This is a genomic window from Clostridium chromiireducens (genome assembly GCF_002029255.1).
GTDB lineage: Bacteria > Bacillota > Clostridia > Clostridiales > Clostridiaceae > Clostridium > Clostridium chromiireducens.
Genome location: NZ_MZGT01000034.1, coordinates 1 through 56986 on the forward strand (window position 1 = coordinate 1; position 56986 = coordinate 56986).

45 protein-coding genes are annotated in these 56986 nt (G+C 30.3%); 6 read left to right on the top strand and 39 right to left on the bottom strand.

What is annotated here, in order from left to right:
• Positions 1 to 209: 209 nt before the first annotated feature.
• The 3 genes from CLCHR_RS13225 to CLCHR_RS13235 all read left to right on the top strand — a co-directional run bounded on the left by CLCHR_RS13225 (position 210) and on the right by CLCHR_RS13235 (position 2322).
• Positions 210 to 629, top strand: coding sequence for a hypothetical protein (locus CLCHR_RS13225; protein WP_079440303.1), 420 nt, complete (start codon positions 210 to 212; stop codon positions 627 to 629).
• Positions 630 to 706: 77 nt separating this feature from the next.
• Positions 707 to 1378 carry a metal ABC transporter ATP-binding protein gene (locus CLCHR_RS13230; protein WP_079440304.1) on the top strand — a complete coding sequence of 224 codons (672 nt, stop codon included), beginning with the start codon at positions 707 to 709 and terminating at the stop codon, positions 1376 to 1378.
• 140 nt (positions 1379 to 1518) lie between these two features.
• Positions 1519 to 2322 (top strand): metal ABC transporter permease, encoded by an 804-nt coding sequence (locus tag CLCHR_RS13235; RefSeq protein ID WP_079440305.1) that lies wholly within the window; start codon positions 1519 to 1521, stop codon positions 2320 to 2322.
• A gap of 537 nt (positions 2323 to 2859) precedes the next feature.
• On the opposite strand, the gene CLCHR_RS13240 is transcribed toward CLCHR_RS13235, so the two are convergent.
• The 22 genes from CLCHR_RS13240 to CLCHR_RS13345 all read right to left on the bottom strand — a co-directional run bounded on the left by CLCHR_RS13240 (position 2860) and on the right by CLCHR_RS13345 (position 28011).
• Complete coding sequence (locus tag CLCHR_RS13240) at positions 2860 to 3987, bottom strand: 2-aminoethylphosphonate aminotransferase (RefSeq protein WP_079440306.1); 1128 nt, start codon at positions 3985 to 3987, stop codon at positions 2860 to 2862.
• A gap of 13 nt (positions 3988 to 4000) precedes the next feature.
• Positions 4001 to 5134 carry a phosphonopyruvate decarboxylase gene (gene aepY / locus CLCHR_RS13245; protein WP_079440307.1) on the bottom strand — a complete coding sequence of 378 codons (1134 nt, stop codon included), beginning with the start codon at positions 5132 to 5134 and terminating at the stop codon, positions 4001 to 4003.
• 34 nt (positions 5135 to 5168) lie between these two features.
• Complete coding sequence (gene aepX / locus CLCHR_RS13250) at positions 5169 to 6467, bottom strand: phosphoenolpyruvate mutase (protein WP_079440308.1); 1299 nt, start codon at positions 6465 to 6467, stop codon at positions 5169 to 5171.
• A 53-nt stretch (positions 6468 to 6520) separates the two neighbouring features.
• A complete protein-coding gene (locus CLCHR_RS13255) occupies positions 6521 to 7318 on the bottom strand; it encodes a phosphocholine cytidylyltransferase family protein (protein WP_079440309.1) in 798 nt (265 codons plus the stop codon).
• A 298-nt stretch (positions 7319 to 7616) separates the two neighbouring features.
• Positions 7617 to 8597 carry a hypothetical protein gene (locus tag CLCHR_RS13260; protein WP_079440310.1) on the bottom strand — a complete coding sequence of 327 codons (981 nt, stop codon included), beginning with the start codon at positions 8595 to 8597 and terminating at the stop codon, positions 7617 to 7619.
• Between the two features lie 182 nt (positions 8598 to 8779).
• Positions 8780 to 9445, bottom strand: a complete 666-nt coding sequence (locus tag CLCHR_RS13265; protein WP_079440311.1) for an ABC-2 transporter permease — start codon at positions 9443 to 9445, stop codon at positions 8780 to 8782.
• A 4-nt stretch (positions 9446 to 9449) separates the two neighbouring features.
• Positions 9450 to 10307 carry an ABC transporter ATP-binding protein gene (locus CLCHR_RS13270; RefSeq protein WP_079440312.1) on the bottom strand — a complete coding sequence of 286 codons (858 nt, stop codon included), beginning with the start codon at positions 10305 to 10307 and terminating at the stop codon, positions 9450 to 9452.
• Positions 10308 to 10405: 98 nt separating this feature from the next.
• Positions 10406 to 10783 carry a GntR family transcriptional regulator gene (locus CLCHR_RS13275; RefSeq protein WP_079440313.1) on the bottom strand — a complete coding sequence of 126 codons (378 nt, stop codon included), beginning with the start codon at positions 10781 to 10783 and terminating at the stop codon, positions 10406 to 10408.
• Between the two features lie 279 nt (positions 10784 to 11062).
• The gene (locus CLCHR_RS13280) at positions 11063 to 12469 is read right to left on the bottom strand and encodes a cation:dicarboxylate symporter family transporter (RefSeq protein ID WP_079440314.1); all 1407 of its coding nucleotides are present in this window, start codon (positions 12467 to 12469) and stop codon (positions 11063 to 11065) included.
• Positions 12470 to 12748: 279 nt separating this feature from the next.
• Positions 12749 to 13684 (bottom strand): M14 family metallopeptidase, encoded by a 936-nt coding sequence (locus CLCHR_RS13285; protein WP_079440315.1) that lies wholly within the window; start codon positions 13682 to 13684, stop codon positions 12749 to 12751.
• Positions 13681 to 14616: a M14 family metallopeptidase gene (locus CLCHR_RS13290; protein WP_079440316.1), complete on the bottom strand. Its 936-nt coding sequence runs from the start codon at positions 14614 to 14616 to the stop codon at positions 13681 to 13683. The genes CLCHR_RS13285 and CLCHR_RS13290 overlap by 4 nt, the downstream gene beginning before the upstream one ends.
• Positions 14617 to 14929: 313 nt before the next feature.
• Positions 14930 to 16270, bottom strand: coding sequence for a 4-aminobutyrate--2-oxoglutarate transaminase (gene gabT / locus CLCHR_RS13295; RefSeq protein ID WP_079440317.1), 1341 nt, complete (start codon positions 16268 to 16270; stop codon positions 14930 to 14932).
• A gap of 426 nt (positions 16271 to 16696) precedes the next feature.
• Positions 16697 to 17917, bottom strand: a complete 1221-nt coding sequence (locus CLCHR_RS13300) for a PucR family transcriptional regulator (RefSeq protein ID WP_079440318.1) — start codon at positions 17915 to 17917, stop codon at positions 16697 to 16699.
• An 83-nt stretch (positions 17918 to 18000) separates the two neighbouring features.
• On the bottom strand, positions 18001 to 19224 hold the full coding sequence (locus tag CLCHR_RS13305; protein WP_079440319.1) for a PucR family transcriptional regulator: 1224 nt from the start codon (positions 19222 to 19224) through the stop codon (positions 18001 to 18003).
• A gap of 474 nt (positions 19225 to 19698) precedes the next feature.
• On the bottom strand, positions 19699 to 20406 hold the full coding sequence (locus tag CLCHR_RS13310) for an amino acid ABC transporter permease (protein WP_079440320.1): 708 nt from the start codon (positions 20404 to 20406) through the stop codon (positions 19699 to 19701).
• A gap of 57 nt (positions 20407 to 20463) precedes the next feature.
• Positions 20464 to 21348: a substrate-binding periplasmic protein gene (locus CLCHR_RS13315; protein ID WP_079440321.1), complete on the bottom strand. Its 885-nt coding sequence runs from the start codon at positions 21346 to 21348 to the stop codon at positions 20464 to 20466.
• 66 nt (positions 21349 to 21414) lie between these two features.
• On the bottom strand, positions 21415 to 22140 hold the full coding sequence (locus CLCHR_RS13320) for an amino acid ABC transporter ATP-binding protein (protein ID WP_079440322.1): 726 nt from the start codon (positions 22138 to 22140) through the stop codon (positions 21415 to 21417).
• 531 nt (positions 22141 to 22671) lie between these two features.
• Complete coding sequence (locus CLCHR_RS13325) at positions 22672 to 23493, bottom strand: carbon-nitrogen hydrolase family protein (protein ID WP_079440323.1); 822 nt, start codon at positions 23491 to 23493, stop codon at positions 22672 to 22674.
• Positions 23494 to 23504: 11 nt separating this feature from the next.
• Positions 23505 to 24926 (bottom strand): APC family permease, encoded by a 1422-nt coding sequence (locus tag CLCHR_RS13330; RefSeq protein ID WP_079440324.1) that lies wholly within the window; start codon positions 24924 to 24926, stop codon positions 23505 to 23507.
• A gap of 139 nt (positions 24927 to 25065) precedes the next feature.
• Positions 25066 to 25344 carry a TIGR04076 family protein gene (locus CLCHR_RS13335; protein ID WP_079440325.1) on the bottom strand — a complete coding sequence of 93 codons (279 nt, stop codon included), beginning with the start codon at positions 25342 to 25344 and terminating at the stop codon, positions 25066 to 25068.
• Between the two features lie 38 nt (positions 25345 to 25382).
• On the bottom strand, positions 25383 to 26513 hold the full coding sequence (locus CLCHR_RS13340) for an iron-containing alcohol dehydrogenase (RefSeq protein ID WP_079440326.1): 1131 nt from the start codon (positions 26511 to 26513) through the stop codon (positions 25383 to 25385).
• A 184-nt stretch (positions 26514 to 26697) separates the two neighbouring features.
• Positions 26698 to 28011: an aspartate aminotransferase family protein gene (locus CLCHR_RS13345; protein ID WP_139376238.1), complete on the bottom strand. Its 1314-nt coding sequence runs from the start codon at positions 28009 to 28011 to the stop codon at positions 26698 to 26700.
• Between the two features lie 227 nt (positions 28012 to 28238).
• Here CLCHR_RS13345 and CLCHR_RS13350 point away from each other — a divergent pair, with 227 nt between their 5' ends.
• A complete protein-coding gene (locus CLCHR_RS13350) occupies positions 28239 to 28649 on the top strand; it encodes a hemerythrin domain-containing protein (RefSeq protein ID WP_079440327.1) in 411 nt (136 codons plus the stop codon).
• A 472-nt stretch (positions 28650 to 29121) separates the two neighbouring features.
• Here CLCHR_RS13350 and cysK read toward each other — a convergent pair whose 3' ends face one another.
• From cysK to CLCHR_RS13375, 5 genes are all read right to left on the bottom strand, one after another.
• Positions 29122 to 30057 (bottom strand): cysteine synthase A, encoded by a 936-nt coding sequence (gene cysK / locus CLCHR_RS13355; protein WP_079440328.1) that lies wholly within the window; start codon positions 30055 to 30057, stop codon positions 29122 to 29124.
• A 338-nt stretch (positions 30058 to 30395) separates the two neighbouring features.
• Entirely contained in the window at positions 30396 to 30917 is a 522-nt protein-coding gene (locus CLCHR_RS13360; RefSeq protein WP_079440329.1) for a nitroreductase family protein, read from the bottom strand.
• 98 nt (positions 30918 to 31015) lie between these two features.
• The gene (locus CLCHR_RS13365) at positions 31016 to 32182 is read right to left on the bottom strand and encodes a YibE/F family protein (protein WP_079440330.1); all 1167 of its coding nucleotides are present in this window, start codon (positions 32180 to 32182) and stop codon (positions 31016 to 31018) included.
• Positions 32183 to 32354: 172 nt separating this feature from the next.
• A complete protein-coding gene (locus CLCHR_RS13370) occupies positions 32355 to 33905 on the bottom strand; it encodes an alkaline phosphatase (protein WP_079440331.1) in 1551 nt (516 codons plus the stop codon).
• Between the two features lie 184 nt (positions 33906 to 34089).
• A complete protein-coding gene (locus CLCHR_RS13375; protein ID WP_079440332.1) occupies positions 34090 to 34923 on the bottom strand; it encodes an AraC family transcriptional regulator in 834 nt (277 codons plus the stop codon).
• 163 nt (positions 34924 to 35086) lie between these two features.
• On the opposite strand from CLCHR_RS13375, the gene CLCHR_RS13380 reads away from it, so the two are divergent.
• Entirely contained in the window at positions 35087 to 37276 is a 2190-nt protein-coding gene (locus tag CLCHR_RS13380) for an alpha-galactosidase (RefSeq protein ID WP_079440333.1), read from the top strand.
• Positions 37277 to 37381: 105 nt separating this feature from the next.
• On the opposite strand, the gene CLCHR_RS13385 is transcribed toward CLCHR_RS13380, so the two are convergent.
• From CLCHR_RS13385 to CLCHR_RS13420, 8 genes are all read right to left on the bottom strand, one after another.
• Positions 37382 to 38212: a methyl-accepting chemotaxis protein gene (locus tag CLCHR_RS13385; protein WP_079440334.1), complete on the bottom strand. Its 831-nt coding sequence runs from the start codon at positions 38210 to 38212 to the stop codon at positions 37382 to 37384.
• Between the two features lie 293 nt (positions 38213 to 38505).
• On the bottom strand, positions 38506 to 40146 hold the full coding sequence (locus CLCHR_RS13390) for a glycoside hydrolase family 13 protein (RefSeq protein ID WP_079440335.1): 1641 nt from the start codon (positions 40144 to 40146) through the stop codon (positions 38506 to 38508).
• A 47-nt stretch (positions 40147 to 40193) separates the two neighbouring features.
• Positions 40194 to 41636 (bottom strand): sucrose phosphorylase, encoded by a 1443-nt coding sequence (gtfA, locus tag CLCHR_RS13395; protein ID WP_079440336.1) that lies wholly within the window; start codon positions 41634 to 41636, stop codon positions 40194 to 40196.
• A gap of 148 nt (positions 41637 to 41784) precedes the next feature.
• Entirely contained in the window at positions 41785 to 43830 is a 2046-nt protein-coding gene (locus CLCHR_RS13400) for a methyl-accepting chemotaxis protein (RefSeq protein WP_079440337.1), read from the bottom strand.
• 37 nt (positions 43831 to 43867) lie between these two features.
• Entirely contained in the window at positions 43868 to 45331 is a 1464-nt protein-coding gene (locus CLCHR_RS13405) for a glycoside hydrolase family 32 protein (protein ID WP_079440338.1), read from the bottom strand.
• Positions 45332 to 45521: 190 nt separating this feature from the next.
• Positions 45522 to 46349, bottom strand: coding sequence for a carbohydrate ABC transporter permease (locus tag CLCHR_RS13410; protein WP_119365636.1), 828 nt, complete (start codon positions 46347 to 46349; stop codon positions 45522 to 45524).
• Entirely contained in the window at positions 46349 to 47233 is an 885-nt protein-coding gene (locus CLCHR_RS13415; RefSeq protein ID WP_079440340.1) for a carbohydrate ABC transporter permease, read from the bottom strand. The genes CLCHR_RS13410 and CLCHR_RS13415 overlap by 1 nt, the downstream gene beginning before the upstream one ends.
• Positions 47234 to 47466: 233 nt before the next feature.
• Positions 47467 to 48774 carry an ABC transporter substrate-binding protein gene (locus CLCHR_RS13420; RefSeq protein WP_079440341.1) on the bottom strand — a complete coding sequence of 436 codons (1308 nt, stop codon included), beginning with the start codon at positions 48772 to 48774 and terminating at the stop codon, positions 47467 to 47469.
• A 638-nt stretch (positions 48775 to 49412) separates the two neighbouring features.
• On the opposite strand from CLCHR_RS13420, the gene CLCHR_RS13425 reads away from it, so the two are divergent.
• Positions 49413 to 50393 carry a LacI family DNA-binding transcriptional regulator gene (locus tag CLCHR_RS13425; RefSeq protein WP_079440342.1) on the top strand — a complete coding sequence of 327 codons (981 nt, stop codon included), beginning with the start codon at positions 49413 to 49415 and terminating at the stop codon, positions 50391 to 50393.
• A gap of 524 nt (positions 50394 to 50917) precedes the next feature.
• Here the strand turns inward: CLCHR_RS13425 and splB are convergent.
• From splB to CLCHR_RS13445, 4 genes are all read right to left on the bottom strand, one after another.
• Complete coding sequence (gene splB, locus CLCHR_RS13430) at positions 50918 to 51940, bottom strand: spore photoproduct lyase (protein ID WP_079440343.1); 1023 nt, start codon at positions 51938 to 51940, stop codon at positions 50918 to 50920.
• 305 nt (positions 51941 to 52245) lie between these two features.
• Positions 52246 to 52761, bottom strand: coding sequence for a hypothetical protein (locus tag CLCHR_RS13435; protein ID WP_079440344.1), 516 nt, complete (start codon positions 52759 to 52761; stop codon positions 52246 to 52248).
• A gap of 417 nt (positions 52762 to 53178) precedes the next feature.
• Positions 53179 to 55287 carry a sensor domain-containing diguanylate cyclase gene (locus tag CLCHR_RS13440; protein WP_079440345.1) on the bottom strand — a complete coding sequence of 703 codons (2109 nt, stop codon included), beginning with the start codon at positions 55285 to 55287 and terminating at the stop codon, positions 53179 to 53181.
• A gap of 17 nt (positions 55288 to 55304) precedes the next feature.
• Positions 55305 to 56735 carry an extracellular solute-binding protein gene (locus tag CLCHR_RS13445; RefSeq protein WP_079440346.1) on the bottom strand — a complete coding sequence of 477 codons (1431 nt, stop codon included), beginning with the start codon at positions 56733 to 56735 and terminating at the stop codon, positions 55305 to 55307.
• Between the last annotated feature and the right edge of the window lie 251 nt (positions 56736 to 56986).

Below are 56986 nucleotides of genomic sequence, written 5' to 3' on the forward strand. Positions count from 1 at the left end.
GCAAATTACAATCCATAATATGCTATATAACTAGAATTTACTCAAATAATTATATTTATGCCTTTTCTTTGTCAATTAGTTTTAATTTTATCTCTTGTAAAAATATGGTAATATTTTCTTATGATTATTTTAATATAACTTCTTATTATATTAAATAATCTCTCCAAAAATTCTTTAAACATTCTATAATAATAAAGGAGACAATAATTATGCTAAGTAATATACCAATTGAAGCAGAATCCTATGAATTGGATTCATTTATTTATAAAAGGAAACGAAGACTCAAAAGACATATTGTTGAGCGGACTAAAAGAAAGCGTATTTTATTTTTATCTACTTCTTTAACATTAATAATAGTGTCTGCATTTCTGATAACAAACAACATCTATTTAAGCAAAAGTTCAAAAGATTTAGGATTTGCAGTTGAATATAACTTTACCACTGGTTTCTTCTCAGATAACAAACTTCTAAGAGTACAAAAGATGTCTCTAATATATTATGATGGTGAGACCGCTATTGTTGAAGCTTCTGGACTTTCTAAAGCTCCACCTCATAAAAATACTTCATTAAAAGGAAGCTTCAAAAAAGATGAAAATAAAAGCTGGTATTTAGAAAAAAACCTCTCTTAAAATTATTATATTATACACTATTGCAAATCATTTGCAATAAAGTGTATAATATAATAATGTTTTAAGGAGTTGATGATTTGATTACTATAAATAATTTATCGTTTTCATATACAAAAGGAACTGATTTACTAAAAGATATTAATCTTAATATACCCAAAGGAATTTATTTATCTATCCTTGGTGAAAATGGTAGTTGTAAAAGTACATTAATAAAACTTATATTAGGTCTTTTGAAACCTGATAACGGCTCAATAATTTTAGATTCTAATAAAATTTCTTACGTTTCACAACGACTTGATAACTTTAACGCTGATTTTCCAATAACAGTTAAGGAAGTACTTTCCTGCCATGCGAAAATAGTTGGTGCAAAAACATCAAAATGTATTCATGATTCTTTAAAAAAAGTTAATATGCTTGAATTTAGCAATAACTTAATTGGGAATCTTTCAGGTGGACAACAACAGAGAATTTTTATAGCAAGAGCTTTAATTGGAAATCCAGATTTAATAATACTAGATGAACCTTCAACCGGAATAGATGAAAAGAGTCAAAGTGAGATTTATCCATTACTCCAAAATTTAAACAAAGAATTTGGGAAAACTATTATTTCTGTTGAACATAATACAAATGTCGCATTAAAATACTCAACGCATATTTTAAAAATAGAAAATTCTACTATGAAATTATACACAAAAGAAAATTTCAGGAAACACTTAGAATCTGAAAATTCATTTTCTAACATAATTTAAGGCACAATCAAGAAAATAATAGACCGCTATGCGCAGGATTTACTTCATTGTCTGACGTCAAATATGCGTCGCATCTTTGGTCCACTATTTTCTTTCATGTGCCTAAATATTTAAGCTTTGATTTAGGAAGGGTAACACTTATGTTCGAATTAGGTTTTATGCAAAATGCTTTTATTGCAGGTTTTATTGTATCTTTATTGTGCCCATTTATAGGGCTTTTTATTGTGCTTAGACGTTATTCAATGATTGGGGATACGTTATCTCACTCTTCTTTTGCTGGGGTTGCCATAGGTCTACTAGTTGGAACTGATCCAATTTTAACTGCGTTCCTATTTACTAGTGGTTGCGCTCTTGTAATTGAATATTTAAGAACCTACTACAAAAAATATGCTGAACTTGTGATGTCCATTGTTTTGACATTAAGTTTGGGAATAGCAATTATTTTAATAAGTAGTGGTAAAGCTGCTGCCAAGGTTGATTCATTTTTATTTGGTAGTATTCTAACTGTAACAGTTTCAGACATTGTTCTTATAGCTATTGTTGGCGGAATCTGCCTTATTATCCTATTGTTTATTTATAATAAACTAATTTATGTAACTTTTGATGAAAATGCAGCGAAGACTGCTGGTATTAATGTTAAATTAATAAATTACATTTTTACATTACTTGTTGGCGCAACAATTACTATTTCAATTCGTGTAATGGGAATCCTTGTTGTTTCTTCAATAATAGTAGTGCCTGTAGCAACTGCTATGCAACTAAAAAAAGGATTTACCAAAACCTTAATATTCGCTATTATCTTTGGTTTCTTAGATGTTATGATCGGCCTTGTACTTTCGTACTACATAAATAGCGCACCTGGTGGTACGATAGCTTTAACTTCTGTCATAATATTGCTGTTAACATTAACTTTTAAAAGATTCTTTAACTATGAAAATTCTTAAAATACAGGCATTGCGAAGAACTCGAAGTATAAAACTACTTGCAGTATGAGGGTAATTTAAGTTTACTACAAAACAACCGAAAGGGAATATATGTGTTTGCTTCGGTTCTTGGAAGATTTTAATGAACACTGCGCAAAAACATATATTCCCTTTCTTTGTTTAGTAGTGAATTAAAATAAGAATATACTAATGCAAGTATATTTATATTTCTCGAGTTAGCAGTACCTTAAATGAAGTATATTTGCAATCTTTAATGCATTTTATATCCTCATAGTACAACAAATATATAATCTTTGAGGATATATCTGTGAGTACTTAAAGTAATGGTAAAACAAAGAAAGAGAATACATATATGTGGAGCAGGCATCGAAAAATAAGCTGCTGCATATCTTAAGGGGAAGTTGTTCCATGTCTGCTTGTCATGCGCTTGTCGCAGGAACATGCAGACGTGGGTACAACTTGACCTTTAGATATGCTCAGCGAGATTTTTCATAGTCCTGAGGAACATATATGTATTCTCTTTCGGTTGTTCACGATTCACTTTTGATACTTCACAATGGCTATAAAATATTCTTCTAGTATTTCTACAAATTTAACCATATTTTCGGGATATATTTGACCTATGTTTGCTATTCTAAATGTATCTTCTGAATTTATTTTTCCTGGGTAGATTGTAAATCCTTTATTATATAAATAATCATGCAGACTATCAAAACTATAACCTTCAATCTTAGGTTCAATTATTGAAGTTAAGAGCATAGATGACGCTTTTTCACTTACTAATCGTTTTAGATTAAGTTTATCTAATCCATTCCATAAGATTTTGCAGCAAGCCTCATATCTTTCATATCTCTTTTCAATCGTTTCCTTTTTTGCTTCTATTATGGCCTGCTTTAAGGCATACAATACCTGTACCGGCGGAGTAAATCTCATTTGATAATTATCTTTAAAATATAGGTACTGTTTATATATATTAAGGTAGAGATTTCTTGGCTTTATACTATTGGTCTTTTCTAATGACTCTTTATTAGCTATTACAAAGCTTATTCCTGCCATTCCCTGAATACATTTATTTGAACTTGATGCTAAATAGGTAATGTTCATTTTATGCATATTTATAGGAATTCCGGCAAAAGAACTCATAGCATCTACTATCATTTCTATATCATATTTATTGCAAATTTCACCAATTGACTTTATATCATTTAATATTCCAGTTGTAGTTTCATGATGAATTACAGCTAGATGACTTATATGAGTCTTTTCATTTGATGAGTTATGTGCTTTTATAAGGTCTTCTAGCACACTTAAGTTAATTTCCTCTGTAGGTGAGCTATTATATTCTCTATAATTCAAATTATATATTTCTGCCATTTCAACAATTCTTTTGCCATAAGCCCCATTATTAATTATCAATATTGTATTATCACCTACAACTGAACTTATAATTGCTTCAACTGCTGCTGTTCCTGAGCCACCAAATAAAACAGTTGTATATTCATCATTTGATCCAACAAAACTTGTAAGTTCTTTAGATACAAATTCCATAATATCTCCAAACTCTTTTTCTCTTGGGCAAATATCAGTTACAACTTGAGCAAACTTTACTGTATCTGAAGTAGTCGCTGGTCCAGGATTTAATAATATATTTCTTTTAATCTCCAAGTTAAACCCTCTCCTAACTCTCTAAAAATTTCATAAACATTTCTTTATTTTCAATTGGCGTTGTAGTCGGTCTTCCTAAATCTTTTCTTGCACCTTTTTTCACCTTTATTTCTAAAAATATAGGACCTTCTATATCAACTATTTCTTCAGCCAAATTTAGCAAATCTGCTTCTGAGCTGCATGAGTAGCATTTCTTGTATCCACAAGCCTTTGCTATAGCTAAAGTATCTACTTCAAACCCTACAGTATCTTGACCTCCTACTGAATCATGAGCCCCATTATTTATCAGTATATGTCTGAAATTCCTAAGCTTTTGATTTCCTATTATGGCTAATCCCCCAAGATGCATTAATAAAGCTCCATCTCCATCAATGCAGTAAATTTCCTTCTCTTTTTTACTTAATGCAATTCCTAAAGCAATTTGAGATGCATGTCCCATAGAACCTACTGTTAAAAAATCCTTACTATGATTATGTCCATGTTTTTCCCTTAATTCAAAAAGTTCTCTAGATGTCATTCCTGTAGTTGATACAACTACTGAACTTTTGTCAATTTTAGATATTAATATTTCTATAGCTTTTTCCCTAGTCATATTAAAATTAGAAATCGTATTATTCTTAAGCTTATACTCACTAAAAGTGTTATTTTTAACTACCAATGCATATGGTTCACTATTTTCCTTCATATAAATACATGCTTTTTCTATTCTCGATTTCATTTCATCACTGCTCATAGTTTCATCTAAAATATCGTATTTAATATTCAATATTTCAAGAGTTTGAGTTGTTATTAACCCTTGTTTCTTATGCTGAGGTTCATCTTTTACATTTGGCTCACCTCTCCAGCCAATCAATAAAAGCATTGGTATACTATATACCAGTTTATCAGCAAGGGAAACAATAGGATTTAAAGCATTTCCAATACCAGAATTCTGCATATATACAAGCCCAATTTTCTTCGTTGCAAGATAATATCCGCATGCTAACCCTATAGCATTCCCTTCATTAGCCGAAACAATATTTTTCTCACTAATTACATTATCCTTAATATACGCGCAGAAATATTTCAACAACGAATCAGGAACTCCAGTAAAGAAATCTATATCATTATTCAATAATTCATCATAAAAATCTTTAACATCAATCATTTAATTCAACCCCCATTTTATCTAATTACATCTATCACATTCCACCAGGAATTAAAGTTAGTATTTCTTTTATTGGCATACAATTTATAGATGCCTCTTTCGATCTACCATTTTCTAGAATACTCTTTGCTGTATTTACCATAGCAGGATATGCACTTCTTATTAAATGATTAGCATATATAATCACATTAATCCCTAACTCAACTAATTCATCCTCTTTCATAAAATTATATGAAGTTGGAACTACTACTAAAGGCACTCTATTTTCAAATTCATTGTATTTTCTACAAAACTCAGTTATCTCTTTTCCGTCCTTCTCTTTGCTGTGAATCATTATTCCATCTGTTCCGGCTTCAATATAAGCCTTTGCTCTTTTTAAAGCATCATCCATTCCCGCACCCGCAATTAAGCTTTCAATTCTTGAAACTATCATAAAATCAGCAGTAACTCTAGCTTCCCTTCCAGCTCTTATCTTATCGCAAAAATGTTCTATAGTGTCTTGTGTTTGTTCTACTTCAGTTCCAAACAATGAATTCTTCTTAAGCCCCGTCTTATCTTCAATTATTATTGCCGACACTCCAAGTCTTTCTAAAGTTTTAACTGTATAAACAAAATGTTCAATTTGTCCGCCTGTGTCACCATCAACAATAATCGGTTTTGTCGTAACTTCTAAAATGTCATTTATTGTATTTAATCTTGATGTTAGATCTACTAATTCGATATCTGGTTTTCCTTTCGCTGTCGAGTCACATAAGGAACTAATCCACATACCATCAAACTCTTTTATTTTCCCATCTTTCTCTACTTTAGTTTTCTCAACAATTAATCCTGTTAATCCATTATGGGATTCAAGTATTCTTACTGGTTTCTTTGAGTAAATTAATTCCTTTAAGCTTTTCATTCTCATTTGAGGTGTTATACCAATTCGTGCAAGTTCTTCATCTAACTTTGAAATTGAAACCCCTTTAGTATATGGAACTTCAACAAGTTCTCCTCCCCATTCCTTTATTGAAGCTATAACCTTTTCCCTGAATTCCTTTTGAGCACCTTCCATCCAATCATCACCATGTACCACATAATCTGGCTTAAGTTTTCTTAGATTTCCAACTTGATTTAAACTATCCTGTGGGATTACAGACACAACCCCCTTGATATTACTAACTACTTCTTTTCTTTCCTCATATTTCATTATAGGATTTCTCCAATAGCCACGTATAACATCATCAGTATGTAATCCTACTATTATATCTCCAAGTTTTCTAGCCTCATTTAATACATTTAAATGTCCCTGATGAATTATATCAGCACTCATTGCAACATAAACTGTTTTCATATTTTTACACTCTCCTGAACTTTCATAATTATTGTTTTTTGAAATCCATCTAATTAACCTATTTTTTCTTCCATACTCTTTTCTAATTTAGGGATAATAATGCTTTTTATCCTTTCAAGATGATTTTTATCATCAACTTCTCCCCATACTAAGTTATCAATTCTTAAGTACCCGACTTTTCTATTCTTAGCAGCATCAAAAATTGCACTTTCGTAATCATATTTTTTAGCCTTATTGTTTTCTTCTTTTAAAAAATAACTGTCTTTGTGATCATATATTTTATTACTAAAATTCTTATATTGCTTTAACATCTCTTTATACAACTCTAATGATATTTTTGAAATTCCAACTAATTCTCCGTATACATTTTTTATTTCTTCTTTATTTTTTGATATTTTATAAAGATTATTTTCTCTAACTTCTACATAGCATTCATCGCCAGAATTAGTTTTACCACTTAGCAGTACACAATCATCCTTTTCATAATTAATCGTCTTAATTAATCCATACACTTCATATATAAGATCACTTTCAAGCAATAAAAAATCCTCTTTTAATTCATCTTCTAATATTGCAAGAGATGTCATACTCCCCGTTGCCTTATACTTCCTATTCCTTTTTGTAATTATATAGTTTTTTTCTTTTGCAAATTCATCATAAACCCCATGTAAATGACCTGTCACAATATAAATTTTTTCTATACCCAAACTTCTTAACTTTTCAATTGATCTTTCAACTAAGCTTTTTCCGTTTATATTTATCAATCCTTTTGGCAACATATCATTAGTGATATCCTGCAATCTTGATCCCATTCCAGCAGCTAAAATTACAGCTGTTTTTACTTTACTCATGAATTTACGCTCCTTCCTAATTACTAAAAACTAATTTTATAATTCAATTCTTAAAATCACATTTAAAATACTAATGATTAACTTCTTGTAAAGTTCATTTTATGAACAATGTTATAATATCAGTTTTCCTTGTTCAAAACAATATGTTCATGTTAAAATTTTACTAACTTTCAGAAATGTATTTTTATTACTTTAAATCCCTTTTAAAAAAACTTTTTCTAATTTAACAAAAAAAGCTATATCAAAAGATTCAATAATCATTTTGATATAGCTTATAATTAATTTAATTTTTATTTTATTATTTTACTACCGTATTTGTTGTTGTAGTTATAGCTGTGTCTGTTGGCATTAATAATTTATTAAAATCCTGTTGTGTAGTTTTAAATAAACTAGTTGGGAAAGTTATTGCTTTAACTTCACTCTTAGTATCTGAAGTATTTAAAACTAACGAAATATTTCCTACATCTTTAATTTTTAAATTCATATTAAAATTTGAAGTGTAGCTAGTATCTGTAAATACTTCTTTTGAATTAACAGTAGATCCAGCTAATACTGTCTTAAGCTCAGTTAAACTTGTATTAAATTGTGCATCATTAACTGACGCTTTAATTTGTGTAAGGCTTTCAGCTGGTAATCCTAACTTAAAAGTAGTATTAATATTATCTATGTTATTTCCTGCAGATTTTGCAACCTTTCCAACTAAGTCTACAGTTTTATCTGCATCAAGATCAATAGTATATGATCTTCCATTTTGAACAAAAGGAATATCTAAATCGCTATTTTCTCCAAATATTAATTTTCCTAATTGAACCATTGAATCTGGCTGGGTTGTTAATGATTTTATTTTATCAACATCAATTCCTGTAGATCCAGCATCAATACCAATATAATCTTCTTTTATATTAGTTAATCCAGTAGGTACAGCTTGTCCAGTTAGTGTATATATTCCTTCATAAAAACTCTTATTTATATAGCTAGTAGTTCCATCTGAATATCCTTTAAGTTCAGGAATATTAAATTTACCGGCTGGATCAGTAAATTTAATGTCTACATATGATTGCTTCCCTGCTGTATACCCATTCGCAGTGATATTTATTTGTTCCTTTATTCCTTGTGCATCAACATTAACTGTACCTTCAATACTCGATGTTGTTGCTTCCCATTTTGCTACATTGGAAAATTCTCTTGAATAGTTAAGAGTAGCTTGGCTACATCCTGCCATTGTTCCAACAGTTAACGCTGCTGTCATCATAAATGCTAAAGCTTTTTTTAATTTCATTTTGAGTTCCTCCTGAAAATAATTCTTATTTATGATAAAAATACAATACATGTTAATAATTTACTTTATATCATACTCTTATTATACATATTTTTTATTAATAAATACTAGTATAAATATTAAATTAATCTTAATTTATACTTAAGTTTTTATAATTTAATTTATCTACTAGTATTTATTAATCATATCTCTTTTGACTTACAGATTTTATATGAAATTAAGTAAGACAAGTACCCTGCAACACAAAGAATTAGAGCAGCTATAAGAATCAATTCAACACTATTACTGAATATATAATTTAGCGAATTTATAAAATTTTCTATACTAAAACTACCACTTTCAAATAAAAATGACGGTAATCCGAAAATCAAAAATGCTGGCAAGAGATATACTAATATAGATATTGCTTTTCCTTTTTCCATTCCAAACTTATAGTATATTGGATATTGGATAAAGCAAGTTATTAGACTTAAAATCCCACAAAAAGACATCACTATAACTTCGAAGCCGTGAAACTTTTGTACCGTGTATAGATATGCTATAATAACTCCATCTATTAAGAATAATACTGCAGCTATACTTATTAAGTATAGAAATCTTCCACACACCATTTCTGAAACCTTGCATGGAAACATATAGTACATTTGGGTACTCTTTTCGTTACTTTGCGTACTAAATGGAATAGTTGCAAAAATAATTAGAAAGAAAAATAAATATGAAAGTCCCATATATATACTCCCCGAAAACATAAATAATGCACAAAATATTGCTGGTGCAAGCACATAAAACTTTATACTCTCTTTAATTAATCTCAAATCAAACTTAAAGTAACTTATCACATTATTCATTGTTTCAATTCCTCCTCATTCCACTAATATAAAATACTATAATTTCATCCATAGATGGTTTTTCTAGTAATAAGTTTTCATTAATATATTGCTTATCTTTTGAGCTAATCAATCCCTCAAAGCCGTAGCTAGAACTCTTATGTCCTATTAATTTTTCTCTTAATTCTTCTGTAAGATCTTCTATTCCACCTTTAACTAATAAATGACTCTCTAATATATTTTCAGTAGTGTCATAAAATACTTTTTCTCCCTTATTAATAAAAAATAAATAGTCAGTTATTTTTTCTAAATCACTTGTTATGTGAGTAGAAAATAATACGCTTCTTTCACCATCTGCTATATACTCTTGTAATATTTCTAAAATTTCACTTCTAATTACAGGGTCAAGGCCACTTGTTGGCTCATCTAATAAAAGTAATTTTGTATCTCTAGATAAAACACTCGCAAAAGATAGCTTTACTTTCATCCCCTTTGAAAACTCCTTAATTTTTTTCTTGTAAGGAAGCTGCCATCTCTCAACATATTCTCTAAATTTATCTTCGTTAAATGAAATATAAAAATCTTTCATAGTCGCTATTACATCCTTTAATGTAAAACAGGTTGGGAAATAACATTCATCTCCAATGAATCCAATCATATTCTTATATCCAGCTTCATCATCATTATATTCTTTTCCGAATATTCTTATTTCTCCACTATCTTTCTTAATCTGATTCATTATTAATTTTATTGTAGTGGTTTTACCTGCTCCATTTTGACCAATGTATCCTAATATATATCCTTTGGATAAACTTAGATTTATATTTTTTATATTAAATCCATCAAAAGTTTTATTTAAATTTTTTATTTCAAGTGCATCCATATCTATCTACTCCTAAATCATACTTTTAGTTATTATATTTATAAATTAGATATTACATCTATAATCAGAATTCTCTATAGTTGCTTTAAATGACTGTATTATATTTGTTCATCTAGTAACGCTTTAAAAATTACGATAAGTTCATCATTAGAAATATTAGCTAATTTCCCATTCTCAATAGCTAGCATCAATGCTTCTTCAATTTTCTTTAGATACTGTTCTCTTACTAACTCGCTATCCTTTGGAAGTACATAACTGCCTTTTCCTCTAAGAGTAGCTATAAAACCCTCATTTTCGAGATCTGAATAAGCTCTCGTCGTGGTAATAACGCTTATACCCAAATCTTTTGCCAGCTGCCTTATAGATGGTAAAAATTCATTTTCGGCAATGGCTCCTGATAAAATCTGTTCCTTGATTTGAGTTTTTATCTGCTCGTAAATTGGCAAATCCGATTTATTAGAAAGTAATATTTTCAAACTATCACTTCGCCTCCTTTGTGTTTATACTGTATATATACAATATATACAGTATAAACAGTTTTGTCAATACCTTTATTTTAATCACTTAAGTTTAATAGACTTTTCTTTGCTTTCATCGCACTGCCTAGTAATACTAATTTAATTTTCTAGCCTCTTACTCTCTTCAGACATTTATAATTATTAAACTGAAAAGCAAAAAAAGCCTTTAGACAATTTTATATCATCTAAAGGCTCCCTAATTTTAGTTTATTATACCATCATTAATTAAATATTATTCTAGTTTCCTTCTATAGCAATCTTATTACTACTATTGCTATTATAAACTTCCTTATCTAATTCGTTAAAACCTTTAGCCACAGTTACTGCTGTTACCATAGCTCCATCAACATTAAGCATTGTACGTGCCATATCTAAAATTGGATCTATTGCAAGTATCGCTCCTGCAAGTGGGAAGAAGCTTCCCATTCCCATACCCGATATTACTACCGACACTGACATTATTGCTGTTCCTGGTAAACCCGCTATACCAAAAGAACTTACAATTATAATAACTACTAGCATAGCATAAAAGCTAAAATCCATTGGTGTTCCAGACATATTTGCGATTGTTATTGCCATAAGCGCAGGATATATAGCTGCACATCCATTCATACCCATATTGGCACCTAAACTTCCGGCAAAAGTTGCAATCCCTTTATCAACTCCAACTTTTTTATTTAAAGTTTCAATTGTAACCGGCAGCGTTCCAAGACTTGAACGAGAAGTAAATGCTAAAACTAATGGTTCAATAACATTTTTTAAATATTGAATTGGATTCAATCCATTTAGTGATATTATTACAAGATGAATTACAAAAACAATAAGTACACTTACATATAATGCAACAATAAAATTGACCACATTAATTATTGCCGTTACACCTTTTGATGCAACTGTATTTGCAAGTAATGGTAATACTGCATAAGGCATAAATCTAATAACTGTTTGAGCGACACTAGTCATTATTTTATAAAACGCTTCAATTACATCTATTGCAGGCTTTATAACCTCTTCATGAGCTTTATTTAATTTTCTTATTGCAATCCCAAGGAATGCAGCAAATATAACAACTGCTACTATATTTGCATCTGCCGCTGCTTTTATCGGATTTGCAGGTAAAAGCCCTCTTACTGTGTCTACTAAAGAGGTAATTTCTTTCATTTCTACTTTACTTTGAACTGCTTCCACTCCAATTCCAAGCTTAAACATATTTCCTACTATTATTGCAACTATTGATGCGATTGCTGTAGTTCCAAGTAGAACAAATATAGATCTTGATGTTAATTTCCCCAAACTTTGATTTTCATTCATACTTATTATAACTCTTAGCATTGATAGAAAAACTAGCGGTACTACTAGCATCTTTAACAGATCCATAAATCCACCACCTACTAATCCATACCATTTAGTAACTTCTCCTATCCATTTAACATCATCTGTACTACCTGGAAACCCAGCTATGAACTGTATGATTACACCAAGCAGCAACCCTATTCCTGTTGATAAAAGCATACGTTTTGAAAAATTTACTCCTGCTTTCTCTAATTTATAAATTCCAAAAAATAATCCAATTAAAACTGCTATAAATATAATTGGCTGGAAACTAGTAATCATAATAAATTTAGTAAAAAATGTACTATCCATAAATATCCTCCTATTATTCTGATAATTCCTATAAGATTGGTATGTTTTTATATTATCAATTCAGAGTTTATATGTCAACATTAAATAATTGTATATATTTTTTTTGAAAACATATACCTTTTGTTAATTTGTTTATCTTTATTAGCATTTTCTTAAAAATTATCATAAAATCGAACATAAAAATAACTACTATAATAATAGATCTTAATTTTCAAAAATCTATTTTATAGTAGTTATTTTTATTAATTATTATATTAGATTTCCCAAGCTCAAACATTTTTATTCGTGAAGTCTTCTGATTATTTTATATACAACCACATTTTCCATTACAAGTGGAGACTTGTGAGCAAAAAATATTATACCATCTGTTGGAGATATAATTTTCTCCTTAACTGTTCCTTCATATGGATGAATTATTTCCCCTAGTACATCTCCTCTTTCTACTCCATCCCCCGGATTCTTTAATGGTCTATATATTCCACCTGTAGTTGTTTTAACTGAAAGCAAATCGTCCTCTTTTAGTACACTTGCTATGTATCCACTATGACTATTGTATTTTATTACTCCCATTCTTGTTAAAAATCTTAAAACTGCAACTACTGCATGCTTTGCTGAAACTTCATCTATTTGATCTGTTGCATTAGTATATAGTGAGAAGGCACTAGCCTCCCACATTTGCCAATTATAATTAAGTGTCATTGTATCATATGGCTTTGGCTTACGAATTAATACATATTGCAAACCAAATAAATTCGCAAGGCTTGGACTTTGATATCCTGTTTCCATCATTCTTATGTGAGGTATAAAATCTCCCGGCATATAAAAACTAGTAAATTGAATTCCAAATGGATAATCTTTTACTTGTTCAAAAACACCACTCGCAATTCTCTGGGTTGTTTCTCCATTTTTCTCACCTGGAAACATTCTATTTATATCAGTATTATCCATTGTCCAAAATCTTTTCCCTATATTCATAGAGTGAGGATTTACACAAGGGATAACAAGTATTTCACGATCTCTTGAGATTGCACCTTTTTGTTCTAACTTAGTTAATGTTTTAATAAGTTGAGAACAAGTATATAATTGCTGTATTTCATTACCCCTAATTGCTCCAACTATACATGCAGTCTTTTCACCTTTTCCAAATTTATATCCTGTAACCCTCATATCATCCCTATGAGGTGATTTCAACGTGTATAATATTTCTTTTCTCATTTTGCACCTCCTAATACCCTTGCAATAAGAGAACCTTCATACACTACAGGGTATTCTCTTAATGTAAATACAACACCATCACATGGTGAAATCACCTGTTCCTCAGCCACTCCAGTTAATGAACTAAAAATTTCCCCAACTCGTTCACCTTTTTTTATCTCGCTTAAATGTTTCACGCTAGGCATAAATATTCCTGACGCCTTAGCATTTATAAAGTTCACTTCTTTTTCAGTAGATATAATAGGTTGCCTTACCGAAGCTACTGTGCCTGTCCATATATTTAATTCTTTCATTAAATTAAATATCCCCTCAACTAGTTGATCACCATATTCTTTTGTTATCCTCATTCCAACTCCCATTTCAACTAGTAAAGCAGGTATATTCTTATTATTTAAACTATAAGTAAGTGTAGACTCTAAAACTGTCGTTTCAGGATGTACCCATATAAAATCCATATTTAGTAATTTAGCATAAGGCACTAATTTATCTTTTATGTTCTCACTTATTCTAACCTGAGGCACCTCTCTTAAAAATATATTACTTGCATGCAGATCTATACACATATCTGCCCCATCTATATCTTCAATAATCTTTGCTGCAACATGTTCTGCCATAGCTCCACTTTCCGATCCCGGAAAAATTCTATTCATATCTAAATCAAAAGTCGGCATTCCTCTATGAATGGAATCTATTCCAAGCGGATTAAGTGATGGATATATATCAACGATTCCGTTGAGATATTCAATATTTTCCTGTATTTCTTTAATTAACTTATAGCATACATATTGACCTTCAAGCTCATCTCCATGAAGCCCAGTGACAATGCATATTCTCTTTTCTTTTCCACTAATATTGGCTGGTGCAAGTCTATTTTTCTTAATTATTAACCTCTCATCAACTGCTAATTCTAAAGATACTATTGTTTCTACCATATTACCCTCCATACACTTAACAACTTATTGTCTTTACTAAAATGCCAAAACGTATAGTTTTTTCATTCATCTTGCTATTGTAAAAACTGTCTAGTTTATTATTATATTTGTAAAAAAATTTTCTTTGTATATATATTTACACAACATCTAAATTAATAATATACTATTCTAAAATTATTGTATAAAAAAATAAGCAAAGAATCTCACTTTGTGGGCTTCTTTGCTTTAATCTAATATTACTACTTGATAAATTTATTGTCAATTCTTTTACACATGAAATTAAATTACTTATATAAATAATTTTCCCATACAGCTACATACATTCCTTAATTGATTCATCTAAAACATCCATTCCATATTTAACTTGCTCGTCGGTCATAACTAATGGAGGTAAGAAACGAATTACATTTCCAAGAATTCCAGCATTCAAGAATATAACACCTTTTTGGTAACATTTTTGAATTACAGTTTTCACCAAGTCAGCTGCTGGCTCCTTTGTAGTTCTATCTTTTACTAATTCTAAACCTACCATGGAACCCAATCCTCTTACTTGACCTATAACATTATATTTTTCTTTCATTTCATTTAATCTTTCAACAATATATGCTCCAAGCTTTTCAGATTTTTCACATAAGTTTTCTTTTTCTATCTTTTCTATAACTTTAAGTGCGGCTACACACGCAAGAGGGCTTCCACTATATGTTCCACCGATACCGCCGACACACGCAGAATCCATTATTTCTTTTTTAGCAACTACGGCACTCAATGGAACACCTGCTGCTATAGATTTTGATAATGTAACAACGTCTGGTTCTATTCCATAATGCTCATGGGCAAACATTTTACCAGTTCTTGCGAATCCTGCTTGGATTTCATCTACTATAAACACTATATTATTTTCATTACAAATCTTTTGTAATTCTTGCATATATTTTGCAGATGGTACAACAAATCCACCTTCACCTTGTAGTGGTTCAACGATTAAACATGCTATCATATCTGGAGAAAGTGTTGTTCTAAGCATAGTTCTTAATCTTTCAATACATTCATCTGCATACTCTTCTTCTGAAACTCCTAGTGGTGCTCTGTATGCATATGGAAAATCAAATTTATACGTTTCTGGTGCAAATGGTCCAAAACCATTTTTATAAGGCTTGTATTTACTTGTTATTGACATAGTCATATTTGTACGTCCATGGAAAGATCCTGTTGCTGAAAGAACTCCTGTCTTCTTTGTATAAGTTCTAGCTATTTTTATAGCATTTTCTACTGCCTCTGCTCCACTGTTAGCGAACATAACTTTCTTTTCAAAGTCACCAACTGCTATTTCAGTTAGCTTCTTAGCCAAAGCCCCATATGATTCATATGTCACTACATTATATCCAGGATGAATATATTTTTGGGTTTGTTCATTTATAGCATTAACTATTTCCTCATCACAATGTCCAACATTTTGAACACCAATTCCAGCTGCGAAATCTAAAAATACATTTCCGTCAACGTCCTTAATTAAAGCTCCCTTTGCTTCTGCTATGGCGATGTCTGTTGATACAGATACTCCATTTGCTACATATTTTTTTCTTTCTTCAATAATTTCCTTTGATTTAGGTCCTGGTATTGAAGTTACTAACTTTACATTTGATTCTTCTATCATAATTCCTGCCTCCTAATTAAGATATCTAATAATAATTTTATTAATAATTACACTTTGGATTATTTAACTCATAAAAACAGAGCCATATCAAGTTAATACATGATAGACTCCATTGTCTTAATCTATTGTTGTGTGTGCTTCTGACTTATTTATATGATAATACTTTCCACTTTTCTTTTCTATGTCCAAGCACTATAATATTTTTGTCTATTTTGACCAAAACCTTAACAGTCTTTAATTTCAAATCACTATTTATAAGACCTGAAATCTCATTAAACAGGCATATTCCGTAAAATTACAAATTAAATTCATTCTAGAATTAATTATTTTAACATAACATATTCATACAAACAAAAATAGAGTATCCCTTTAACTCTCTATTTTAAAGGCTTACTCCATTTTTGTTCACAATGACCAACTTTTTGTTCATAGTACATTACCAATATATAATGCCATCTTTATTTTAAGGCAATCTTCAAAGTTATGAAGATCACACTTTAATGATTCTTCTATCTTTTTTATGCGATATGTCAGCGTATTTCTATGCAAATACAATTTTTCTGCTGCTACAGATAAATTACAATTTTCACTTAAGTACGTATCTAAGATTCTTATAGAACTAATTTCTTTATCTTTTTTAGGCTTCTCTATAATTGGGCCTAATATTTGTTTATAGTAATTGCTCAGTACATCTTTGTTTTGAATACTAAATATTAAACCATATACTCCAATATCATTATATTTTCTAATTTCATTATTAGTTTCCTCATATTTTAGGCTTTCGATGACCATTTTAGCCTCGCTAAATGATTGCCTCATCATACTTAAATCTTCATAGCTATTTCCAATCCCTATATTTACCGATATTCCATCTATACGTTTTATGATTATTTCTTGCACTTCTCTTAGTGCTTTCTCTAATCTATTCGCAGAGTTTTCTTCAGATCTGTTGAGAAATATAATCTCATTATCATTATCAATAATAGGAACTTTTAATGAATACTTTTCTAAAATATCCTGAACTATTTTTCTAAGTTTTAATTTTGTTCGAGATATGCTTATTTCATCATATACATTTTTTGATTGTTGAATTTTCTTAATTCCATCAATCTTTATAATACATATATAACATTTTCCTTGTAAATTATAGCCAAAGTAATTAGCTTTAGCCTTAATATCTACTGCGAAATCCATCTGACTAAATAATATATTATTTAGAAAATCATTCATAAATTTTTCTTCAATACGTGCTAATATAACTGCATTGCTTATCTCTTTTGAAACTTCAACCAGTTTTACTTCCCACGGCAATGTAAGTAGAGGCATACCTAATCTATCTGCAATCTCAATAGCTTGGCTAGGTACTTCTTTTATATATTTTCCGATATTTATAATAAGACCTACTCCATTTTTTTCACTTATTCCTTCAATGAGTTTTGTTAAAACGCTAATATCTTTCCTTATTCCTACTCCAGTAATAATGACTATTTCTCCACCTTGCAGCCATTTTATACCTTCCAAGGGATCTTCAAGGCACTCTGATACGTATATCCATTCTATACATTTTTCTATACCCGAATCTCCTGCTATTAGTTCCATATTTTTAAGAGTGCTTAATTTTAAAATATCTTTTACTAAAATTGACATATCATTCCCTCCTATCCCTTATATAATAAAAAAGCCTATCACATAAAATGTGATAGACTACGTTGTCTATTTCTTATTTAGTCCTACTTTATGACTGTATTAATATACAAAGCCATTTTTACTTTAATGCAATCATTAAAATTATGAAGATCACAATCTAGAAGTTCTTCTATTTTCTTAATTTTGTATTTAAGAGTATTTCTATGTAGAAATAACTTTTCTGCTGTTGCAGTAATATTACAATTCTCATTTAAATACGTATCTAATATCTCAACTAAATTACTATCTTTACTTTTATTATCATTATTAATTATTGGTCCTAAAACATCAAAAAAATAATTTTCTAGGGTGCTTCTATTTTTTATACTAAAAATAAGTCCATAAATTCCTATATCTTTATATCTAGTGATTGTATCATCTAGGCCTTGGCACTTAGCACTATCTATAGCTAATTCAGCTTCATTAAATGATTGCTTCATCATTTTCAAATCCTTATAAGAATTACCTACACCGATACTTACAGAAAGACCGTCCATACGTTTTTTTATAACTTCTTGTATTTCTTTTAACGCCTTGTCAACTCTAGTCATACAATTTTCTTCTGATCTTGTAAAGAAAATAACTGCATCATCTTTGTCAATGATAGGTACTTTAAGTGCATGTTTTTCTAATATATCCTGTACAATTTTTCTAAAAGTAATCTTAATTTTAGATATACTTATTTCATCATCTAAATGCTTAAACTTCAGGTACCTTTCAAACCCATCTATATCTATGACACAAATACAGCATTCACCTGATAGGTTATATCCAAAATATGCTGCTTTTTGAATAGCATCGCCTTCTAATTCTCCATCTCCAAAGAGAATATTGCTTAAGAAGTGGGTTAGAGAATTTTCTTCAATACGTGACAAAACAATAGCATTACTAATTTCTCTTGAAACCTCAACCAATTTAACTTCCCATGGTAATGTGAATAGTGGAATTTCAAGTTCATCTGCAAGTTTAATTGCTTCGTCAGATATACTTTTTATATATGGTCCTATATTCACTATTAAGCCGGCTCCATTTTTTTCATTGATTCCTCTAATAAGATCTAATAATAAACTTGTATTGTCCTTAATTCCAACACCAGTTATAAAAATAATTTCTCCACCTTGAAGCCATTTAATTCCTTCTAGTGGATTCTCGAAACACTCTGCTACATATATCCATTCTATACACTTTTCTAAACCGTTCTCTCCTCCAACCAGATTGATTTTTTTTAAGGAATCTAATTTAAGTATATCTTTTACTGAAATTGACATAACATCCACCTTTACACTTAGTTTATTTAAGAATTTGCGTTTGCTTACTATATTTTTATCATATATCTTGTTATAAAAAAAGAATTATTTTTAACTCTGTAAAAATAATAAATAAACAACATGTAACTTAATCTTATATGATAACTTGCCGAAATTATAAATATTCTTGTCCAATAAGCTACTACTCGATGAGTTCCCCTCGTTGCTACATAAATATTTATAATTTCTAGTGAAGATATCAACATAAATTTTTAGCAAATTTGTAAATATGTTTGTTTAATAGGCCATGTAGTGAATTGGTTATTTTTTGTGATAACAAATCCAAAATAGATGTATGTTCATTTCTTATCAAGAAGTACTAGCAAAAGTTTTCATCAAATCAGTAAATTTCTAATTATATATTTTCAATAATATCTGCGAAAGATAATAATTTATCAAATACCATTTAACTTATTACACTAAAATTCAACTTAACTAGCTGAATTTAAGCATTTTCTTTTCTACTAGTTTCACTAATTGAGCAAGTGGTAAACTTAATATTAAATAAAATCCTGCTAGAATTGTGTATGATTCAATAGTTAAAAATGATTGTGACGCATAACTTTGAGTACGTAATAACAATTCACTAACTGATACGTATGCAAGTAGTGATGTATCTTTTAACATCATTACTAAATAGTTTCCGAACACAGGTATTACATTACGTAATGCTTGAGGTATTACTATTCTAAATAAAGCTTGTTTATTTGTAAGTCCAAGTGCTAAAGCTGCTTCTGTTTGTCCACCTTCTATTGATAATATTGATGAACGGATTACTTCCGAAATATAACAGCCATAATTAACTCCAAGACCTATTGTTCCTGCAACTAATGAACTTATTTTAAACTGATATCCTGGATTCCAAATTTGTATTATCATTGACAATATAAGTGGTACTACATAATACATATACACCAATTGAACTAGTAGAGGTGTCCCTCTAATAAATTCTAAAAATACTACTAAAATCCCTCTTAGAGCTTTTATTTTACTAATACGTCCAATTGCAATAAACAATCCTAAAACTATTGCTAATAAAAAACCAAAAACTGTCGCCTGTATTACAACCCAAAGACCAGCTTCTAGTGAAGGTACTAAAAACTTAAATGCAGTACTGAAATCTAAGTTAGATAATATGTCCATATACTTCTTCCTCCTTTTCTAAAAAGAATCCGTAAGGATTCTTTTTAGTAGATTATATTATTTATCTGAAATATGACCATCTTCTACTGAAACAACATAGTCTTCATTCATTCCATACTTTTGAAGAAGCTTAAGAATTGTTCCATCTTTTTTCATCTCATCAAGTTTCTCATTAACTGCATCTGCTAAAGCCTTATCATTTTTTCTAACAGCAGCTGCTACCATTCCAGATGCTTCAGCTTTATATGGAGATAGGATTTTTAAGCTAAGACTGCTGTCTTGAGATAATGTATACCCTGCAACCATACCGTCAGTTATACATGCGTCTACTTTACCTGTATTTACTGCTAACATTAATTCAGATTGACTTCCAAATACTTTAACATCTTTAACTAATCCTGCTTGTTGCCATTTTTGTGCAGTTTCTAAGAACGCTGTTCCTTTTTGTCCACCTATTACTGCATCCTTTAAGTCATCTTTGCTAGCAATCTTAGAGTTCTTAGGTATAACAACAGCCTCGCCTTCTTTGTACCATATGTTTGTAAATAATGCTAATTTTTTACGTTCATCTTTAACATACATTCCGTCTGTTACCATATCTACGCTATTGTTGTTTAATTCAACTAATAAGTTTTCAAATGGTATTTGTTTCATTTCAACTTTATTAATTCCAAGTCTTTTTGCAACTTCTGTTATTATTTCTGCATCAATTCCAGTAAATTCATTTGTTTTAGCGTCTATAAAAGCAAATGGAGCATCATTTGATGAAGCAACTGTTAATACCCCTTTTTCCTTAGCTGCTGCTAATGTATCCTTTGCTTTATCACCACTTGGCGCTGCTGAAGTACTACTAGATCCCCCAGAACCGCATCCCATCATAAATCCAACACAACTTATTACGACAATCATTAAAGCTAATAGTTTTTTACATATTTTTTTCATATTACATTCCCCTTTTCATAATTATTTATTCTTTCTTTTGAAGCCTAAGCTTATTACCATTAATATTTAATTTAGAACTCTAGATAAGAATTCTTTTGTTCTTTCATTCTTAGGATTTGAAAAAATCTCTTTTGGTGCTCCTTCTTCAACAATGTATCCCTTGTCCATAAATATAACTCTATCTGATACATCTCTAGCAAATCCCATTTCATGAGTTACAACTATCATTGTCATGCCATCCTTTGCTAATTGCTTCATAACATCCAATACATCTCCAACTAATTCTGGATCTAAAGCTGATGTTGGTTCATCAAACAAAAGCATTTTAGGTTCCATTGCTAGTGCTCTTGCTATAGCAACCCTTTGTTGCTGACCCCCTGATAAGGTCTTAGGATATACGTCTGCTTTTTCATGCAGGCCAACCTTTTTAAGAAGTTCATATGCTATTTCTTCTGCCTCTTTCCTATTTTTCTTTTTTGTAAGAATAGGTGCTAACATGACATTTTCTATTACTGTATGTAGTGGAAATAAATTAAACTTTTGAAATACCATACCCACTTCTTCTCTAAGTGATCTAATATCTGTACTCTTATCTGTGACAACTCTCCCGTTATAATACATTTCTCCACCAGTTGGGGTTTCAAATAAATTTAAACACCTTAGAAAAGTACTTTTTCCAGAACCAGATGGTCCTATAATACAAACTACTTCGCCTTCTTTTATATCTACGCTGATATCTTTTAATACTTCTAGCTCTCCATATTTCTTTGACAATCCAGAAACTTTATACATACTCTCAACTCCTAATTCCTATTAAATTGAAATATAAAAAAGCGCACTGTTTTAATTTCAGTGCGCCTTTGCATTTACTATAATCTTATTATTTTGTTTTATGTTAGAATTATCTTATCATGAAATTTTGGTACTTTCTATGATCACAAGTAACATTTTTTTTGTGCAGTCTGCATAATATTTAATCTTAAGTTTTATTCCTCTTCATTGATTTCATAAAATTAAAATCTGTTTGACTAAATCAAATATCTATGCCACTTGAAGAACTTCTTTACTTGTATGTATATTATCACATTTTAATCTATAAGTCTATTATCTTTAATAACAATATTTAAGTGCACTGTGCACAAGTTATTTATTATGAAAATATTCCTCACTATTATTATGTTCTATGAAAGCAACTACACTTCGCAACTATAACCTCTTTTCAAAATTTCCCACTACAGACATACCTTCATTAACAATAAATAACAAACGTCTCATAAACACTTATGAGACGCGTTAACTAAACTTCATATTTTCCCATATAGATTAATAGTTCTTTACTATCTCACCATATAATTCTGGTCTTCTATCTTTAAACATTGTATAATAATCAGATTTCATCTTTTTCGGTAGTTCTAAATCTATTTCAGCTGAAATTATACCTTCTATCTCTTCATTTAATTCTCTTATGGGCCTTCCAACAGGATCTATAATTTTACTATGTCCAAAGAATCCCAATTCTTTATCATATCCAACTCTATTTGCTGCCACTAAATACATACAGTTATCAAAAGCTCTTGATCTTGTTACTAAATCCCAATCATCAGAATAAGGTTTTTCCCAATTAGTGCTGACAATAAGAAGTTCGGCTCCTTTTAAACAATAAGTTCTTGCAACCTCTGGAAATGCTGTATCCCAACAAATCATTACACCAACTTTTCCAAATGATGTATTAAAAATCGGAAACTCACACCCAGCCCTAAAGTACGTTTTCTCAGTATCAAAAAGGTGTACTTTTCTATATACTCCTGCTATATTTCCTTTATTATCGATACAAACAGATGAATTATAAAGAATATCTGTTAAAACAGCATCCCTTTCTGGGAATCCATATACTATGTTAGTATTGAATTTCCTAGCCAGCTCACTTATTACTTTTATGCTCTGGCTATCCTCTACTGTTTCCGCTAAATTTTGAAACTCGCTGCCACATTCATATCCAGAGGTTATTAACTCAGGAAATACTATTAAATCTGTTTCATTATCTTTTTCCATAACTTCAGTAATAAAACTTACCATCTTCTCTAAATTATATTTAACATCACCTAATTTAGGTTCCATTTGAACGCACGATACTTTTATTTTCATTATATATCCCTCTATTCTAATACGTAATTTGGACTTTCTTCAACGATTCCTTCATTAGTATCTTTAATATTTTCTTCACTAATTTCCTTTATTCTTTTTCCAAATATATTACTAATCACAAAACCTATAACTATCCATCCTAACACTATATATGGGAACAAGTTGCTTGGAAATGCTGGAATAGGATATATATTTGAATAAAGTACATATAACAACGCTGCAATTGATACTATTGGTACTATTAAATGTACTTTACTCCAAATTTTATTTTTAGTAAAGTAAACCATAGCTCCTACACTTGTAAATATATATGAAACAAGTATAGCTAAAGATCCTATAGTTGCCAAATATCCAAACACTTCAATCCCATCATTTTTATATAGTGAAATTTGAACTATATCTGAAATAATTATTATTAATATTAACGCGAAATATGGAGTATCATGCTTTGAATGAAGTTTCATCATAGCCTTAGGCATTATTCCATCTCGTCCAAGGGCAAATAACATTCTTGATCCAGCACAATAAGATCCAAGCGCACAAGAGAAATTTGAAAATGCAGCTACTAAAATTAATATTGTTCCATAACCTGTTGTCATATATTTAGTAGATAAATCAGCTAGAGGTAAAGTAGTTGAAGATAGTTGTTCAAGACCTTGCGAATCAACTCCAAACCCAATAACTTGTGCATAGCTACACACTAAATAAAATATCCCTGATAAAAATACCGCACTTATTATTGCTATTGGTATAAACTTTTTAGGGTTCTTTGTTTCTTCTCCTAAGCTTGAAGCACTTTCGAAACCTATGAAAGAAAGAAATGCAAATACTGAAGTTGATGCGAGTGCCGATATCCCAACACCATTTGTCTTAAATGGAACTACGCTTAAACCTGTTGTAGTACCTACCTTGAATAATATAACAACTGATAAAACTAATATAAGAAATATTGACAAACCTTCTATTACGAGAATAATTCTATTGCATATTTTTGCGTCAATTATACCTAAAATGATCATGGCAATTGAAGCTACTACCGAAATCGGTAACCAGTTAACGCTTATTCCAAATACAGCTAAAAATCCAGAGAAGAAATTACCAAAACCAGCTGCGGTACCTCCTGCCAATGTAATGTATGCAAGCAATAGTGCCCATCCTGCTGTAAATCCCATTTTATCTCCTAGTGACTTTTTTGTAAATGCATAAAGCGAACCTGATGCTGATATATAATGATTAAATTTTATAATTGAATATGATACCAATCCTACCACTATAGTTGAAATTAGAAATACAAGTGGTACAGAAAATGCACTTGTTTGAGCCATTAAAGATACGTTTAATGCCATGGCTGCTGTTGGTGCTATAATAGCAACTGATAATGCCACTGTTTCAATAATACTTAAATTGTCTTTTTTTAAACTTGATTTACTCATTGTGATTCCTCCCAAATAAAATATTTTTCTAGACTAAACAAAACAAAAAGGCGCACTGATTTTCATTTCAGTGCACCATTGCATCAAATATTATTCTATTAATATGTGGATTAATTTTATTAAAATCTACCTAACTACATTATTCATCTTCATATTGTACTATAGTAAACTCCACTGTTTCCGGACAATCTGGACATTGAAATGTCAACTCATTAAATCCCATTTGCTCAGCTGTCACCCGTTTTCTAGCTGCATATATAAATGGATAAAAAGCACTTATTGCTGTTAAACATACATTTGCTGATTTTTCTTTATTAAGTACAGCTCCATCTAAATATATTTCATCTCCTGCTTCATATAAATGACATTTTGAGCTTTTTACAACTATTTTTACCTTGTATTCTCTAAATTCACTCATCCTCAGCCACCCCTTATATAAATTGGGCTATCTTATGTTTATAAAGATTTGTAATAAATATCTTTAATTTCTTCTAAAGTAAACTCCTTCGGATGATTTGCTATGCTTGGTTTTGATACCTTCATACAATTTTCCGCCATCCAATTAATGTCATTTTCCTTAACACCAAGTTCACCTAAAGTTACTTTTAAATCTATTTTTTCTAGGAAACTTCTTATAGCATCTGCACAATCCTTTGCATCAGTACCTCCTAATAATTTTGAGATATCACTATACTTTTCTATATCGCTTTGCCAAGATTCTTCAACAATTATTGGTGTAAGTGCTGCAAGACCTTTTCCGTGAACAATATCATGAAGTCCACTTGCTGGATGCTCAAGACCATGTGGTGCTGTCACTCCTGCTACCCCTATTACCATTCCCCCTAAGGTACTGGCTAAAGATACATTTTCCCATGCCTCTAAATTTGTTGGATCATTGTACACTTTAATTAAATTCTCCGATAATAATTTTATTCCATAAAAAGATTGCATACTCGTTAATGGTTGTCCTATTTTAGATACGTAAGCTTCCATATTATGAGCTAATGCATCAAACCCAACAGATGCAAGTATACTTTTAGGCATTGTAGTCATAAGCTCTGGATCAATAATTGACGCCTTTGCAATAATCACATTGGTCCTAAGAGATTTCTTATCTTTAGTTTCAGGATTAGTAAGAACTGAGAAACAGTTTCCCTCACTTCCTGTTCCACATGTTGTTGGGACTAAAACTATAGGTAGTGCCTCACCTCCTTGTTTTATTCCAAAGATATATTCTGATATATCTCCAGGATTTTTGGCTGAAAATGCTATACTCTTAGCTGCATCCATAATACTTCCACCGCCAAGTCCTAGAACCACATCACATCCTGTTTCTTTTATAATATCAACACCTTCATATACCGTTGTTGTAAGTGGATTTTGTTCGACTTTATCAAAAACTTCGTACTCGACTTTTGCTTCGGTTAATAAGTTTATGGTCTTATCAAGTAATCCGCTTTTTTTTGTACTGCCTCTTCCAGTTACAATGAGTGCTTTCTTTCCATACTTAGCCACTTCAGATCCTATTTCATTGCTTCTTCCTCTTCCGAACAACAGATTTATTGGTAAATTATAATTAAATATCATTATTAATTCCTCCTTATTAGTTAAATATCAATTAAAAATTATATGATTTTTTACTCATCATTTCTTTACTCCCAAAATTAATAATGAGAATAAAAAAATGCCTTTATTGATAATAAAGACATCTTTGTCAAAACTATAGTATCATATCAAAAAAATATATTCTATGATTGAATCAAACAATAATTTAGTGCACTATGAACAATTCATAGAAGACTTGTTCAACAACCTTTAAAGTTCTTATAATATCATCTTCGTTATGTTCTGTTGAGAGATAAATTCTACCTCTTCTTGATGTAAATCTAACTCCATATTCTTTAGCTTTGTTTACAAATTTCTCATATAGTTCTATATCTGCATTTTCAATGTAATCTCTAAAGTCCTTAGGTGAAGAATTCATTCCAAATATCAGCATACATATCGATCTTATCCTATCAGAAAATAATTTAACATTATATTTTTCACCTAATTCTCTTAAACCTTCAGTGAATTTTCTTCCCAATATATCGAACCTATCATAAATTTCATTATTCTCCAAGGTTTCTATTGTAGCCAAAGCTGCTGCTACTGATATTGGATTAGCATTAAATGTACCTGACGCATGTACACCAGACTCCATGATTTCTTTTGTCCCTGCAACCACTGATAATGGATAACCTGAAGCTACTGCTTTTGCAAATACTGCAATGTCTGGAGTGATCCTATAATATTCTTGTGCACCACCAAGAGCTACTCTAAAGCCAGTTATCACCTCATCGAAAATTAACACAACATTATATTTTTTTGATAATTCTCTAATCCCCTGTAAATATCCCTTCTTAGGCAATATAGGACCTGAATCACACATAATCGGTTCTGTAATTATTGCTGCAATTTCAGAAGAATTACTTTTAAGTACATCCTCCAATATTTTTAGGTCATTCCATGGTAGAATTATTATGTCATCAACTGCTTCTCCTCTTTGACCTTTAGAATGTAGAATTTTTTTTGGATTTTCCCTTGGTCCAAGTTCATTTATGTAATCTGCATCTATTGTTACCTTTTCCTCATCAGACCACCCGTGATATTGTCCCTCAAATTTAATAATTTTTTTCTTTCCTGTATATGCTCTTGCAATTCTAAAGGCATGCATATTAGCTTCTGTTCCTGAGCTTTGAAAAGATACTTTCTCTGCACATGGTATAATTTCTGTAAGTTTTTTTGACAGCCTGCACAAATCAAGAGTAGTTGCTGCAAAATGTGAGCCTTTTTCTAGCTGTTCACTAACCGCCTTATTTATAACATTAGGACTATACCCCAAAAGTGCAGGTCCAAAAGCACCAATATAGTCAATATATTCATTCCCATCCACATCATACACTTTTGATCCATTTCCTCTTTCCAAACAAATAGGATATTCTTCATACTTAGATTTTTGAAATGAACTAGCAACACCATCCACTAAGTAATTCTTAGTTTCTTCAAATAACTCCTTTGATTTTTTTGTTTCTAACTTATTCATAGATATCCCACCTTTTTATATAAATAGTATCATACTAATAAAGTAAATAATATGAGCGCTTTTCACAATAATTTGGTGCATAGTGTATATTAGTAAATTATAATTCCTGCTAAATGCACAAATAATTATATTTGTTTAATTAAGCATTTATTGTAACTATTGTTACATACATCTAGTTTGATAACTTTTATACTATAATCAAGATATATATAAATGAGGTGTTAATTATGAATATAGATAATTTAATGAGAGAACATAAAGGTATTTTTGAAGAAATTGAATATATAACTAATTTAATATATAAGAATAATATTGAGTCAAATCTTTTAGATATAACTAGTCATATAAATAAGCTTGCTGGTAAATTGAAAATTCATTTAGGCTCAGAAGATAAATTTCTATACCCTAGGTTACTTAGTAGTAGTGATGATAAACTTAAAAATCTAGCTAACTCATATATCAATGAGATGGGTGATATTTCAGAAATATTTACAGATTATAAAAACGGTTATAATACTAAAAGTAAAATTTTATCTGAAGGAATTGATAAATTTGTCCTTGAAACAAAGAAAATATTAAAATCAATAGAATCAAGGATTACTAAAGAAGAAAACGGGTTATATATAATGATTAAATAACTCATAACCAACCGAAAGAGAGTGTACTCTGTTACTCGGTTTCAGGAGAATACAGCTGTGTATTTCTAACAGTAAAAGTTGTCACCATTCCCGCTTGCTCCTGAGGCAAAGCTCAGGACAAGCAAGAATGGAACAACTTTTACTGAAGAAATACCTACAGCTATATTCTCAATGAAACACTGCGTAAAAGAGTACACTCTCTTTCTATTATGATAAAATTTGATTCCTATTCATGTTTCGTTTATCTATAACTACCCAATTAAACCTTGAACGATATTAATAAGTAGATATTATTTTATCAGATCTGTAACAGCCGTAACATTCCATCTTTTCTAATTTAGATATAATCTATTCACTCTTATGGACTAACTGATACTTGAATTTATTAGTTTTACTTTATATTGAACATAAAAAGAACTAGACTCACAATTTTGTTATGCGAGTCGAGTTCATAATTCATATTTCAATATTTTTATTTATCTTCAAATAATGCTGTTGATAAGTAACGTTCACCTGTGTCTGGTAATAGTGCTACTATTGTTTTTCCTGCATTTTCTGGGCGTTTTGCTAGTTCTGTTGCTGCGTATGCTGCTGCTCCTGATGAAATACCTACAAGTAATCCTTCTGTCTTAGATAATTCTCTAGCTGCTCCGAATGCTTCTTCTGTTTTAATTTTTATAATTTCATCATATACTTTTGTATTTAAAACGTCTGGTACAAATCCCGCACCAATTCCTTGTATTTTATGTGGGCCTGCTTTACCTTCTGATAATACTGGAGAATCCGCTGGTTCTACTGCAACAATTTTAACGTCTGGATTTTTAGATTTTAGGTATTCTCCAACTCCTGTAACAGTTCCACCAGTACCAACACCAGCTACAAATATATCTACTTTTCCTTCTGTATCTTCCCAAATTTCAGGCCCAGTTGTACTTCTGTGTACTTCTGGATTAGCAGGGTTAACAAATTGTCCAGGTATAAATGAATTTGGAGTTTCTTCAGCTAATTCAGTTGCTTTAGCTATTGCTCCCTTCATTCCTTTAGCACCTTCAGTTAAAACTATTTCAGCTCCATAAGCTTTTATAAGACTACGTCTTTCTACACTCATTGTTTCTGGCATAACAATTATAACCTTATATCCTTTTGCAGTTCCAATAGATGCAATACCTATTCCTGTATTACCACTAGTTGGTTCGATTATTACTGATCCAGGCTTTAATTCTCCTCTTGCTTCTGCATCTTCAATCATAGCTTTTGCAATTCTATCTTTAACGCTTCCAGCTGGATTAAAATATTCTAATTTAGCTAATACCGTAGCTTTTAAATCTTTTCCTTCGCTATAGTTTGCTACCTCTAATAATGGTGTTCTACCTACTAATTCTGCTAAATTCTTATATATCTTTGACATTGTAACCACTCCTCAACCTTCTCTTATAATTCTTATCTGTTTACTATGTTATTAGTATATTCTTCTATTACTATATAGTCAACACTTTTTTGTATATTTCTAAAAAACTTTTGTTTAATTTTTAATTTTCTTTTACAGACTTAATTTAAATATTTTTATGTATCTTTCTAATGCTATTATCCACATTATCTAGTCTTAGTAATATACAAAATCCTATCGCATTTAAATTTATATTTTTCAATTCAAAACGAAATTATTCATAAATTAATTATTGTTGCTTTACTTATGAAAAAATAAACAGATATCGTTCAATTTTCGATACCTGTTTATTTCTATAATTATTTAATGAATTTGATAACTCCCTCTTTTCTTTCATGAATCTTAGGTGCACTATTAGGATATCCGATTGCTGCCATTCCCCAAACAATATGATTTTCTGGGATATCGAAGCCTGTTAACACTTCTCTTACTTCTTCTTTGTCACAAATAGTCTTTAATTGGTTAATCCAGCATGACCCTATTCCTAAGGAATTTGCCATTAAAAATATATTTTCTAGAGCGCACGCACAATCTGCAAGTCCATTTGTATTATCCTTATCATTGGATAACATAATTAAAGTTGGAGGTGCATAAAAATTATATCCTGCATCTCTTCCTAAAGCTTCCCTAATCACCTTTGCAAGCAATTCTATTTTCTCCTTATTTTGAACAACAGTGAATTGCCAGCTTTGTTTATTCATACCACTTGGTGCATATGTTCCAGCTTCTAATATTAGCCTCAATTCTTCATCTTTTATTTGTTCTTCTTTAAAGTCTCTTACACTTCTTCTTGATACTATGTTCTGCAAAATCTCATTCATGATAACATCCTCCTAATATATTTGATACTAATAATATAATACTATTTATTTTCCGTTACTTCCAGTTTGAAAATATGTCTGTTTTTATTAGATATCATTTAACTCTCTATAACCTCTGCGGTACTCTCAACAATTTCACACTCATCAATCTTTGTAGTTAATAAAATCCCGCTTGCTATTGCGGTAAATGGAGCTACCGTTACAAGACCAAAGCTTCCTATTAAGGTATGAAGTATTTCAGAAGATACGTATTTTAAATTTAGTATGTTAATTATAGGTGTCCCTTGGGCCATAAATACCATAAGTAATCCAATAAATCCACCTGAATATGCAAGTAAAAGTGTTGTCATCATTGTTCCCATAATTGATCTTCCAACATTAACTCCAGATTTAATAGCTTCAAGTCTTGTAATATCAGGCTTTTTTTCTATTACTTCAGCCACTGCTGATGTTATATCTACTGCTACATCCATAACTGCCCCGCATGATGCTATAAATATACTAGCTATAAATATTTGTGTAAGATTTAGATTCTCATATCCTGAATACAAAAGAGATTCTGAATATGACATTACTGCACCATGAATCTTGAATTTGCTCACAAAAAATAGTGCCATAAAGCAAGTAACAAAAGCTCCAGATAATGAACCAATTATTGCAGCTAAAGATTTTTTATCTATTCCATAGACTAATCCTATTATAGTAATTATTAATATAGTAGTAGTTATTCCCCCTACTATTACTGGATTATATCCCATCAAAAATGATGGAATCAGCACTTTCCAGATCGCTAAAATTGTGAATATAAATGATAAAATTGATTTTATTCCAACTATTCCTGCAAATCCAACAAGTACAACTATAAAAATTGCAGCAAGCAAAATTTCATAGTTAAGTCTATAGTGATCCACAAGTGTAGCCACTCTAATTTCATCACCTGTATAGTCAAGGGTAACTAATATCTTATCTCCTGCTTGAAATATTTTATCTTGTTCAAGGGATCCATCTAGTCTATTAGTTCCTCTAGTAGTCTTTCCTTTAAATTTCCCTTCAAGAATTTCTATATCACACAACTGCTCTCCTACTTTTATTAGGCCAGTCTCTTTAATAAAACTCTCATCAGTACTTAAAACCTTTGCCGCTACTCTTTCTGTATTTTCATATTTATTTTCAGGAAATTGATTTGGTAATAACAAAAGAAAAATTATTCCTAATAAAGTTATTATTATTGGAATCGTATTTTGTCTATTAAAATCCTTAAACATTTAATCCTCCTCTTTACATTTATGCGAATAAACAACATATAGAGAATAAGCCATACTAAATGCTTATCCTCTATACAACCCATGTTTCCCATATTATAGAATTCTCTGTGATACCCTCTTTATAGCTTTAAAAACCCTCATTTACTCAATTCCCTTATATTCGTATAATAAATTATTGTATTTTTGTTATTGATTTAAGCTTATCAAATACATTTGTATTGTCATAATATCCACTAAACAAATCTTGTCCTACTCCTTTTGCCATCATAGCAACTGGTAAACCTGTGTGTGAATATGAACTAAACGAAATTCCTGATTTATTATTTAATATGTGAGTTAATGTTACTGAAAATGGTTCATATGTTCCATATAGCACATTTTCATTTTCATCTAGCTTTCTGCTTTCCTTTGGAAGCATGCTCTTGTCATATGCAGCTTTTATTCTCGCTTCTTCTGCTTGAGTTAATACCATTCCACCTTTTGTTGACTCTCCACTTGAACCTGCTCTTTTAAGCCCAAAGCTTTTTTCAACGTCTTTCATTGCATCATCAAAAGAGGTCTTCTTTTCTCTGTATTCTGCAATCTTTCTATCAAATGAAGTATATGATTCTTTTTGATTTGATAAATTTTGTAAATAAGTATCGTAATTAGTTCCTGCAAATCCAATTGTAAGTCCACCGGTTTCATGGTCTCCAGTTACTAAAATTAAGGTTTCATCTGGATGCGCATTGTAGAAATTAATTGCTTGTTGTACTGAATCACTAAAAGCTTGTGTATCATTAATATTTGATCCCGCATCATTAGCATGACCAGCCCAGTCAATCTTTCCTCCTTCAACCATCATAAAAAACCCTTTATCATTATTAAGTACATCTATAGCTTTTTTAGTATAATCTGCAAGTGAAAGTTCATCTCCAGTTCTATCTATACTATATTTTAATGCTCCACTTTCTTTCTCAACTTCATCATCAGGACAAACAGCTATTGCTTTCTCACCATTTTTTAAAGCTTCTATATCTGCTTTAGTATTAACTACTTTATACCCCTTTGCCTTAGCCAATTCCCCTACTTTAGTCTTCCCTTGTTCTTTTACTTCCTTTGAATCATCTGATAAGAACTTTCCACCTGCAAAAAAATCAAAGTTTGAATCTACAAGTTGAAGTCCCATATTGTAATAATCTCCTCTTGATGGAACATGTGCATAATATGCCCCCGGAGTTGCATGATCTATATTTACTGATGATACTATACCAATTTTATATCCTAGCTGCTTTTTCAATTTTTCAGTTATAGTTTCATAGGTCTTTGTTTTTGTTTCATCCATGTTAATAACACTGCTTAATGTTTTCTTACCAGTTGAAAGTGAAGTTGCTGTTGAAGCTGAATCTGGACAAACTGATGTTGAATCATAAGTAGTTACTGTTCCTGCTACTGGGAAATTCATAAATGACAACTTTTCTGGATTTGGATAATTACCTTTCTTTACATCTATTGCGCCATGAGCCTGCACACCTTTATAATATTGCGCAGCCTGTATTTGCGGAAAACTCATACCATCTCCAATAAACATAAAAATATACTTTGGAGTTTTACCATTCCAACTTGAACTTGATGCTGCTTTTACTTCTTGAGGTTTTATTTGGCTATTTACTGTATAGCCTGTACCTAATACTATTGCTAATGCTAACATTGAACCTAATATTCTTTTCACCGTCTTGTTCATTAATTACACCCCTTAAATTTATTTATAACTGCTTAAACTTATAGACATTTTTATAAACAGAAGAGCAATCTTTAATCAACTTCATGTTTATTTACATTTTAATTACCAAATTAAGTATATTAGCTCTTAGTTAACAGAGTTTTACCATTAGGTAAATTAATGTAAATAAAGTGTTAAATACTGGTTAATTAGATTTTTTTCTATAATTTATAGGAGATACTCCTTTTTCCTTTTTAAATATTTTAGAAAATCCCAAAGTATCATCATATCCAACTGAACGAGAAATATCACTTATGGTTAATGAATAATTATTCATGAGTTCACAAGCTTTATTTATTCTAAAATTTAGTACATACTGCTGAGGCGTTACTCCTATATTTTCTTTAAAAATGGAACTAAAATAATTTTTGTTAAGCCCTATGTTATCAGCCATTTCAGCTATGCTGAATTTTCTTGAATAATTTGTCTCAACGAACTGCAGACTCTTTTTTATATATAATTCTTTGTAATTACTACTTATATCAATATGTTTTCCCGCTTCCTCAATGAGTTCTGATAAAAATACTTCTAGTAGTCCTTGAAGTCTAATTTCTCTTGCGTATTTAAGTTCTGTTGCTTTTATCATATCTTCAAAACATTTCTTTGCAAATTCTCCGTTCTCACATATAAAAATGGGATTCTCTTGGCTAAGATCAGCTAATTTCAAATAGCTTTCAGCCTTTATGCCCTTAAATCCAACCCATGCATACGTCCAGGGCTTTTCATCATCAGCTTCATAATATGTAATAACATCAGGACAAATCAGAAATCCTTGATTTTCTTTTATACTATAGGATTTTCCATTGACATAAAATACACCACTTCCACTAATAATAAAATGTATTAAATAGTGATCCCTAACTGCAGGCCCAAATGAATGCGCTGACTTACATTTTTCCATACCGTATTGGTATACTACCAGATCAAGTCCATCTCTATTTTCTGTTGGAAGTACAGTCATATTTATATCTTCATTCATTAAAATCCCCTCCACTTTCTTTAACCACTGAAATTAATTTCTTAGATTATACCATAACAATCTTAGATTATTCCATTTCATTTTCTTCTAATAACTCTATACTTATAGTTAGATGAAAACCTTTTTCAAATATTAAATTTGTTATTAAACCGGAGGAATTAATATGAGTATTATATATGATAACAATGCAAAATCCTTTCACCTAACAACTAAAAATACTAGCTATATACTTAATGTTCAAGAAGACGGATATCTATCACATCTTTACTTTGGAAGAAAGCTTAGAAATTTTAATTGTAATAATTTATTACCACTAAAAGAAAGATGCTCCTTCTCTCCAAACCCTAATCCTAGCGACTTAAAGCTTTCCCTTGATAGCCTTCCACAAGAATACCCTTCTTATGGAACTAGTGATTTTCGTACTCCAGCTTATTCAATTCGGCTTGAAAACGGGTCAACTATAACTGATCTTAGATATGAGTCACACAAAATCATAAATGGAAAACCAGAATTAAAAGGTCTTCCAGCAACTTATGTTGAAGATGAGGCTGAAGCCCAAACTTTAGAAATAACATTATTTGATTCTTTAATTGGATTGAAGGTTATTTTATCTTACACAGCTTATGAAAATTATGATGCTGTAACAAGAAATGTACGTTTTATAAACTGCGGTAGTGAAAATTTAAAATTACTAAGAGTTCTAAGTATGAGTATAGATTTTAACAACTCTGATTATGATTTTCTACACCTTCATGGTTCTTGGGCAAGAGAAAGACATATTGAAAGAACACCTTTAATAATTGGGACTCAATCTGTGGAAAGTAGACGTGGATCAAGCAGTCATAATCAAAATCCATTTATTGCGCTGCTTAGCAAAGATGCAAATGAAGAATATGGTGATGTATATGGTTTTAATCTAGTCTATAGTGGTAATTTCTTAGCGCAAGCAGAAGTTGACCAATATAATACCACGAGAGTTTCAATGGGTATAAATCCATTTGATTTTTCTTGGTTGCTTAGTCCAAATGAAAGCTTTCAAACACCTGAAGTTGTAATGGTTTATTCTTCAAAAGGTTTAGGTGAAATGTCAAGAACTTACCATAAACTATACAGAAAAAGACTATGTAGGGGAGCATATAGAGATAAAACAAGACCTATTCTTGTGAATAACTGGGAAGCAACTTACTTTGATTTCAATGCTGAAAAAATTGAAGATATCGGAAAAGCTGCACAAGAACTTGGAATTGAACTTTTTGTTCTTGATGACGGCTGGTTTGGAAAAAGGGATAATGATAATTGTTCCTTAGGCGATTGGGTAGTTGATAAAAAGAAACTTCCTAATGGATTAGAATATTTGGCTAGTCGTATAAATAATTTAGGTTTACAATTCGGTTTGTGGTTTGAACCTGAAATGGTATCCCCTGATAGTGACTTATATAGAAAACATCCTGATTGGTGCCTGCATGTTCCTGATAGATCTCGAACTCAAGGAAGACACCAATTAATATTAGATCTTTCGAGAGATGAGGTATGTGATTATATTATAAATTCCTTATCAAATATTTTGAGCACTGTTAATATTAGTTATGTAAAATGGGATATGAATAGAAATATGACTGAAATAGGTTCACCATGTCTTCCTCCAGAAAGACAAAGAGAAACTGCTCATAGATATATGTTAGGATTGTACAAAATATACGAGAAACTTACAACAGATTTTCCAAACATATTATTTGAAGGCTGTTCTGGCGGTGGCGGCAGATTTGATGCAGGCATTTTATACTATATGCCTCAAATCTGGACAAGTGATGATACCGATGCTGTAGAAAGATTAAAAATTCAATATGGAACAAGTCTAGTTTATCCTATAAGTACTATGGGATCACATGTATCGGCCGTTCCAAATCATCAAGTTCACAGAAACACTTCTCTAAAAATGAGAGGCGATGTTGCCATGTCAGGTAACTTTGGATATGAACTTGATCTTACTAAGTTTACTAAAGAAGAAAAAGAAACTGTTAAAAAGCAAGTAGAAGAATATAAGGAATTACGTGAACTTATTCAATTTGGAGATATGTATAGACTGCTTAATCCATTTAACAGTAATGAAGCATCTTGGATAATTGTATCTGAAGATAAAACTGAAGCGTTTGCAACATATTTTAGAGTTCTTGCAATTCCTAATGAGCCAATAAGAAGATTATGCTTAAGAGGATTAGATCCAGATAAAAATTATTCAATCTCTGATATAGATGGAGTGTTTGGCGGAGATGAACTAATGTATGGCGGTATAACTATTCCTGATTTATATGGTGATTATCAAAGTATTACTTGGGTATTAAAAGCAATTTAAAATAATTTCAGACATTTCTTCATTAAAAGTTGATCCATCATTGCTTGTCACAAACTTACATCAAAAACATGCAGTGATGGCGCAACTTTTATTAATATAAATACATTATAATTCTTCTGATAATTTCCCTAATAACTTTGCAGTGGAATTTAAGTTTTCAATCGACTCTGTTATTTTCTCTAATGCTGTTAATTGTTTATCTGATACACTATCAACATTCGATACTTTCTCATTTATCTTTTTTATTGCATCTGATATATCTTTTATAACCATTTCTATTGTTCCTATAGATTTATGAGATTCATTAGATAATTTTCTAATTTCCTTTGCAACAACATTAAACCCTTTCCCATGTTCTCCTGCTCTTGCTGCCTCTATAGCTGCATTTAATCCCAAAAGATTTGTTTGGGAAGAAATACCTTTTATGAATCCAACAATCTCATCAGTGTTAGAAGCCATTTCGTTAGCAATATTTGTTTTAATCAATATTTCTGAATTCATGCTTGCTAACTCCTGAAAGCTGGCTGAAATATCGTTTATTCCTGTTGATATTTGTGACACTGACTGAATTAAATTATCTGTAATATCAGTTACTGAATTTTTCTTAGTTAAGCTTTTTCCTATTGCAATTGAACCTATAATACCATCAGTATCGTCTTTGATTGGAATCATATATGATTTAAAGGCCACTCCTAAGAATTCTTTTGGAATCACTTCAACCACTGGTTTTCCTTTCTTCATAGCATTTTTCACAAAATCTCCAGCAACATCTCCTTCTTTTATTTTAAAATCTATCTCATTACTCCCTTTATAATATAATACCTTTTCTCTATCAGTTAACATAATTTCTATATCATTATCAAAGAAAGCTTCTATATATTTAATAGAATTGTAAATACTATTTAATTCATCATTTCCAAAATTATTTTTTAACATTTTTAACTCCACCTCTACTACTTATAAGCTATGATTATATATTCCATTGAAATATAAAACGCTTTTATAATTATATTTCATTTTCTTTTAAATTTAAATACATAACTTGTCCAAACAAGTTATGTATTCCTTTCTAAAAATTGATGCATAAAATCCTAAAGGAAGTGGAGCATTCTTCAGAACGTAATAAAATATCCTAAAATATTTGTTGGTATTTTAGGATATTTTCTTTAAATTTTAACAGCCTTATAAATTTGTTAGTGTTTAATTATAAATATTTTTACTTATAAGTTTTACATTAAAAGCTTATAAAATCTACACTCATATGGTCTAAGTTCTATGTTATTTATTGATTCATTTTCATTTACCTCATAGTTTGATATTAAAAGTTCTTTATGCTTAAACTTAATTATCTCTTCACATTTAAATTCTGTTTTTCTTGCTACAAAGTTACATATAATTAGTAACTGTTCGTTTTTTAAAGTCCTTGTATATGCAAATATTTCTTTGTTATCATCTAATATCAAATCATATTTTCCATACACAACAACTGGATTTTCTTTTCTAATTTTAATTAGTTTCTTATAAAAATTAAATATAGAGTTTTCATCATCTAGTTGTAATTCTGCATTTATTTCTTTGTAATTAGGATTTAACTTCATCCATGGTTCTCCACTTGTGAAACCTGCATTTTCACTATCATTCCACTGCATAGGAGTTCGTGCATTATCTCTTCCCTTTGTATAAATAGACTCCATCATTTCTTCATGACTATAACCATTTTCTCTTCTTTCTTTGTACATATTAAGAGATTCTATATCTTTATAATCTTCAAGATTTTCAAACCTTACATTTGTCATACCAAGCTCTTCGCCTTGATATATATATGGAGTCCCCTTCATTCCATGAAGTAATGTAGCTAACATTTTTGCACTTTCTACTCTGTATTCTTCATCATTTCCCCACCTTGAAACTATTCTTGGTAAGTCATGATTATTCCAAAATAAACTGTTCCATCCTGCATCATCTAATTCCACTTGCCATCTTGATAATGCTTTCTTTAAGTCTAGTAATTCTAATGGTTTCAAATCCCACTTTTCTTTACCTGGCTGTTGATCCAATAAGATGTGATCGAATTGAAATATCATACTAAGCTCACTGCCATCTGGATTTGAATATTGTTTAGCTATTTCCGGAGTACATCCCCAAGTTTCTCCAACCGTTAACAAATCCTTATTTCCAAAGGTTTTCTTATTCATTTCTTTAATATATTCATGAAGCTTTGGACCATTTTCTTTTATCTTTTTATCAGGAATCTTTCCTATAAGATCAATTACGTCCATTCTGAATCCACCAACACCTTTATTTATCCAGAAATTCATCATATCATAAACTCTGTTACGTACTTCTTCATTTTCCCAATTTAAATCTGGCTGCTTTCTACTAAAAAAGTGTAAATAATATTGCCCAGACTCTTGATCATATTCCCATGCACTGCCACCAAATGCAGAAGTCAAATCATTGGGAACTAATCCATTTACAGGATCTCTCCATATATAATAATCCCTATATGGGTTATCCTTTGACTTTTTAGCCTCAATGAACCAGTTATGCTCATCAGAAGTATGATTAACAACTAAATCCATCAGAATTTTTATTCCTCTGTTGTTTCCTTCCATGATAAGCTCGTCCACATCTTCCATTGTGCCAAACTCATCCATTATATCTTCATAATTACTTATATCATATCCATTATCGTCATTTGGTGATTTATATACTGGAGATAGCCATATTACATCTATCCCTAATTCCTTTAGGTAATCTAACTTTTCAATAATTCCTCTTAAATCCCCAATCCCATCTCCGTTTGAATCTTTGAAACTTCTTGGATATACTTGATAAACTACACTCTCTTTCCACCATTCTTCCCTCATAGTTATTCTCCCCTTATATTTCATAATATCTGCATAATCATCTGGTTTTAGCTAAATACATATTTTTTAGATTGTGATTCAATAGTAAAATCATGAGTTTTTAAATCAGCTTTTAATACTGCAGTGCATTCGCCACACTTTCTAGTTATTGTTATTTCACTTCCTTTAACTTCTGTAATACATTCCCCTTCTAGTCCAAAGGCTGGATCACTGTTGCGGAACTTCATTAAATCTTTAATATCATTTACTATTTTTCTATTTTCAAAGTTTTCTTTAATTTCCTCTTTTGAATAATAATGACGATTAATATCTCTGCCATTCTTAGTTGATTCCATTAATTCAATATCATTTTCACCTGCAAGCATTCCCACATAATAAACTTGAGGTATACCTGGTGCAAAGAATTGGATTGCACGTGCTAACAAATAAGCCTTATCGTTATTTCCAAGAGCTGAATAATAAGTACAGTTTACTTGGTATATATCTAAATTGTTATAAGCTGCTGTATTGTATATCTTCTTAACGTTCGCACCTTTTGTAAACATAGCTTCTTTTGTTTCATCAATTTCTTCATCAGTCATTAAGTCTTTTACATCAACAATACCAATGCCATCATGTGTATCTAAAGTAGTAAATTGCTTCATTGGACTCATATCAATCCATCTTTTTAAATTTTCACCTTTACCTGAATATAATGCATGTAATACTAAGACCGGTAATGCAAAATCATAAATCCAAAATCCTTTTTCTGCAATCTTATGTTGTATTGTATAGTGCTCATGAATTTCAGGTAATATATCTACACCATATTCCTTAACTATATCTTGAATTTCATAAAGCAGTTCCCACATTTCTGGTTCTATGAAGAAGCAGCTTGTCCCTGCCTTTTTTATAGCATACGCAAAGGCATCTAAACGAATTATTGATGCTCCATTTTCACACATTGATACTAATGTATCTTTAATAAAATCTCTTGCAACTTTTGAATCCATGTTTAAATCAATTTGTTCTTCTGCAAAAGTACACCAAACTTTTTCTGTGCTTCCATCTTTGAACTCAACTTCATAATAAGGTGCTCTTGGTTTTCTTTTATAAATAACATCTACTTGCTCATCAGTTGGTTCTCCATTTTCCCAAAAATCCTTATATCTTATAAAGAAATCTTTGTACTTTGATTCATCTTTTTTCTCTTGAAAATCTTTAAAGAACTCAGATTGTCTTGAAATATGATTTACCATAAAATCATACATTAAATAGCTGTCCTTACTTATTTCTTTAACATCCTCCATAGTTCCAAAAGCTTCATCCACTACATCATATCTCATAGGAGCAAAGCCTCGATCCCCTGATGATGGAAAGAAAGGAAGTATATGAACCCCTCCTATGGCACCAGAATAATATTCATCTATTACCTCTTTTAAATCCTTTAGATTGTTTCCTAAACTATCTGCATAAGTTATAAGCATTATTTCATTTTTTATTTTATCCATTTCTATTTCTCCTTCTTACATATAAATTTTCCTATCAGAGTTACATAACTTAATCAACTTACTCTTTAATTACACAATTATAACCTTCTAAAAACATTACAGTTGCAGTGGCTAGACATCAAATAAATATATAAATTATCTTTAAACATTACATTTTAAACATATTAATAGATTTATTAAGATTTTGGACAGCTTCATGTAATTCACTGGATAAAGAAGCTAATTCTTGAACTGATAAATTTTCTTCTTCAACTGAAGCTAAAACTTCTTGTGTTGCTGCAGATGATTCCTCAGCAAGAACAGATATATTCTCTACAGTTTCAATTGTTTTTTCTTTAAAACTATATATATCATTCATCACGAGTGTAACATTTTCTACCTGTAATGATATGTTTTCTGTGGATTCCACAATATTTCTAAAAGCATAATCTGTATTCCTTACAGATTTTTCTTGTTCATTAAATATCTTATTTGCCTGTTTAACTAAATTAACAGTATTTTTAGTCTTATTTTGAATGTTATTAATAATATTAGCTATCATCATAGTTGCTTCTTTTGATTGATCTGATAGTTTTTTTATTTCATTTGCAACTACAGCAAAACCTTTACCTACTTCACCGACTCTTGCTGCTTCAATAGAAGCATTTAATGACAAAAGGCTTGTCTGTTCACTAATTGATTTTATAACTTCAATTATTTTTTCTATTTCCTTAGAATTATTATTTAAATCATATATGTCTTCATTTATTTCTTGTACCATTGATACTGATTGTCTCGTTCTTTCATTCAATTCTCTAACTACTACAATAGATGAATTTCCAATTTCTTTTGTCTCATTTGAAATATCTTTAACCCTTCTTGTATTTTCCATAACTGTGTCTATTTTTTGAGCTAAAATTCTTATTTGATCTATTGCTTCACTAGAACTTTTTGCTTGTTCTGTAGACCCTGTTGCAATTTCTCCAATTGCCATAGAAATTTGTTTTGTAGCTTCGGCTGATTCCATTGAAATTTCAGCTACCTCTTCAACATTTTTCAGAACCTTATTAGATACCAGGCTTACTTCTCCTATGAGTCCTTTTATTTTTTGAATCATTATATTAAAACTACTGCTTAAATTTCCTATTTCATCAAGTTTTTTATAATCTAATATTACTGTTAAATCTCCATCTTCTGCTTTTTTCATTAACTTCATTATGCTGTTGAGTGGCTTAATTATCCCACGTTCTATATATAAACCAATCACTATTGCTATAATTCCACATATTACTCCTATTATTAATGTAAAAAATCCAGATAACCTAATATCATTGATAAGTGAATTCATAGGAACTTCAGATATGATCTTCCACCCATTATTACAAGAGCTAAATGTAATTAAGTTATTATCTTCTATAAAGTTCCCATACCAATCTTTTTTATATACATCCTCTATAATATTACTTAAAATGCTACTATTAGCATCTTTGTCATCAGTATTAAAAATAATATTTTTATTTTCATCTACTATTTGAACATAATTATTTTCATTCAAGTTCATTTTTTCAAAAAGATCTTTAAAAGCATTCACCTTGATGGACATTATTAATATACCATTATCACTTTTTCTGATTGTGTCCCTGTATTCTCTGATTAAGAATATTTCTGTGTTATCATTAACTCCTGTAATCCAATATATTTTATCTTCATTTTTTCTTATCTCATTATATAATTGAGAATTTTTCAATTTATTTTTAATATAGTTCTGAGAATGAGAATCCATTATTCCCAATATTTTTCCATCCTGCTGAAGGATACAGAAAGTTGAAATATTTTTATCAGAGTTTACTATAGACTTAAGTATTCCTTCAGCCTCTTTGCTTTTCTGAATACTTTCATAGGAATAACTATTTTTACTTATATCCTTCATTAAATCAGCTAAGCTTGAATTTGTTATAACTAAGGTCGTCTTATTAACATATTCATTGGAAAACGATGTAACATTCATACTGATCTGACTTAATAATTGTTCCGAAAAATTAGCTACTTTCTTTTCTACTGCATTTTCAGCCACAATATATGAAAAACTTCCAACTATAAGTATTGGCAATATTGCTATTGCCAAAAAGGTAACCATTAATTTAGCTTTTATAGTTGCTGATATTTTAAATCTTGTTTTTTCTCTTTTATTAAGGAGCCTCATGAATTTTTCCATATTTATTCATCTCCTTTTTACAATGTAAATCAGTAACTCATTTTATATCCCATTTTTTCAGAATTTCTATATTTGATTTCCCCTTTGAAAATGCTTTAATCCCTATAGCATCTTCACTTGGATATATAAGACCCGTCATTACTTTTTCTCCGTCATTAATGAATACTTCTACTGAACATTTATCAACAAATATACGAAGTTTTAATTTGTTATTAATTAAATCAACTTCTGTTCTTCTTTGACCCTTTTGTCCAACACCAGAATTATCAATATTAAATATAAATTGTTTATCTTTTTTTATATATGACAAAACTGTTTCTTCATAGTCATTTACTCTTAACTTTAAACCAAATTCATCGGCTTCCTTAGCATCATAACTTATTTCAAGTTCATAACTATCGCCATTAATATCAAGTTTTTCTTCTTTATTTATCTCAATATCCTTTAAAACAACTTCATTGATTCTATATTTCTCAATCTCTTCAACTGGTTTAAAATATAGCTTACCATCTTTTAGAATCACTTCCCTTGGAATCGTCATAGCTCCAGCCCAGTTATGACCCTTACTGTATGTCGGATATTCTTTTTCCCACATAGTCATCCAACCAATCATGATTCTCCTACCTTTGCTATCCATCGTTGTTTGAGGTGCATAAAAGTTGAATCCATAATCGACTGGGGAAAAATTGTCATATTTAAATTTTCCTAGATTATAGTCTAAACTACCAACCATATAGACACATGAATATATATTTGTAAAATCATTACTTGAGACTTTAAAATATTGTGGTGATACGATAAGAACATCTTTATCTTGCAGCGAAAATAAATCTGGACACTCCCAGTTCTCACCTAGCTCTCCACGACTTTTAGCTACAACATTAACAAATTTCCAATTTATTAAGTCGTTTGATTTGTACATCAAAACTTGTCCATTTTCACATTTATCATTAGAACCTAGAAAAGTATAATAGGAATCTCCCACTTTATATGTTTTAGGATCTCGAATATCTTTTGAGGATGAGTTATTAGGAACTTGATTTGTGTCTATTACTGGATTACATTTATATTTCGTAAAATCAATTCCATCTTCTGAATACGCTAAACACTGAACTTGCCTATAATCCTCTTTTTCATTTGTTCCAGTACTTACATGCCCAGTATAAGTAATATATAGTTTTTCATCCTTTTCTATTGCGCTTCCTGAAAAACACCCATTTCTATCAAAATCCTCATCAGGTGCTAAAGCTATGGGCAGGTGATCCCACTTTATTAAGTCCTTACTTACTGCATGTCCCCAGTGCATAGGCCCCCAAACTGCTTCGTATGGATTATGTTGATAAAACAAATGATAATTATCCTTATATTGAATGAAGCCATTAGGATCATTAATCCATCCATATTCACCCATCAAATGATAGTTAAGTCTATATTGATTATTTATTTTATATTTATTGTTCTTGATATATCGGTCTGCCTCTCTTTTTTTACTGTTATACATTTTTTAATCTCCCGCAAAACACACATTTTTATCTGATGTCTAGCCACTGTAGCGCTCCAACTTCTTTAAGCTGTAGATAACATTAGCACAACCCTCGACTAGTTACCCCTTTAGGGGATAAGTTCAACTAAATTCATCTGTAGTTTACCCTCAAGGGGCACCTAGAAAACTCCAACTGAAAAGTTTCACTTTATTTTATAGACCCTTGTAAAACTCCTCCTATAATGCTCTTTTGTAAGAACAAGTAAATTATTAATACTGGAAGTATTGATAACATCAATGCTGACATTGATAATCCGTAATCTGTAGTATAAGTACCATTGAAAGCATATGTTGATAATTGTAGTGTTCTTTCATTTGGCGCTATTAATATTAATGATGGTAGTAAGAAATCATTCCATATCCATAACACATCTAAAGTAGTTATTGTCATAGTTATAGGTTTCATAATAGGAAATACAATTTGCCAAAAGGTTTGAAATCTTGTGGCCCCATCTATCATAGCAGCTTCTTCCAATTCCACTGGTATGCTTTTAATAAATCCATGATACATAAATACTGCTAGAGACATTCCAAAGCCTAGATACATATAAATAAGTGCCCATTTAGTATTGAGCATCCCCATTGATCCATAAATTGATACTAAAGGTATCATTATTCCTTGAAATGGTATAATCATAGATAAAACCATTGCAAAAAATATAAATTTATTGAACTTCCAATCCTTTCTCACTAATATATAAGCAGTCATTGAAGAAAATATAATTATTATAAGCACACTTAAAGCAGTTATAATTAGTGTATTAATAAACGCATGACCATAGTTCATCTTTTCAAAAGCATCGGCATAATTAGAAAATTTAAAAGTACTTGGTAGAGCTAATGGATTAGAAATTACATCTTTTCTAGCTTTAAAGGAATTTATTAATACAAAAACAAATGGCACTATATATAAAAGTAGAAGTCCTGATATAACTATATATTTTATAATATTGGCTATTAATTTCTTATTTTTCATTATGCTTCTACCTCCATCTTCTTAGTTGTATAAACTTGGAATAATGATATTGCTGCGACTATTAAAAACAAAACGAAGGCCTCCGCTTGTCCAACGCCATATTGTTGTGATAAAAACGCCTTATTATAAACATGCATTGATATCATTTCAGTAGCCTGATAAGGTCCACCCTTAGTAAGTGAAAGATTTACATCGTAAACCATAAAACTTCTTTGCAAGCTCAAAAACAAACAAACTGTGAAAGATGGAATCATCATAGGAAGTGTTATACTTATGAGTTTTCTAAAACCATTAGCCCCATCTATACTTGCTGCTTCTAAAATATCACTCGGAACATTCATAAAACCAGCTACATATATAATCATTAAATATCCTGAATATTGCCAAACAGTTACAATTATTAAAGTCCAAAGTGCTTTAGTAGGATCTGCAAGCCACGAACTAGAAAAAATCGGAATATTAAAATTATTACCTATATAAACTAATATATTTGAAAATAAAAACTGCCAAATGAATCCAAGAATTATCCCACCAATAAGATTAGGTGTAAAGAATCCTGCTCTATAAAAATTTTGACCTTTCATGCCACTTGTTAATGCATATGCAAGTAAAAACGCTATTATATTCATAAGTATTACAGCTGCAATTGCATACTTAAAAGTTAACCACAACGAGTTCCAAAACACTCCATCTTTAAATACTTCTGTATAATTTTGAAATCCAATAAAATCATGAGCATCTGATACACCATTCCAATTTGTGAAAGTTAAATAAATACCATATATAAATGGAACAATCATAACTGTAAAAAATGCGAAAGTACCTGGTCCTGCATATACGAGATAAGTTTTTAATTTACCAAGAAACCCTTTTTCGTTTCTCATATTCACTACTCCTCCTATGGAAATTTTATATCCTTATATTGAATAACGGATATTCGTAAACACGCCTATCCGTTATTTTATCCAATAGCATGCATCCGTAACACTCCATTTAATCTGGATATAACGGCTGCACGTTCCTGGACTAGGTGCCCCTTGAGGGTATAAGTTCAACTAAGATTCAGATAGAGATCAAACTCCACCTGAATCAAGTTTCACTTATTTCTTTTATATTATTATTTAACGTTCTTCCAGTAATTTTGAATATCAGTAGCTAAAGCTGCTTTATCACTCTTACCATCAAGATATTTTTGCATTGAACCTCCAACTTGTGCCCAATGATCTCCAGGTAATGTTGTCATAGGAGCTATAACTTTTTTGCTTTCCACGTATTTCTTGATAGATTTTCCAAGAGGATCAGCTATTTCTAATTTAACATTTGAGAAGGCTGGAATTAAACTAGCTTTATTAACCAAGAAATCTTGTCCATTATCGCTGTATACTAACCATTCTAAAAATTTCTTTGCTGCTGCTTGTTGATCAGCATCATTGTTTTTAGTATCTACACCAATAAATTTAGCTGGTCCTGCGTATATTTGTGAATTACCATAATCATCTGCGTTGTTACTTACTGGAACTGGTATAAATCCATATTGCCCATTAGCTTGGTCAAATTCTTTAATTTGTGGCCATGCCCAGTTACCCATAAACCAGAAAGCTGCCTTACCGGTACCTAAATATTCAGGTGCTTTTTCATAAGTTCCAGCCAGTGGAGCTGATTTATCTATATTATTTGCTTTTAAAACATCAAAAGTTGTCATTACTCCGTTAAATACAGCATTACTGCTTAAATCAACTTTTCCAGCCTTTATATCTTGTACAAATTTATCTGCTGCTCCAGCTTCTTTTGATTGATCTAAATATGCTATTGGTAAGAAATGTGCTCCTAATGACCAATCCATTGGTGAAAGAACCATTGGTGACACTCCAATACCTTGTATTTTTTGGAATGCTGCTTCTAAATCCTTAGTAGTTTTGATAGTAGTTGGATCTACTCCAGCTTTATCTAATACTGTTTTGTTATATATTAATCCAAATCCTTCAATAGATAATGGGAATCCCACTTGCTTTCCATCTATTTTAGCTGCATCTAAAGCTCCTTCTGATGCATCTTTAGCCCATTTTTCTGATGAAAGATCTGCAAATTTATCTGCAAACTTAGGAATGTCATTAGGGTCAAGCATACTTAAAGATGGTGCATTTCCAGCTGCATACATTGAAGACACCTTTTGGAATGGTGATTCTCCAGCACCAGCTTGAACAATATCTACTGTGATATTAGGATTTTCTTTTGTAAAAGATTTTGTTGCATCTTCTAGTTGAGTTGCAATCTCCCCTTTTGTGTTAAGAAACGTTATTTTAACATTTTTTCCTGATGAACCTTTATCACCAGTTGAACTTCCACCACTGGAACCACAACCAGCTAATAAAGAAACTGTTAACACTGCTGTTGTTAAAATAGATACCAATTTTGACTTTTTCATAATATTCCCCCCGTTTAATATTGATTAACCAAAAGTTATAATATCCTTTGATTTAATCCTTTAATTTGAAATTATATATAAATAACTTTTTCCGATCCTAAAACCCTAGGAATGGATTAAATTATAAATATCGTTATAAATATCAATTCACTCTTGAAAACATTTACTATTTGAATTTATTATATATCCACGTTAACAACATGTCAACGGGTTGTCATACATTTTTAAAAAAATTCCTTGATTTTTTATACCCATATAACAATTAACTCTTTTTTGTATAACAAATCTTTTTTACGCTTCACTATCTTTTTCATAAGGATTCATAGAAAAAATATACTTTCACTAAAAGTAACTAAAGGCTGACAATTCTTTATATACACTGACTTTACGCACTCTAAAGCGATTTCATCCATTCAATTCACAAATCCCGTTCATGAACCTTTTTGTAATATTTCTTTCATCATTCAGCCTATTCCAAGTGCTTGTAGTTAAATCGTTATGCCCCAACAAGAATTATTATAAACATAAACTTTTCTTTTTTTATATGTCAACTCATGTTAACATATTGCTATAGATTTTTTTCTCTTTTCAAGTTATATTTAATATAGTAATTTTTTAATACGTAAGGAAGTGATCTTTTGCCTAACATAAAAGACGTTGCTAATCGTGCTGGTGTTTCAGTAACGACAGTATCTAGAATCATGAATAATAGAGGCTACATATCCGAAAGCACAAGAAAGAAAGTATATGATGCCATGGAAGAATTAAATTACCACCCAAATGAAATGGCTAAAAGTTTATATACAAAAAAATCTAATTTAATTGGATTAATATTACCTGATGTAAGCATTCCATTTTACGCTGAAGAAGCAAAACATATCGAAGAAGCTTTATACATGAATGGTTACAAACTGCTCTTATGTAATGCAAGTAATAACTGCATTCGTGAAAAAGAATATATCGCTATGTTACAAAGAAATCAAGTTGATGGAATAATCATCGGGAGCCACACTTTAAAATTAGAAGAATATACAAAGTTAAAACTTCCAATTGTTGCTTTGGACAGATTCCTCGGAAAAGATATACCTGTAATATCTGCTGACCATGCTCAAGGCGGTTCCTTAGCTGCAAACGAGTTTATACGCCTCGGCTGCAAAAATGTTATTCAATTTATAGGTAACACTCAAGTTGCTACACCTGCAAATGAAAAGAACTCTACATTCTCGGAAATAATGAAAAATAATAATATTAATTGTGTAAATATAGAATTTCCAGTAAATTTCTTTTCGTTTGAAAACTATCTACCTTTTATAAAAACAGCATTAGATGCTAATCCAAATGTTGATGGCATATTTGCCGTTGATACCATAGCATTTGCAGTAATAAAAGAATTATCCTTCCGCAACTTAAAAGTACCTAGTGATGTAAAAATTATAGGCTATGATGGAATTGCTATCGGAAGCATCATTGCTCCGATTCTCACTACAATCAAACAACCTATAAGAGATATAGCAAATTCCGCAGTGTCGACTCTGCTATATCTAATTAATAACGATAGCACTATAGTTCCTAGTGACATAAAATTGCCTGTAATGCTATCTCAAGGTCAAACAACCTAATACTACTAAATAAACTTCAAACATTTTTTACACTCGAATCCTGAATGTATATGTTAATCTGTTAACATATACATTTTTTTGCCTTACATTAATATCATTTTTAAATTATATATTGTTTTATCTTTTCTTCTTCGTCATATTATTTAAAATCGTTTTCACATTTATGATACCAGTTCCATACAGATTGTGTCAAGTCCTTTTTATAAACAAATAACTTATTGCATATAAGTTTTTCTCATACCAAACCTAATAAGCTAAATTATAGGTATTATCTAGTCCTTCCTATCTCGTTAAATTTCAATATTTCCAAAGTATTATATTCAAAATATAATTTCAAATTTTCACAAGGTATCAGTTCCACACAAATTAAATACACATAAAATTATGATCTTACACAAATTTTCATATTCAAATTCTATAATTCTAATAATATTAGAATTATTAACAAATGGCGGAGCTTATGTAAGTCCGCCATTTTTAATATACTGCGATGAGATATTGTATTTGATAAATATGACTTTGGATCATATAACATATTTAACTTCATTATTTTCAAATAGCTTTTCTATTTCTTCTATAAAAAATTGTTTAATTTCATCTATATTTTCTTTTTGATATACATACTTTCCATATCCGAACTGACCATATTTAAATTTGCGTTCTTCATCGTTCATTGGTAGTTCACTTTCAGGAAATACTTGAAGTATTATATTTTTAGCTGTTGAGGTATAGCGATGAGATATTATCTCAAAAGTTACTGGTGTTTTTAAATCTTTTGGTAATTTACTACTTAAACTTAGTAGTAAATCATGATACTCTTCTTTCCAATTTGGATAAAGAAATACAGGCGCAACCAAAAAACCTATTGGATACCCTGCTTTAGCCGCTTTTATACTCGCCTCTATTCTTAGATCTCTAGAAGCTGTTGCATGTTCATATTTATCTATAACTGAAGATGTATTAATACTAAATCTTATTTCAGTATGACCATTATGTTCTAAATCCAGTAAAGTATCTACATCGTTATACTTTGTTACAAACCTAAATCTGGCATTTTGGTTCTTTCCAAAGAATACTATAGCCTTCTCAAGAGAATGTGTGTAAGGCTCTACAGGTATAGGATCAGATGTAGCCGCCCCTTCAAATATAGTTATTTCAGGTAATCTCTCATCTATATATTTTTTAGCCTGCGCTAAGATCTCATCGATATTTACATGAACTTTGACAAAAGGTTTGTCTCCGAGTTTTGTATTTAAATAACAGTATTCACACTGTCCCATACATCCTGATATTAGTGGCAGCTGATAATGTGCCGAAGGTTTACAGGATTGAAATTTCAAACTCTTCTTTGCTCCAACTACTAAAGTCTTTTTTCCTTCCCTATATTGAGCATAAAAGTCTTCTCCCGGGATATGCTGTTTTAATTTATTTGAAGTTACATTTATAATTTCAACATCATCTTTATCCTTAAATTTATTTAAAATTTCTTTACCAGTGTCATAATCTAATGAATCTTTTTCAAATATAATTCTTTTAGGTACAAACATATCTTATTTAAAAACCAGCATATAGATAAACAAACTAAAACTTATGAGATAACTTAAAGTTTTAGCAAATTTGTAAATATGTTTATCACATAAGTCAAATGCTTTATTTGGATATCTATAATTAGTTTTGACTCCTCTCTTTATTATTTTGCGTGTTTGTTTATATATGTTTAGTATTTGCTAAAGCTTATAATATATATACCTAAATTTAGACATAACAAAAAATAACAAGTCTTTCTACCAATCCCTATTTTTCATCATGGTATTTTGATCTTGTTATTTTCTTTAATATTTATTAATTTTAATTATTTAACATTATTCTGTACCTTGTAACTCTCAATTTTATCCTTAAGTTCGTTTACATTTGGTTTTCTATCTATTGATATTTCTTTATTATTATTTAGTTTATAAATAACCGGAACCGGCTCTCCTTTTTTTAGGAACTCTAATTCTGCCGAACGAACAATTGTTGTTACATCTCCGTAAAATTTTTTATAATTCTCGCCCAAGATATCAAGTTCTATTTTTACTTCTGCCTTTCTTCCCGAGTGATTTCCCGTTTCTTTTACTTTTCTAATGAATCCTACACTTTTTACTCCATTTGCTAGTGCTCTTTTATACTTCACTTCTCTTGAAATTATTATTATAAGCGCTATAGCTAAAGGTATAAGTAAGACTAATGCTGGAATAATTAATGGTAAAGCTGCTTTAGTTTCACCTTGATCAGCTTTTGACATAAAATTTTGTGCAATAATATATAAGCTAAAACCTGCAGCTGCTATAATTAGAATTGTTGATAGATAATTCTTATCTTTTTTCATGTTTTTTCTCCTCTTCATATTCTTTAGTGTACAGTATTAAGATTATTCCTCTTTAGATTTTTTATTATTAAAAATCATAAAAATTTTTATCACAACTTTATTGTTAACGTTAACTATTTTCCATAACGTAATATTATTTTACAAAGTTTCGTAAAACTCACCTAATAATATTATATCACAAATACAAAATTGAGTATGGAAATTAATAAAATATTATGTTCATTAAAATAAATTTCGTTCTTCTCCTCTCATTATATAAATTTAAGCAAAAACAAGGTGATTCAATTCACGACCACCTTATTTTTTATTCCCACATATAATTTTTTGTCATCCCTAATTAATTATTATTATCTCTTAAAAAGAATATTTTATGTAGGCTAATCATTCTTTCAAGATATATTTTTCTTAATTTTCAAATTATAGTGATTCATGTATACAGCAAGTACCTTTATAAGACTTCTTTGCTTTATATAAGGCTTCATCTGCATAATGAAGCAGTTCATCGTAAGTTAGCTCTGCACTCTCAACCCACATTAACCCTGCTGAAATAGTAACAGTTTTAACTTTACCATCTGGTAAGATTAGTGGATAATTTTCTAGATTCATGTAAAAATTATCAATCAAAGCCTTTAGCTCTTCCTTATTTGAAAATCCATATAAGAATAAAACAAATTCATCACCAGATCTTCTTCCCAGTACTTTTTTATCATTCCCAATGGTTTTTAACTGTTCTACAGCTGCTTTGATATAGATATCTCCCCATTTATGCCCATATGTATCATTCATAGTCTTTAAATTATCTAAGTCAAACATTAAAATTCCACAAGTCCCTAAAGTTTCAATATTAGAAAGCATTTCTTGAATACGTATTTGAATGGCTTTTCTATTATAAATCTTTGTAAGAGGATCATAATCTCTTTCTTCTTTAATCATATTTTTTTCTATAATTTCTTCTGTAACATCTAATACAACTCCTATAGTGCTATCAGAATTTTTGACGGTCTTGAATTTTACATACTTATCTGGGGCTTCACTTACTATATAAACACCATCTTCTTGTTGACGGCTTAAAATTTTATTTATTTTTTCTATAAATAGAGCTTTATCAGAAACTATCTTTATCATTTCACTATCATCAATCGAAAGTAGTACTTTTAACTGATCTGTAACAAAAACTCGATCTCTTTCTTCCTTATATTCATAAGCACCTATAGGAACTCCAACCAAATCTATTATCTGAGACATCTTTACTGTTGATTCTAGAAGAGCATTGTTTGCAAACTGTATTGTGCTCGATAGTTCGTCAACCTCCGACAATCCAGTAGCTTCAAGCCTTATGGCTTTACTTTTATCACTTTCTCGTACTTGCTTAGCTAATTTTATAATTGGTTTTGTAAATTTGTAACTGATTATGTAACCACCTATTATTCCAATTAAAATAGAAATCGATAAAGATATCCATAATATATTTTTAATTTTTAAAACATGGCTAAATAATGAGTGTTCTGTCATCATTCCTACAAGATACCACTCTTCCTCCTCAAATGGAGTATTACTTTTATATAATCCAATCTTTTCTATACATCCATAAATATCATCCTTGCTATTACTATTTTCAATTCTATAAATATCTTTCTCTGGACTTATATGGGTTAGTGAAATTTTTTTATCCGAATCAATCATTCGTTTTTGAAGAGCACCAGTCATTATTACAGGTGTTATTTCATCTTCATTTTTTCTTTTATATCCAATTAGGTATCCTAATGAATCTTTTTGCTGTAAATCTGTTGCAGGTAAAGCCTGCGTAAGATAACTTACCGAAATTTCAACACCTATGACACCTCTTAAGTTGTTATCTTTATCAAAGAATGGTTCCGAATAAGTGATTATTTGTTGATCCTTTGGGAACAACTTAAATGGTACACTCCAGTAACTTAATAATTTAGAATCGTTTGATAAATAAGCTTTTTCATAAGGCTTTCTATAAAAATCTTCATTATCTTCTGTTAATTTCATTCTGTAATTCCAGTCTTCATCTAGAGGTACATTAATCTCCTTTGCCAATTCATAAGGTCCTATTAGAAAATATAAATCTTTATTATTATAATCATTGAATAAAGGATCATAATCTCTTAAATAGAGAGCAGAATGTTCCCCTTTGTTATTCTCATCATTTAAAATGAGAAATACTCCTGTAGTTTGTGTTGTCCTTAACATTGAAATCAAATATTTAGCTGCATCACTAAAGAATATCTCATTATTGCCATTTTTAGATATAGATTTCGATATTTCCGACACATATGCATCCATATTTATCCAACGATTGCTCATTTCTCTCTGCATATAATCTTTTCTATTACTTACTTTATCAGATAACGAACTATAAGCTATATCTTTTCCCTGACTTAATACACCACCAAGAACAATTGTGGCAATTAACAAGATAGCCTGAAATATAATAATCACTATAACGAAAGAGGTTAATTTAAATATTATTGATTTCTTATCAAACCTCGTAAAATTCATTTTCCTCAAGCCTTTCTTTATTTAGACATAATCTTTTCTACTTCTTGACTAAACTGCTGATACCATCTATTAAAATTTTCCTCTGAAATTAATGATTCTATAACTTTTGAGCGTTCTTCACCCGTCGCTACTCTTGCTTCTAATTTTTCTAAGTCTTTTTGTACAAAATTAAATAGATTATTCTCTAATAATGCACGCATATCATAACTTCCATCAAAAGGTCTATTTCCATATAGAATATGAGTATCAAGCATATCAAGAGTTGTATTAATAGATTTTTTAATAGCTTCATTTGAAACTTCTGTTTTATCAACCAATGGTAATATCTTATTTTTTACAAGAGATTCATTTTTTACTGGAAAATATGAGGTAGAAACAGCAAAATCAATGTTTTGTTCTGGTTCTGTGAACCACTTTAGAAATAATGCTGAAGCATATTCATGTGCTTTATCGCTTTTAGTAATACACATTCCTGCTCCTTGTTGTATAGCATAAGGTTTTCCATTTTCATAGTGTGGATATGGCAATGTAATAATATCTATTGGATATACTTCTTTCTCACTAAAAGCAACCTGTTTTGGAAAATATGCTGCCCCAGCTGTTGAACCTGTATATGCTAAAACAGTTCCAGTTTTAGCATCATCTGAACTAAATCTTCCACTTTTTATGAAATATCCTTTTAAATAAGGTATGTAATAATTTTCCCATATTTTATGGGCTATGTCTTTGCTAAAATTGAGCTTTGCTCTATCCCCAGAATAAGTATAAAACTCTGTTCCTAACTGCATGGAAGCAGACAACATATAATTAGCATTTCCATCAATGCTCAAAAAAGCTCTTCCACTATAATTTTTATATTTTTCAGAAGTTCTAACAATGCCTTCCCAATTATTAAGATCATCAAGGCTTGCTCCAGTTTCTTCTGAAAATTTATCCCAATAAGTTTTATTTAAATATAATATTTCAGTGGATTTTGCTATAGGAAGTATTCTTAATTTTTGATCTGCCCCAAATCTACCTTCTTCTAAAAACTCCTTACGAAATTCCTTTAGTTCATCTTGTGAAAAATATTGTTCTAACTCCACAAGCCCACAGAGCTTATTGGTTCTATACGCATTATCAGGATATGCAGCAAAAATATCTGGCATCACCTGTGAACCTATAGTTTTATTTGCAGCATCATACACGACATTCGCTAACTGATTAACATCTCCATGACTCTTTGCCTCGACAACAATTCCACGCTCTACCCCAATAGTTTCATTAAATTTATTTATCAGTGCATCAAATTTATCTTTAGTATTGCCATTATAATAGTGCCAAACTGTTATAGTTATAGGCCGCGATGGATTTAACGGTTCTTTTTTACCATTAAAAATTTTATATCCTCCAACAATTAAAAGTGCGATCAAAACCACTAATGATACTAGTAAAATATTTCTTTTCATAAAATCTACCCCCTTGTTTTTTAGTTAAATTCTCCAACATTGCAACAAAAAAATAATTAAAATTTCCCCTAATGATTTGACTTTTTTTGATCTTATTTATAAATATTTATCATATTATATCATAATTAGCTTCAATATAAGTAATATTAAATTTTTCTTAACAATAAATCTCACTACTATTAAATTTTATGAGATTTTTTTATTTTTAAAATATTCTTTCCTTTAATATTTTTTTTGTGTAAAATAATAAT

Coding starts and splice junctions, on each gene's coding strand:
- CLCHR_RS13225 (WP_079440303.1), top strand. CDS start 210: ATGCTAAGTAATATACCAATTGAAGCAGAATCCTATGAATTGGATTCA.
- CLCHR_RS13235 (WP_079440305.1), top strand. CDS start 1,519: ATGTTCGAATTAGGTTTTATGCAAAATGCTTTTATTGCAGGTTTTATT.
- aepY (WP_079440307.1), bottom strand. CDS start 5,134: ATGATTGATGTTAAAGATTTTTATGATGAATTATTGAATAATGATATA.
- aepX (WP_079440308.1), bottom strand. CDS start 6,467: ATGAAAACAGTTTATGTTGCAATGAGTGCTGATATAATTCATCAGGGA.
- CLCHR_RS13255 (WP_079440309.1), bottom strand. CDS start 7,318: ATGAGTAAAGTAAAAACAGCTGTAATTTTAGCTGCTGGAATGGGATCA.
- CLCHR_RS13260 (WP_079440310.1), bottom strand. CDS start 8,597: ATGAAATTAAAAAAAGCTTTAGCATTTATGATGACAGCAGCGTTAACT.
- CLCHR_RS13265 (WP_079440311.1), bottom strand. CDS start 9,445: ATGAATAATGTGATAAGTTACTTTAAGTTTGATTTGAGATTAATTAAA.
- CLCHR_RS13270 (WP_079440312.1), bottom strand. CDS start 10,307: ATGGATGCACTTGAAATAAAAAATTTAAATAAAACTTTTGATGGATTT.
- CLCHR_RS13280 (WP_079440314.1), bottom strand. CDS start 12,469: ATGGATAGTACATTTTTTACTAAATTTATTATGATTACTAGTTTCCAG.
- CLCHR_RS13285 (WP_079440315.1), bottom strand. CDS start 13,684: ATGAGAAAAGAAATATTATACACGTTGAAATCACCTCATAGGGATGAT.
- CLCHR_RS13290 (WP_079440316.1), bottom strand. CDS start 14,616: ATGGTAGAAACAATAGTATCTTTAGAATTAGCAGTTGATGAGAGGTTA.
- gabT (WP_079440317.1), bottom strand. CDS start 16,270: ATGATAGAAGAATCAAATGTAAAGTTAGTAACTTCAATACCAGGACCT.
- CLCHR_RS13300 (WP_079440318.1), bottom strand. CDS start 17,917: ATGTCAATTTTAGTAAAAGATATTTTAAAATTAAGCACTCTTAAAAAT.
- CLCHR_RS13305 (WP_079440319.1), bottom strand. CDS start 19,224: ATGTCAATTTCAGTAAAAGATATACTTAAATTAGATTCCTTAAAAAAA.
- CLCHR_RS13310 (WP_079440320.1), bottom strand. CDS start 20,406: ATGGACATATTATCTAACTTAGATTTCAGTACTGCATTTAAGTTTTTA.
- CLCHR_RS13315 (WP_079440321.1), bottom strand. CDS start 21,348: ATGAAAAAAATATGTAAAAAACTATTAGCTTTAATGATTGTCGTAATA.
- CLCHR_RS13320 (WP_079440322.1), bottom strand. CDS start 22,140: ATGTATAAAGTTTCTGGATTGTCAAAGAAATATGGAGAGCTAGAAGTA.
- CLCHR_RS13325 (WP_079440323.1), bottom strand. CDS start 23,493: ATGAAAATAAAAGTATCGTGCGTTCAAATGGAACCTAAATTAGGTGAT.
- CLCHR_RS13330 (WP_079440324.1), bottom strand. CDS start 24,926: ATGAGTAAATCAAGTTTAAAAAAAGACAATTTAAGTATTATTGAAACA.
- CLCHR_RS13335 (WP_079440325.1), bottom strand. CDS start 25,344: ATGAGTGAATTTAGAGAATACAAGGTAAAAATAGTTGTAAAAAGCTCA.
- CLCHR_RS13340 (WP_079440326.1), bottom strand. CDS start 26,513: ATGATATTTAATTATAATTTACCAATAAATCTGTTGTTCGGAAGAGGA.
- CLCHR_RS13345 (WP_139376238.1), bottom strand. CDS start 28,011: ATGAATAAGTTAGAAACAAAAAAATCAAAGGAGTTATTTGAAGAAACT.
- CLCHR_RS13350 (WP_079440327.1), top strand. CDS start 28,239: ATGAATATAGATAATTTAATGAGAGAACATAAAGGTATTTTTGAAGAA.
- cysK (WP_079440328.1), bottom strand. CDS start 30,057: ATGTCAAAGATATATAAGAATTTAGCAGAATTAGTAGGTAGAACACCA.
- CLCHR_RS13360 (WP_079440329.1), bottom strand. CDS start 30,917: ATGAATGAGATTTTGCAGAACATAGTATCAAGAAGAAGTGTAAGAGAC.
- CLCHR_RS13365 (WP_079440330.1), bottom strand. CDS start 32,182: ATGTTTAAGGATTTTAATAGACAAAATACGATTCCAATAATAATAACT.
- CLCHR_RS13370 (WP_079440331.1), bottom strand. CDS start 33,905: ATGAACAAGACGGTGAAAAGAATATTAGGTTCAATGTTAGCATTAGCA.
- CLCHR_RS13375 (WP_079440332.1), bottom strand. CDS start 34,923: ATGAATGAAGATATAAATATGACTGTACTTCCAACAGAAAATAGAGAT.
- CLCHR_RS13380 (WP_079440333.1), top strand. CDS start 35,087: ATGAGTATTATATATGATAACAATGCAAAATCCTTTCACCTAACAACT.
- CLCHR_RS13385 (WP_079440334.1), bottom strand. CDS start 38,212: ATGTTAAAAAATAATTTTGGAAATGATGAATTAAATAGTATTTACAAT.
- CLCHR_RS13390 (WP_079440335.1), bottom strand. CDS start 40,146: ATGAGGGAAGAATGGTGGAAAGAGAGTGTAGTTTATCAAGTATATCCA.
- gtfA (WP_079440336.1), bottom strand. CDS start 41,636: ATGGATAAAATAAAAAATGAAATAATGCTTATAACTTATGCAGATAGT.
- CLCHR_RS13400 (WP_079440337.1), bottom strand. CDS start 43,830: ATGGAAAAATTCATGAGGCTCCTTAATAAAAGAGAAAAAACAAGATTT.
- CLCHR_RS13405 (WP_079440338.1), bottom strand. CDS start 45,331: ATGTATAACAGTAAAAAAAGAGAGGCAGACCGATATATCAAGAACAAT.
- CLCHR_RS13410 (WP_119365636.1), bottom strand. CDS start 46,349: ATGAAAAATAAGAAATTAATAGCCAATATTATAAAATATATAGTTATA.
- CLCHR_RS13415 (WP_079440340.1), bottom strand. CDS start 47,233: ATGAGAAACGAAAAAGGGTTTCTTGGTAAATTAAAAACTTATCTCGTA.
- CLCHR_RS13420 (WP_079440341.1), bottom strand. CDS start 48,774: ATGAAAAAGTCAAAATTGGTATCTATTTTAACAACAGCAGTGTTAACA.
- splB (WP_079440343.1), bottom strand. CDS start 51,940: ATGTTTGTACCTAAAAGAATTATATTTGAAAAAGATTCATTAGATTAT.
- CLCHR_RS13435 (WP_079440344.1), bottom strand. CDS start 52,761: ATGAAAAAAGATAAGAATTATCTATCAACAATTCTAATTATAGCAGCT.
- CLCHR_RS13440 (WP_079440345.1), bottom strand. CDS start 55,287: ATGAATTTTACGAGGTTTGATAAGAAATCAATAATATTTAAATTAACC.
- CLCHR_RS13445 (WP_079440346.1), bottom strand. CDS start 56,735: ATGAAAAGAAATATTTTACTAGTATCATTAGTGGTTTTGATCGCACTT.